Annotated in this window: 51 protein-coding genes and 1 tRNA gene (2 of these 52 running past the window's edge); 20 read left to right on the plus strand and 32 right to left on the minus strand. The window is 67.2% G+C overall.

What is annotated here, in order from left to right; genetic code table 11:
• The 3 genes from AC1VNX_RS07895 to AC1VNX_RS07905 all read left to right on the plus strand — a co-directional run.
• A protein-coding gene (locus tag AC1VNX_RS07895; RefSeq protein WP_483156204.1) for a hybrid sensor histidine kinase/response regulator crosses the window boundary here: on the plus strand, nt 1-3,036 show its 3' portion. Its footprint begins 552 nt before the window's first position; only the last 3,036 of its 3,588 coding nucleotides appear in the window; its start codon lies beyond the left edge, outside the window; the stop codon is at nt 3,034-3,036.
• A gap of 20 nt (nt 3,037-3,056) precedes the next feature.
• On the plus strand, nt 3,057-4,064 hold the full coding sequence (locus tag AC1VNX_RS07900; protein WP_483161900.1) for a response regulator: 1,008 nt from the start codon (nt 3,057-3,059) through the stop codon (nt 4,062-4,064).
• 86 nt (nt 4,065-4,150) lie between these two features.
• On the plus strand, nt 4,151-4,873 hold the full coding sequence (locus AC1VNX_RS07905; RefSeq protein WP_483156205.1) for a hypothetical protein: 723 nt from the start codon (nt 4,151-4,153) through the stop codon (nt 4,871-4,873).
• A 13-nt stretch (nt 4,874-4,886) separates the two neighbouring features.
• On the opposite strand, the gene AC1VNX_RS07910 is transcribed toward AC1VNX_RS07905, so the two are convergent.
• The gene (locus tag AC1VNX_RS07910; protein WP_367618152.1) at nt 4,887-5,807 is read right to left on the minus strand and encodes a LysR substrate-binding domain-containing protein; all 921 of its coding nucleotides are present in this window, start codon (nt 5,805-5,807) and stop codon (nt 4,887-4,889) included.
• A gap of 95 nt (nt 5,808-5,902) precedes the next feature.
• Here AC1VNX_RS07910 and AC1VNX_RS07915 point away from each other — a divergent pair, with 95 nt between their 5' ends.
• A complete protein-coding gene (locus AC1VNX_RS07915) occupies nt 5,903-7,138 on the plus strand; it encodes a threonine synthase (RefSeq protein ID WP_483156206.1) in 1,236 nt (411 codons plus the stop codon).
• Nucleotides 7,139-7,423: 285 nt separating this feature from the next.
• The gene (locus AC1VNX_RS07920) at nt 7,424-8,416 is read left to right on the plus strand and encodes a Bug family tripartite tricarboxylate transporter substrate binding protein (RefSeq protein ID WP_483156207.1); all 993 of its coding nucleotides are present in this window, start codon (nt 7,424-7,426) and stop codon (nt 8,414-8,416) included.
• 19 nt (nt 8,417-8,435) lie between these two features.
• Here the strand turns inward: AC1VNX_RS07920 and AC1VNX_RS07925 are convergent, their stop codons facing one another.
• Nucleotides 8,436-9,065, minus strand: a complete 630-nt coding sequence (locus AC1VNX_RS07925; protein ID WP_483156208.1) for a helix-turn-helix transcriptional regulator — start codon at nt 9,063-9,065, stop codon at nt 8,436-8,438.
• Nucleotides 9,066-9,168: 103 nt separating this feature from the next.
• On the opposite strand from AC1VNX_RS07925, the gene AC1VNX_RS07930 reads away from it, so the two are divergent.
• Entirely contained in the window at nt 9,169-10,314 is a 1,146-nt protein-coding gene (locus AC1VNX_RS07930) for a threonine synthase (protein ID WP_483156209.1), read from the plus strand.
• A 108-nt stretch (nt 10,315-10,422) separates the two neighbouring features.
• Here the strand turns inward: AC1VNX_RS07930 and AC1VNX_RS07935 are convergent, their stop codons facing one another.
• From AC1VNX_RS07935 to AC1VNX_RS07945, 3 genes are all read right to left on the minus strand, one after another.
• Nucleotides 10,423-12,345: a YadA family autotransporter adhesin gene (locus AC1VNX_RS07935; protein ID WP_483156210.1), complete on the minus strand. Its 1,923-nt coding sequence runs from the start codon at nt 12,343-12,345 to the stop codon at nt 10,423-10,425.
• A 587-nt stretch (nt 12,346-12,932) separates the two neighbouring features.
• Nucleotides 12,933-13,919, minus strand: a complete 987-nt coding sequence (locus AC1VNX_RS07940; RefSeq protein WP_483156211.1) for an ornithine cyclodeaminase family protein — start codon at nt 13,917-13,919, stop codon at nt 12,933-12,935.
• Between the two features lie 60 nt (nt 13,920-13,979).
• Nucleotides 13,980-14,288, minus strand: a complete 309-nt coding sequence (locus AC1VNX_RS07945) for a hypothetical protein (protein ID WP_483156212.1) — start codon at nt 14,286-14,288, stop codon at nt 13,980-13,982.
• Between the two features lie 169 nt (nt 14,289-14,457).
• Here AC1VNX_RS07945 and secA point away from each other — a divergent pair, with 169 nt between their 5' ends.
• The 6 genes from secA (at nt 14,458) to AC1VNX_RS07975 (ending at nt 23,925) form a co-directional block, all read left to right on the plus strand.
• Nucleotides 14,458-17,244: a preprotein translocase subunit SecA gene (gene secA, locus AC1VNX_RS07950; protein WP_483156213.1), complete on the plus strand. Its 2,787-nt coding sequence runs from the start codon at nt 14,458-14,460 to the stop codon at nt 17,242-17,244.
• 44 nt (nt 17,245-17,288) lie between these two features.
• A complete protein-coding gene (gene argJ / locus AC1VNX_RS07955) occupies nt 17,289-18,518 on the plus strand; it encodes a bifunctional glutamate N-acetyltransferase/amino-acid acetyltransferase ArgJ (RefSeq protein ID WP_483156214.1) in 1,230 nt (409 codons plus the stop codon).
• Nucleotides 18,519-18,600: 82 nt separating this feature from the next.
• Entirely contained in the window at nt 18,601-19,476 is an 876-nt protein-coding gene (locus tag AC1VNX_RS07960; RefSeq protein WP_483161901.1) for an ATP-binding protein, read from the plus strand.
• A complete protein-coding gene (locus AC1VNX_RS07965; protein WP_483156215.1) occupies nt 19,473-19,931 on the plus strand; it encodes an NUDIX domain-containing protein in 459 nt (152 codons plus the stop codon). Before AC1VNX_RS07960 ends, AC1VNX_RS07965 begins: the two co-directional genes overlap by 4 nt.
• 7 nt (nt 19,932-19,938) lie before the next feature.
• Nucleotides 19,939-21,906 (plus strand): acyltransferase family protein, encoded by a 1,968-nt coding sequence (locus tag AC1VNX_RS07970; RefSeq protein WP_483161902.1) that lies wholly within the window; start codon nt 19,939-19,941, stop codon nt 21,904-21,906.
• Nucleotides 21,907-21,954: 48 nt separating this feature from the next.
• Nucleotides 21,955-23,925 carry an acyltransferase family protein gene (locus tag AC1VNX_RS07975; RefSeq protein WP_483161903.1) on the plus strand — a complete coding sequence of 657 codons (1,971 nt, stop codon included), beginning with the start codon at nt 21,955-21,957 and terminating at the stop codon, nt 23,923-23,925.
• A gap of 39 nt (nt 23,926-23,964) precedes the next feature.
• On the opposite strand, the gene AC1VNX_RS07980 is transcribed toward AC1VNX_RS07975, so the two are convergent.
• From AC1VNX_RS07980 to AC1VNX_RS08025, 10 genes are all read right to left on the minus strand, one after another.
• On the minus strand, nt 23,965-24,177 hold the full coding sequence (locus AC1VNX_RS07980; protein ID WP_483156216.1) for a DNA gyrase inhibitor YacG: 213 nt from the start codon (nt 24,175-24,177) through the stop codon (nt 23,965-23,967).
• Nucleotides 24,174-24,929, minus strand: a complete 756-nt coding sequence (gene zapD, locus AC1VNX_RS07985; protein ID WP_483156217.1) for a cell division protein ZapD — start codon at nt 24,927-24,929, stop codon at nt 24,174-24,176. Before zapD ends, AC1VNX_RS07980 begins: the two co-directional genes overlap by 4 nt.
• A 30-nt stretch (nt 24,930-24,959) precedes the next feature.
• Nucleotides 24,960-25,994, minus strand: a complete 1,035-nt coding sequence (locus AC1VNX_RS07990; protein ID WP_483156218.1) for a hypothetical protein — start codon at nt 25,992-25,994, stop codon at nt 24,960-24,962.
• 161 nt (nt 25,995-26,155) lie between these two features.
• Nucleotides 26,156-27,649 (minus strand): MBOAT family O-acyltransferase, encoded by a 1,494-nt coding sequence (locus tag AC1VNX_RS07995; protein ID WP_483156219.1) that lies wholly within the window; start codon nt 27,647-27,649, stop codon nt 26,156-26,158.
• 69 nt (nt 27,650-27,718) lie between these two features.
• Nucleotides 27,719-28,330 carry a dephospho-CoA kinase gene (coaE, locus tag AC1VNX_RS08000; protein WP_483156220.1) on the minus strand — a complete coding sequence of 204 codons (612 nt, stop codon included), beginning with the start codon at nt 28,328-28,330 and terminating at the stop codon, nt 27,719-27,721.
• 7 nt (nt 28,331-28,337) lie between these two features.
• Nucleotides 28,338-29,303, minus strand: coding sequence for a prepilin peptidase (locus AC1VNX_RS08005; protein WP_483156221.1), 966 nt, complete (start codon nt 29,301-29,303; stop codon nt 28,338-28,340).
• Entirely contained in the window at nt 29,303-30,532 is a 1,230-nt protein-coding gene (locus AC1VNX_RS08010) for a type II secretion system F family protein (protein ID WP_483156222.1), read from the minus strand. The genes AC1VNX_RS08005 and AC1VNX_RS08010 overlap by 1 nt, the downstream gene beginning before the upstream one ends.
• 26 nt (nt 30,533-30,558) lie before the next feature.
• Nucleotides 30,559-32,292: a type IV-A pilus assembly ATPase PilB gene (gene pilB, locus AC1VNX_RS08015; protein ID WP_483156223.1), complete on the minus strand. Its 1,734-nt coding sequence runs from the start codon at nt 32,290-32,292 to the stop codon at nt 30,559-30,561.
• Nucleotides 32,293-32,408: 116 nt separating this feature from the next.
• A tRNA-Pro gene (locus tag AC1VNX_RS08020) sits at nt 32,409-32,485 on the minus strand.
• A 51-nt stretch (nt 32,486-32,536) separates the two neighbouring features.
• A complete protein-coding gene (locus AC1VNX_RS08025) occupies nt 32,537-33,529 on the minus strand; it encodes a polyprenyl synthetase family protein (RefSeq protein WP_483156224.1) in 993 nt (330 codons plus the stop codon).
• Nucleotides 33,530-33,725: 196 nt separating this feature from the next.
• Between AC1VNX_RS08025 and rplU the strand changes: the two genes are divergently transcribed.
• The 4 genes from rplU to proB all read left to right on the plus strand — a co-directional run bounded on the left by rplU (nt 33,726) and on the right by proB (nt 36,687).
• Entirely contained in the window at nt 33,726-34,037 is a 312-nt protein-coding gene (gene rplU, locus AC1VNX_RS08030; protein WP_057592097.1) for a 50S ribosomal protein L21, read from the plus strand.
• A gap of 12 nt (nt 34,038-34,049) precedes the next feature.
• Complete coding sequence (gene rpmA, locus AC1VNX_RS08035) at nt 34,050-34,310, plus strand: 50S ribosomal protein L27 (RefSeq protein ID WP_093057448.1); 261 nt, start codon at nt 34,050-34,052, stop codon at nt 34,308-34,310.
• 71 nt (nt 34,311-34,381) lie between these two features.
• Nucleotides 34,382-35,458, plus strand: a complete 1,077-nt coding sequence (gene cgtA / locus AC1VNX_RS08040; protein WP_483156225.1) for an Obg family GTPase CgtA — start codon at nt 34,382-34,384, stop codon at nt 35,456-35,458.
• 89 nt (nt 35,459-35,547) lie between these two features.
• Nucleotides 35,548-36,687: a glutamate 5-kinase gene (gene proB, locus AC1VNX_RS08045; RefSeq protein WP_483156226.1), complete on the plus strand. Its 1,140-nt coding sequence runs from the start codon at nt 35,548-35,550 to the stop codon at nt 36,685-36,687.
• A 62-nt stretch (nt 36,688-36,749) separates the two neighbouring features.
• Here the strand turns inward: proB and AC1VNX_RS08050 are convergent, their stop codons facing one another.
• Both AC1VNX_RS08050 and AC1VNX_RS08055 read right to left on the minus strand, forming a co-directional pair.
• Nucleotides 36,750-37,346, minus strand: coding sequence for a CNP1-like family protein (locus AC1VNX_RS08050; protein ID WP_483156227.1), 597 nt, complete (start codon nt 37,344-37,346; stop codon nt 36,750-36,752).
• Nucleotides 37,291-37,962, minus strand: a complete 672-nt coding sequence (locus AC1VNX_RS08055; protein WP_301506029.1) for an RNA pyrophosphohydrolase — start codon at nt 37,960-37,962, stop codon at nt 37,291-37,293. The genes AC1VNX_RS08050 and AC1VNX_RS08055 overlap by 56 nt, the downstream gene beginning before the upstream one ends.
• Before the next feature lie 147 nt (nt 37,963-38,109).
• Between AC1VNX_RS08055 and AC1VNX_RS08060 the strand changes: the two genes are divergently transcribed.
• Together AC1VNX_RS08060 and AC1VNX_RS08065 are read left to right on the plus strand one after the other, a co-directional pair.
• Complete coding sequence (locus tag AC1VNX_RS08060; protein ID WP_483156228.1) at nt 38,110-39,855, plus strand: proline--tRNA ligase; 1,746 nt, start codon at nt 38,110-38,112, stop codon at nt 39,853-39,855.
• On the plus strand, nt 39,852-40,541 hold the full coding sequence (locus AC1VNX_RS08065; protein ID WP_483156229.1) for a lytic transglycosylase domain-containing protein: 690 nt from the start codon (nt 39,852-39,854) through the stop codon (nt 40,539-40,541). Before AC1VNX_RS08060 ends, AC1VNX_RS08065 begins: the two co-directional genes overlap by 4 nt.
• Nucleotides 40,542-40,554: 13 nt before the next feature.
• Here AC1VNX_RS08065 and paeA read toward each other — a convergent pair whose 3' ends face one another.
• From paeA to hemA, 6 genes are all read right to left on the minus strand, one after another.
• Nucleotides 40,555-41,871, minus strand: coding sequence for a polyamine export protein PaeA (paeA, locus tag AC1VNX_RS08070; protein WP_483156230.1), 1,317 nt, complete (start codon nt 41,869-41,871; stop codon nt 40,555-40,557).
• A 54-nt stretch (nt 41,872-41,925) separates the two neighbouring features.
• Nucleotides 41,926-42,447: a cupin domain-containing protein gene (locus tag AC1VNX_RS08075; RefSeq protein ID WP_483156231.1), complete on the minus strand. Its 522-nt coding sequence runs from the start codon at nt 42,445-42,447 to the stop codon at nt 41,926-41,928.
• A gap of 16 nt (nt 42,448-42,463) precedes the next feature.
• Nucleotides 42,464-42,793 (minus strand): Grx4 family monothiol glutaredoxin, encoded by a 330-nt coding sequence (gene grxD / locus AC1VNX_RS08080; protein WP_483156232.1) that lies wholly within the window; start codon nt 42,791-42,793, stop codon nt 42,464-42,466.
• Nucleotides 42,794-42,822: 29 nt separating this feature from the next.
• Nucleotides 42,823-43,677: a peptide chain release factor N(5)-glutamine methyltransferase gene (gene prmC, locus AC1VNX_RS08085; protein ID WP_483156233.1), complete on the minus strand. Its 855-nt coding sequence runs from the start codon at nt 43,675-43,677 to the stop codon at nt 42,823-42,825.
• Complete coding sequence (prfA, locus tag AC1VNX_RS08090; RefSeq protein WP_483156234.1) at nt 43,674-44,762, minus strand: peptide chain release factor 1; 1,089 nt, start codon at nt 44,760-44,762, stop codon at nt 43,674-43,676. The genes prmC and prfA overlap by 4 nt, the downstream gene beginning before the upstream one ends.
• 100 nt (nt 44,763-44,862) lie before the next feature.
• Nucleotides 44,863-46,134, minus strand: a complete 1,272-nt coding sequence (hemA, locus tag AC1VNX_RS08095) for a glutamyl-tRNA reductase (protein WP_483156235.1) — start codon at nt 46,132-46,134, stop codon at nt 44,863-44,865.
• Between the two features lie 112 nt (nt 46,135-46,246).
• On the opposite strand from hemA, the gene AC1VNX_RS08100 reads away from it, so the two are divergent.
• Nucleotides 46,247-46,525, plus strand: a complete 279-nt coding sequence (locus AC1VNX_RS08100) for a hypothetical protein (RefSeq protein WP_483156236.1) — start codon at nt 46,247-46,249, stop codon at nt 46,523-46,525.
• 13 nt (nt 46,526-46,538) lie between these two features.
• On the opposite strand, the gene AC1VNX_RS08105 is transcribed toward AC1VNX_RS08100, so the two are convergent.
• Genes AC1VNX_RS08105 through AC1VNX_RS08120 form a run of 4 tightly spaced genes read right to left on the minus strand, consistent with a single transcriptional unit; the run spans nt 46,539 to nt 49,699 of the window.
• Nucleotides 46,539-47,048, minus strand: a complete 510-nt coding sequence (locus AC1VNX_RS08105) for a GNAT family N-acetyltransferase (protein ID WP_483161904.1) — start codon at nt 47,046-47,048, stop codon at nt 46,539-46,541.
• 3 nt (nt 47,049-47,051) lie between these two features.
• Nucleotides 47,052-47,846: an ABC transporter ATP-binding protein gene (locus AC1VNX_RS08110; RefSeq protein WP_483156237.1), complete on the minus strand. Its 795-nt coding sequence runs from the start codon at nt 47,844-47,846 to the stop codon at nt 47,052-47,054.
• A complete protein-coding gene (locus tag AC1VNX_RS08115) occupies nt 47,846-48,742 on the minus strand; it encodes an ABC transporter permease (protein WP_483156238.1) in 897 nt (298 codons plus the stop codon). Before AC1VNX_RS08115 ends, AC1VNX_RS08110 begins: the two co-directional genes overlap by 1 nt.
• A gap of 30 nt (nt 48,743-48,772) precedes the next feature.
• Complete coding sequence (locus tag AC1VNX_RS08120; protein ID WP_483161905.1) at nt 48,773-49,699, minus strand: ABC transporter substrate-binding protein; 927 nt, start codon at nt 49,697-49,699, stop codon at nt 48,773-48,775.
• 265 nt (nt 49,700-49,964) lie between these two features.
• On the opposite strand from AC1VNX_RS08120, the gene AC1VNX_RS08125 reads away from it, so the two are divergent.
• Nucleotides 49,965-50,435, plus strand: a complete 471-nt coding sequence (locus tag AC1VNX_RS08125; protein WP_483156239.1) for an Lrp/AsnC family transcriptional regulator — start codon at nt 49,965-49,967, stop codon at nt 50,433-50,435.
• 15 nt (nt 50,436-50,450) lie between these two features.
• On the opposite strand, the gene AC1VNX_RS08130 is transcribed toward AC1VNX_RS08125, so the two are convergent.
• The 5 genes from AC1VNX_RS08130 to ugpA all read right to left on the minus strand — a co-directional run.
• Entirely contained in the window at nt 50,451-52,892 is a 2,442-nt protein-coding gene (locus AC1VNX_RS08130; protein WP_483156240.1) for a DUF3772 domain-containing protein, read from the minus strand.
• Between the two features lie 51 nt (nt 52,893-52,943).
• Entirely contained in the window at nt 52,944-53,687 is a 744-nt protein-coding gene (gene ugpQ, locus AC1VNX_RS08135; RefSeq protein WP_483156241.1) for a glycerophosphodiester phosphodiesterase, read from the minus strand.
• 124 nt (nt 53,688-53,811) lie between these two features.
• Nucleotides 53,812-54,819 (minus strand): sn-glycerol-3-phosphate ABC transporter ATP-binding protein UgpC, encoded by a 1,008-nt coding sequence (gene ugpC / locus AC1VNX_RS08140; RefSeq protein WP_483156242.1) that lies wholly within the window; start codon nt 54,817-54,819, stop codon nt 53,812-53,814.
• A 3-nt stretch (nt 54,820-54,822) separates the two neighbouring features.
• Nucleotides 54,823-55,674 carry a sn-glycerol-3-phosphate ABC transporter permease UgpE gene (ugpE, locus tag AC1VNX_RS08145; protein ID WP_483156243.1) on the minus strand — a complete coding sequence of 284 codons (852 nt, stop codon included), beginning with the start codon at nt 55,672-55,674 and terminating at the stop codon, nt 54,823-54,825.
• Between the two features lies 1 nt (nt 55,675).
• A protein-coding gene (gene ugpA / locus AC1VNX_RS08150) for a sn-glycerol-3-phosphate ABC transporter permease UgpA (protein ID WP_483156244.1) crosses the window boundary here: on the minus strand, nt 55,676-56,101 show its 3' end. The gene runs 456 nt beyond the window's last position; the window shows 426 of its 882 coding nt (coding positions 457-882); its start codon lies off the right edge, out of view — the gene reads right to left on this strand; its stop codon occupies nt 55,676-55,678.

Consider the following 56,101-nt stretch of genomic DNA (forward strand, 5'->3'; position numbering starts at 1 on the left):
GCCATCAGCCGGCTGCAGCTGTGGACCCAGCCGCTGTGGCTCTTGATGCTCGTGGTGCCTTTCGCCTACGTGCTCGTGCGCGATCCTGGTGCGTTCGCGGGCATCGTGCACTACAACGGCGTGCGCTCGGGCACCAAAGGCTTCGATCTGCACCTGTTTGGCGCGGCGCTCACCGTCGGCATCGCGCTCATCACCCAGATGGGCGAGCAGGCCGACTACCTGCGCTTCATGCCGGCGCGCACCGCGGCCACTGCGCGGCGCTGGTGGGCCGGGGTGCTGGCCGGCGGGCCGGGCTGGGTGGTGCTGGGGGTGCTCAAGATGCTGGGCGGGGCGCTGCTGGCCTACCTGGCGATCACGCACATGGTGCCGGCCGACCGCGCGGTCGATCCGAACCAGATGTACCTCGCGGCCTACGAGTACGTGTTTCCGCACTACGGCTGGGCAGTGGCGGCCACTGCGCTGTTCGTGGTGATCTCGCAGCTCAAGATCAATGTGACCAACGCCTACGCGGGCTCGCTGGCCTGGAGCAACTTCTTCTCGCGCGTGGCGCACAGCCACCCGGGGCGGGTGGTGTGGGTGGTGTTCAACGCGCTCATCGCCTTCATGCTGATGGAGATGAACGTGTTCGAGGCGCTGGGCGACGTGCTGGGCCTGTTCGCCAACATCGCCATCGCCTGGATGATGGCCGTGGTGGCCGACCTGGTCATCAACAAGCCACTGGGCCTGTCGCCGCCGGGCATCGAGTTCAAGCGCGCGCACCTGTGGGATATCAACCCGGTGGGCGTGGGCGCGATGGCGCTGGCCTCGGGGCTGTCGATCACGGCGCACCTGGGCGTGTTCGGGCCGCTGGCGCAGGCCTTCTCGGCGCTGATCGCGCTGGGCACCGCGCTGGTGGCATCGCCGCTCCTGGCCTGGGCGACCGGCGGCAAGTACTACCTGGCGCGTGGCGTGCCGTCCTCCGGCTCCGGCGCGGTGCGGTGGGCGAGAGTGGAGCACGAGGGCAGCTACCAGCGCCTGAAGGTGCAGCACTGCGTGATCTGCGAGCGCGAGTACGAAGGGCCGGACATGGCCCACTGCCCGGCCTACCAGGGTGCGATCTGCTCGCTGTGCTGCACGCTGGATGCGCGCTGCGGCGACCTGTGCAAGCCGCACGCGAGCCTGTCTTCGCAGTGGTCGGCGGTGCTGCGCTGGCTGCTGCCGCGGCGCAGCTGGCGCTACCTCGACACGGGGCTGGGGCACTTCCTGCTGCTGATGCTGGTGATCGTGCCGCTGCTGGCGGTGGTGTTCGGCGTGCTCTACCAGCAGGAACTGCGCGCCTTCGGCGAGGGCGCGCTGGAGCTGGCCTCCGAGTCTGAGGTGGCGGCCGCGCTGGCCGGCCTGCAGAAGCTGTCGCTGCGCTCGGGCTTCCTGAAGGCGTACATGGCGCTGCTGGTCATCGCGGGCATCGTCGCGTGGTGGCTGGTGCTGGCGCACCAGAGCCGCAAGGTCGCGCAGGAGGAATCGAACCGTCAGACCCACCTGCTGGTGCGAGAGATCGAGCTGCACCGCGAGACCGACCGCGCGCTGCAGGCCGCCAAGCAGTCGGCCGACGAGGCGCGCGAGATCGCGGAGCAGGCCAAGCTCGCGGCCGAGTTGGCCAAGCAGGCCGCCGACCAGGCCAACCAGGCCAAGAGCCGCTACATCAGCGCCATCAGCCACGAGTTGCGCACGCCGCTCAACAGCATCCTGGGCTACGCGCAGCTGATGGGCGAAGACCATTCCGTGCCGCCGCACCGGCAGCAGGCGGTGGCGGTCATCAAGCGCGGCGGGGAGCACCTGCTCTCGCTCATCGAGGGCACGCTGGCCATCGCGCACATCGAGGCCGGCAAGCTCACGCTGCATGCGCGGCCGATGCGCTTTGCCGACACCCTGCGCGAGCTGGCCGACATGTTCGAGCTGCAGGCTGCGGAGAAGGGGCTGCAGTTTCGCTTCGAGGCGGCGGGCCCGCTGCCCGAGGTGGTGCGCGCGGATGAAAAGCGCGTGCTGCAGATCCTCATCAACCTGCTGGGCAACGCGATCAAGTTCACGGCCGCGGGGCAGGTCACGCTGCGGCTGGCCTATGCGCGCGAGTTCGCTTCCATCGAGATCGAGGACACGGGCCCGGGCATGCCAGCCGAGGACATCGAGCGCATCTTCGAGCCCTTTGCGCGCGGCAATACGGCGGGCATGTCGGCCGCACCGGGCGCGGGGCTGGGGCTCACCATCGCCAAGATGCTCACCGACCTGATGGGCGGCGAGATGAAGGTGAGCAGCACGCCGGGCGAGGGCTCGCTCTTCTGCGTGCGCCTGTTCCTGCCGCGCGTGCACGACACGGTGGCCGGCGCCGGGCGCGCATTGCCCGTGCAGCGCGCGCGGCGCGGCTATGAAGGCCCGCGCCGCCGCCTGCTGGTGGTGGACAACGAGGAAGCCGACCGCGATCTGCTGGGCCACCTGCTCGCGCCGCTGGGCTTCGAGCTGCGCAGCGCGGCCAGCGGGCACGACGCGCTCGACCTGGTTGCGGCCGGCTACCGGCCCGACGCGATGTTCGTCGACCTCGCCATGCCCGGCATCGACGGCTGGGAGACGATCCGCCGCGCGCGCAAGCTGGGGCTGACCGAGGCGGCCGTGGCCATCGTCTCGGCCAACGCCTTCGACAAGGGGCTGGACAACGACGTGGGCATTGCGCCGGAGGATTTCTTCGTCAAGCCCGTGCGCCACACGGAGCTGCTCGACTGGCTCGAACGCCGGCTCGGGCTGCGGTGGACCGAGACCGCAGTGAAGCCCGCCGCCGTCGCCGCGCCGCGCGCGATGCTGGCGCCTTCGCTGGCCCGCCTGCGTGCGCTGGAGGAGGCCGTGGGCCTGGGCTACTTCCGGGGCATCATGACCCAGCTCGACGACATCGACGCCGCGCAGCCCGAGTGCGCGGCATGGACCGACGCCCAGCGCGTGCTGGCCCGCCAGTTCCAGTTCGAGGCCATGAGCCGCGCGCTGGCCGAGGCCGTGGAGAGCGCAGCGTGACCACGACGCCAATTCCCGCCATGGAAACTTCATCGCTCGCCAGGACCCTGCGCGAACAGCAGGGCGCCAACAGCGACCTCGTGCTGATCGTCGACGACGTGCCCGACAACCTCGCGGTGCTGCACGACGCGCTGGACGAGTCGGGCTACACCGTGCTCATTGCCACCAACGGCGAGCAGGCGCTGCAGCGCGCAGTGCAGGCCAAGCCCGACATCGTGCTGCTCGACGCGATGATGCCGGGCATCGACGGCTTCGAGGTCGCACGCCGGCTCAAGGCCGATGCCGCGACGGCGCACATTCCCATCGTGTTCATGACGGGGCTCACCGAGACCGAGCACCTGGTGGCCGCGCTGGAGGCGGGGGGCGTCGACTACGTCACCAAGCCCATCAAGCCGAAGGAAGTGCTGGCGCGCATGAACGTGCACCTGCAGGGCGCGCGCCGCGCGAGGCAGGACGCGCGGCAGGCCGGGCAGGCGCGCAACGCGCTCGACGCCTTCGGCTACGCGAGCATCACGGTGCGGCTGCCGCAGGGGCGGCTGATCTGGCAGACGGCGCTCGCGCGCGACCTGCTGCTGCGCTACTGCGACACGCGCGCGCCCGAGACGCCGCCGGCGGTGCTCGAATGGCTGCGCAGCCACACGCCCGATGCGCGCGAGCGCGGCATCGAGCCGCCGGCGCTGTCCATCGTGCAGGGCGCCAGCAGCCTCACGCTGCGCCTGCACCAGCAGACCGGCGGGGACGACGACGGCGACGAGTGGATGATCATCATGCGCGAGGTGTCCGACACCGCGGTCATCGAGGCCATGAGCCTGAGCCTGAAGCTCACGGCGCGCGAGGCCGAGGTGCTGTACTGGGTGGTCAAGGGCAAGACCAACAAAGACATCGGCGAAATACTCGGCAGCAGCCCGGCCACGGCCAAGAAGCACCTGGAGCGGGTGTACGTGAAGCTGGGCGTGGAGACGCGCACGGCGGCGGCGGGCGTGGCGATCAAGCGCATCCGCGAGCTGCAGCCCCAGTTCGAGATCTGAGGAGGGCCGTTGGGCGGCCCGGCGCCGCGTCATTGCACCTACTTTGCGCGTCCCTAGAATGGTTCGAGGCCCCGGGGACGCGAGCGATGAAGAACATCAGGTACAGCAGAACAACGACCCGACCGCCAGCGCGCGGCTGGATGCTCGCGGCTTCCTGCCTTGGAGCGGGACTGATCGCGGGCCCGGTCGCCCAGGCGGCAGGGCATTTCGACGTGGACGACGCCAGCACGCTCGACCCCGGCCAGTGCCAGTACGAGACCTGGTGGGGCCGCACGGGCGTCGAGCCCGTCACGGGCTTTCACTTCGGGCCGGCCTGCCGCGTCGGGCCCTTCGAGTTGGGCCTGAACCTCGATCGCACCTCGGTGGGCGGCGTGCATTCGGTCACCGGCGGGCCGCAGCTCAAGTGGAACTTCTACGGGCAGGCGGCCGATGCGCCTTTCAGCGCGGCCGTGTCGATGGGCGCGGTGTTCGACTTCAAGCGCGGCGACCGCGCGGGCGGGCAGTTCGTCATTCCCGTCACCTGGCGGCCACTGGACAGCCTGCAGATACACGCGAACGTCGGCGCCGACTGGGCGACCGGAACCGGGGTGCGCACGCCGCGCGGCGGTATCGGCGTCGAATGGGCGCTGAACGACACGGTGTCGATCATTGCGGAGCGCAACCGTGCGTCGAACGTCTGGACCTCACGCCTGGGCGGGCGCTTCAGCATCACGCCGCTGATCAGCGTGGACGTGAGCGCGTCGCGTACCGGGCCGCAGGGCGTGCGCGGCTTCGTGATCGGGCTCAACCACGAGTTCAGCTGGAAGTGAGTGCGAGCGGGTCCTAGCGCAGGTGGCGCTGGATGCGCTTCTCGTCCTCGGCCAGTTGCTGGCGCATGAGCGAGATGAAGTCGCGCGCGGTGGCCGAAAGCACCTTGCCCGCCGGCAGCGCCAGCAGGCAGGTGAAGTACACGTCGACCGAGAACTTGCGCACCACCAGCCCGCGCTCCGCGTAGTCGAGCGCGGTGATCGGGTTGACCAGCCCCACGCCCAGGCCGCGCAACGCCATCTCGCACACGCTGGCCGCGTAGGGCGTCTGTACCAGCACCCGCAGCGCCACGCCGTGCGGAGCCAGCGCCGCCTCCAGCCGCTGGTGCGAAGGGTCTTCGGGGTTGAGCGAGATGAAGGGCGCCTCGGCGAGCTGCTCGGGCTTGATGGTCTTGAAGCGGGCCAGCGCGTGGTCGGGCGGCATCACCACCACGCCGGGAAAGCGCGAGAAGGTCGAATGGTCGATGCCTTCGAGCGAGAGTTCGTCGGCCATCAGCCCGAAGTCGGAGATGCCCATGGCCACGCGGTCGCGCACGTCCTTAGAACTCAGCACCTGCAGCGACACCTGCGGCCAGGGGCTCGCGCCGCGGTGCGCCTTCAGCCTCGCCAGCGCGCGCGGCATGAAGCCCAGGCCGTAGGCCGGAAAGCTGCTGAGCTCGAGCTGGCTGACGCCGAAGTCGCGCAGGCTGCGCACCCGGTGCTCGATGGCGTCCATGCCGATGAAGACCCGTTCCACCTCCACCCACAGCGCGCGCGCCTCGGGCGTGGGCACCAGCCGCCCGCCGGTGCGCTGGAACAGCAGCATGCCGGCCTGGGCCTCCAGGCGCTTGAGCGACTGGCTGATGGCGGGCTGCGTCACATGCAGCAAGGCAGCGGCCTTGCGCGTGGAGCTGCTGCGCATGAGTGCCCGGAAGGTTTCGATTTCGCCGAATCGCATCGATAAGTTTTGTTATCGGTTGAGTATCTGAGGCTGCGTAATTTTATTTCCGATTGCATAAGATTTAGTCACAACTTCATCAAGCGCAGACCCCCGTGACGACATCGCCCGTTCTGGACTTCAAGTTCGCCGCTCCCCCGCTGGACCCGCTGAGCCATGCCCCGTCCCCGGGCCATCCCCTGGGGCTGGTTCGCGACCGCACGCCGAAACCCGCGCGCAACCCGAACCTGCGCGGGCTGCAGTGCCTGCGATGCGATGCGCTCTACCCGGTCACGCTGACGAACGACGGCTGCCCGGCATGCAGGCGCGAGGGCATTCACGTGGCGTTGCGCGCCAGCTACCTGCCCGACAGCACGGAGCTGATGCCCATGCCCTACACCTCCAGCTTCGCGCTGGGCGAAGGGCAGACGCCGCTGCAGGACATGCCCGGGCTGGCGCAGCAGTTCGGCGTGTCACGCCTGTCGATCAAGGACGAGTCGTGCAACCCCACCGGCTCGCACAAGGACCGCATGACTGCGGTGGGCGTGGCGCAGGCGCTCGACTTCGACGCCCACACGCTGGTGCTGGCCTCCTCGGGCAACGCGGCCGTTTCGGCGGCGCACTACGCATGGGCCGCGGGCCTGGGCTGCGAGGTGGCGACCTACGAGGGCATGCCGGCCACCTATGCACGGCAGCTCGACGCGCTGGGCGCGCGCCGCTACGTGTTCTCCGACAACGCCGGCCGCTGGGCCTTCGTGCGCGAGCGCTCGCAGCATCCCGGCTACTTCGCGCTGACAAACTACCGCCTGCCCGCGCTGGGCAGCGCGCCGCTGGCGATCGAGGGCTACAAGCCGATCGCGCTCGAGTGCCTGAACGATGGCGGCCTGCCCGACCACGTCGTGATCCCGACTGCGCGCGGCGACCTGGCATGGGGTATCTACGCGGGCTTCCGCGACCTGCTGGCGGCGGGGCGCATCGCGCGTCTGCCGAAGCTCTGGCTGGTGGAGCCGTTCCCGCGCCTGGCGCGCGTGTTCGCGGGCGGTGCCATCAATGGCAGCTACCCGGGGCACACGGCGCAGTTCTCCACGGCGGGTGCCACGGTCACCTACCTCCAATGGCAGGCCGCGACGGCCACGGGCGGTGGCGCGGTGGTCGTGGACGATGAAGAAGCACGTGCCGCGCGGCGCGTGCTCACGGCCGCCGGCGTGAGCGCCGAGCTGTGCGCGGCAGGCGGCCTCGCCGCGCTGCGGCAACTGCGCGAGAACAACTCCATCGCCGCGGACGCGCACGTGGTGCTGATGTTGACCGCCAACGCGACCGGCGACCCGAGCTGGCCCGATCGCCCGATTTAGGGTCTGTTCACACTATTTCCGGGGTCGCGAAGGGCAGCCAGGGCAGGCCAATCCAGGCGCGTGACGACGCGTGTGCATGCGCACACGCTAGGAGCGCAACGCCGAGTGGCCCGCCCTGACTGCCCTTCCCGCAGGGTTGGTGCTCCAAGGGGCCGTCTGCGGCGTTGCCCGCGCTTGCAAGGCGAAAGCCTTGCTGCGCACGGGCGCCTTGCAGCCAGCCCCTTGGAGCACCAACGCGACCCCGGAAATAGTGTGAACAGACCCTAACCTCTTCAGGAATCCGACATGCCGACGATGAATCGCCGGGCCTTCGTGGCCGCCGGCTCTACAGCCCTGCTCGCTTCTTCCGTCAGCCCCGCGTGGGCGGCCTACCCCGACAAGCCCGTGAAGCTCGTCGTGCCGTGGGCGGCCGGCGGCAGCACCGACGCGATTGCTCGCGCCATGGCGCAGCGCATGAGCCAGACCATCGGCAGCCCGGTGATCGTGGACAACCGGCCCGGCGCCGCCGGCATGATCGGCACCGACGCGGCGGCCAAGGCCGCGCCCGACGGCTACACCATCGCCATCGTCGAACTGCCGCATGCCATCGCACCAGCGGTGACGGCGAAGCTGCCCTACGACCTGCTGCGCGACTTCACGCCGGTGACCATGATCGGCACCTCGCCGCTGGTGTTCTTCGCGGGCATGGGCGACGACAGCAAGGACTTCAAGACCTTCCTGAAGACAGCGGCGGCGGCCGCGGCGAAGGGCACGCCGCCGGCCATCGCGCACAGCGGCGCGGGCACGGTGAGCCACCTCGCGGCGGAGCTGCTCGCGAGCCGCACGAAGATCGCGTTCAACATGGTCCCGTACCGCGGTTCGGCGCCCGCACTCACCGATGTGGCGGCAGGCACGGTTGCAGGCCACTTCGCGACGCTGGCCAGCGGCTCCAGCCTGCTGGGCGGCAACCGCATTCGCCCGCTGCTGGTGACGAGCACGCAGCGGGTGAACCTGCCCGGCCTGCAGAACGTGCCGGCGCTCGCCGAGAGCGGGCTCAAGGGCCTGGAAATCGACCAGTGGTGGGCCATGGTGGCGCCGGCCACCACGCCGCTGGACGTGATCGAGAAGCTGCGTCGCGAGGCCGTCGCCGCGCTCGAGCATCCGATGGTGAAGGAGCGGCTGTCGGCGCTCGGCGTGCAGATGAAGGGATCGACGCCGGCCGAGCTGCGCGCCTTCCTGCGCTCGGAGGCGGAGCGCTGGCAGAAGGCCGCGCACGAGATCGGGCTGCAGCCGCAATAGGCGGCAGGCGCTCCTGTCCCTACTTCGCGTCGCTGTAGACGGTGGCGCGCGACACGCCCATGTGCGCCGCTGCGATCTCGGCGCCGCGGCGGACTTCCAGCATCCCGGCCTTCTTCAGTTCCTGCACCAGCTGCTTGCGATCGGCCGGCTTCAGCGAGCGCGGCGTGGTTGCGCGCGCGGCTGCGAACTCGTCGATGCGCGCGTGGATGCGGTCCGAGTGGTTGCCGCCGCCGCCGGCTTCCAGGTGCTCGTGCACTTCCTTGTCTTCGATGCGCGTGAACTGCGAGATCGCGCTCTGGAAGCTCTGGAACAGTGTCAGGTCGACGTTCAGGCACAGCGCGGCCACGTACTCGCCGCTCTCGTCCTTGATGCCGATGGAGGTGCTCTTGACCTTGCGGCCGTCGGGAAAGGTGTTGGCGTAGTTCGCGATCACCGCCGGGAACTCCGGGTCGCGGATGCGCGCGAGGCCCAGCTCGGTGACCGACTCGCCGACCTCGCGGCCGCTGAGGCTGTTTTCTATGGCGTAGATCGCGTTCCTGGGGTTGCTCAGGTCGTGCACCACCACTTCGCAGAAGGGCGCGAAGGTCTGGCCCAGGCCCTCGGCCATGTTGCTCAGCATCTCGAGCAGCTGCTTGTTCGGCTTCTTCATACAGGGAAATGTATCCAGCTCTGGACGAACAATCTGATTTGTACGAAAAGTACAGTATTGGATGTATTATCCAGTCCTGTTCAGATTGATCCAGGAGCCACGAATGACAGAACGCGCACGCTACGTCGATCCCCGCACCGGCAGGCACCACGAGCTGTCCGAGCGCCGCTGGCGTTCGGACGACGGCAACCCGATGCTGGTCACGCCGCTGCCGGGCATCGGGCGCGACGACATCGATTTGCGCACGCGCTCGCTGTGGCGCTACCGGGCGGCGCTGCCCGTGGCCATCGACAGGCCCGCGAGCATGGGCGAAGGCTGCACGCCGCTGGTGCAGAAGCGCTGGGGCGACTTCGAGCCGCACTTCAAGCTAGAGTGGTTCAACCCGACCTGCAGCTTCAAGGACCGTGGCGCGGCGGTGATGATGTCCTTCCTGCGCCAGATCGGCGTCGACGCGGTGCTGGAAGACAGCTCGGGCAACGGCGGCGCGGCCATCGCCGCTGCGGGCGCGGCGGCCGGCATGCGGGTGAAGGTGCTCGCGCCCAGCTACACGCCCGCGCCGAAGGTGGCGCAGATCCGCGCCTTCGGCGCCGAGGTGCAGCTGGTGCCCGGGCCGCGCGAGGAGTCGGAATACGAGGCGGTGCGGCAGTCGGAGTCGATCTTCTACGCGAGCCACAACTGGCATCCGTTCTTCCTGCAGGGTACGAAGACGCTGGCCTACGAGCTGTGGGAAGACCTGGGCTTCGTGGCGCCGGACAACGTCGTGATCCCGACGGGTGCGGGCAGCAACGTGCTCGGCTGCTGGATCGGCTTCAAGGAGCTGCTGGCGGCGGGGCAGATCAAGAAGCTGCCGCGCATCTTCGTCGCGCAGCCGCTGAACTGCTCGCCGATCGATGCGAGCTTCACGGCGGGCGTCGACACGCCAGTGGAACGCGCCGTGCAGCCGACCATCGCCGAAGGCACGGCCATCAAGCGGCCGGTGCGGCTGGCGGAAATCGTGCAAGCGTTGCGCGAGACGAACGGCAGGACCGTGGCGCTGGCCGAGGAGCAGATCGCGGCGGCGGTGCGCCGGCTCGCGGCCTGCGGCCTGTATGCCGAACCCACTTCCGCGTCCGCCGCGGCGGCCATCGATGTGCTGGCGCAGCGCGGCGACATCCAACGCACGGAGACGACGGTGGCGCTGCTGACGGGTACCGGCCTCAAGTCGACGCAGTTCATGACCGGGCTCTTCGCGGACGCTTCTGCCGCATAGCGAGCCGCTGAAAAAATGGCCCCCACGCCGCTCGGCATGGGGGCCATCCACTTGCTTGCCGATTCGTTGCCGGCTCGCTCCCTGCTTGGCTCTATTTCCTCCGAACCCTTATTTCCACTTCCAGCCCACGCCGGCGTTCACGCCCCATTCCTTGCCAGTGGTCGAAATACCCGCGCCCCACGACATCTTTCCGTCGCCGGCGAGCGCCTTGAAGGTCAGCGCCACGGCGCTGTAGCCCTTGTAGCTGCCCACCCCGACGCCGACGGTCTTCTCGCCGGCGGACAGCGTCGGCAGGTAGGTGCCCGACATGGCCATGGCCATGGCCGTGCCCGTGTAGGCGATGCGCGCCACTTCGGCGACCTGGCTGCGCACCTGGTTGAGCTGGTTCACGTTGACTGCGTCCATGGGCAGCACGCCTGGCGCCACGTTGGAAATGCGCGTGCCGCCCGGTGCCTGGCCGTTGCCCAGCACGGCCTGGCTGTAGTTGACCGAGCCATCGGGGTTGGTCGCGTACTGCACGCCGCTTGCCCGCGAGGCGGCTTCGGAGGCCTTGAGCTGTGCCACGTTCGTCGCGTCGCTGTCGGCCGTGCCGGCGGCCACGCCCGTGATCTGGCGGTACCGGCCGCTGGCTGGATCGCCCACCGACAAAGCCGCCTGCGTGCCGATCGTCGTCTTGACTGCGGCCTGATGCTCCGCGGGGGCGTTGCGCGGCAGATGGCCGGCCACGCCGGCAGGGGTGGAGGCCACCGAGCCGGCGCCCAGTGCCACGCCTTCGCTTTGCTGCACCACTGCGCCGAAGCCGATGGCCGTGCCCTTGACGATGTTCTGCACCCGGCTCAGCGAGGTGCCGCCGGCATCGGCGTTGTCGCCCAGCGCGGCGCCACCGCCACCCGCGCGGGAGCTGACGCCGATGGCCTGCGAGCCCGTGGCCAGCGCGCCTGTGCCGATGGCGATCGCGTTGACGCCGGTGGCATGGGCGCCGGAGCCCATCGCCATCGCACTGTTGGCGGCAGCCTTCGCGCCGTTGCCGATGGCGAGTGCGCTGGGGCCGCTGGCCTCCGACTGGGGCCCGATCGCTACGGCCCGGTCGCCAGTGGCCACCGAGTCGCCCGCCGTCGAGTTGGTGTGGAAATACTTGGTGCCCGTGTTGTAGATCGTGCTGACCGACGTGCTCAGGCTGCGGAGATTGCTGTTGGTCGTGCCCAGGCTGGTCGAGAGGCTGCCGATGCCGGTCGATGTGGACGTGGACAGGCTGGCGATGGTGCCCTTCGTCGTGGCCAGGCTGGTCGACAAGGAGGCGGTCGCCGTCGACAGCTGGCTGACGTTGACGGCGTCCGTCGGGGCGCCGCCGGCCGCGACGTTGGTGAGCCTGCGCTCACTGCCGCTGGCCCCCACCGACACTTCGCCGGACGGCGTCGCGCCGGAGATTGCCGCACCTGCGGACGGTGTGTAGGCCGCATCGTTCTGCAACGCAGCGAGCGAGTTGGCCGTGCTGCTGCCTGCTCCGATGGCGGCACTGCCGTCGTACTTAGCGGCGGCGCCGCTGCCGATCGCTACTGCGCCCTGGCCGGACGCGGTGGATGCCGAGCCGAGTGCTGTCGAGTTCAGGCCCGGAGCCTTGGAGCCGTAGCCGATCGCCGTGCTCCCGGTGCCGGAGGCATCGCTCGAGAGGCCGGCTGCGGTGCCCCACTTGCCGGCGGTGCTGGAGAACCCGAAGGCGGAAGCCCCGCCGTCGGTGCCCTGGGAGTAGCTGCCATACACCGATACGCCGTCCTGGTTGTTGCCGCTCGAGTTGCAGCCGGCGACGTTGGAAAGGGTGCTGCTTCCATCGACCGGCATGTCGCTGGTTCCGGCCACGGTCACATGTCCGACGGTTGCGCCGGTCGTGCTGTTGCAATGGCTCGGTGCGTAGGTCGAGGCGCTGGCAGCCAGGGGTGCCAGTTGCAGTCCGATGGCGAGGGCTGCGGCGGCAACGGCGGACAGCTTGAAGCCTGAGCGGCTGTCGGGAGTGTTTTGATAAGAATTGCTCATGAGATTTTTAAAAAATGACCAAAAAATTTAATTTCCAGAACCAATGCGCGTGACAGCGCGACCGAAATCCAGATGGAATTCGGCGCTGTCGAGGATTTGCTGGGTGGGAAGTTGAAATCCCGGCTGTTGCGGGAAATCTGGCCTCACCGAAGGCTGCTTGCGGGGGCACAGCGGGGTGCGCTGCCGGCGAAGCGGGCGCTAACCGAGGGGCTCGGCGGAAATCATTTCAACCTCTCTGTTTATTCGGTGATGAACGTCACGGAGAGGTGCACTGCCAAACTCCGCTAAGACCTTTTGGGTTGCGGAATGTATCGATCGGGAGTCGGATCGGACAATGACTAACGATGCCAGTTAATGGCATTCATCGAAGAATTGAAATCCGAATGGCGCGCGATTTTTTGAATTGAGACGAGAACGATTTCGCATTTTTGAATTCACCTTTTCAAGTGATTCGGCTGCGAAAACCCGCTCGCGTCCAATTGATGACGAAAGTTGTCGAAAAATGCCTATCAACAGCGTCCGAAATGTTCTTTTCTCCGCATTAAAAACTTCACGCTTTCAACACGGAGTGGCAGCCGCGCGAGGCGCTACCAGGGCCAGGCGATACGCGTGCCCGTGCCGGTCTCGGCGGCGCGCGCATGCAGCAGGCGCGCGACGGTCAGGTCCTGCAGTGCGAGGCCTGTCATGTCGAAGACGGTGATGTCGTCGGCGGCCCGCTCGAAGGTCGCCCTGCCGCTCAGCAGATCGCCCAGTTCGACGCATGCCATATCGGGTGCCCATTGCGTTTCGCCGATCTGCCGAGCCTGTGTTTGATCGTCGACGAACAGGCGCGCCCGTGGCAGCAGGCCTTCGGGGAGCTCGCGCTTGCCGCGGGTGTCGGCGCCGACGCAGTTCAGATGCGTGCCGGGCTGGACCGCGTCGAGATCGAACAGCGCGCCGCCGCCCGGCGTGGCAGTGATCACGATGTCGCTGCGGGCCACGGCGGCGTTGCGGTCGGTGGCCGGCGTGATGTTGCAGCGGCCGCTGAAGTGCGCTTCGAAGGCGGCATTGCGCTCGCTGCTCGCACTTATATAGAGAACCTCGCGCAGCGAGGGAATGAGGCGCAGCGCGAAGTCGAGCTGGATGCGCGCCTGCACGCCGGTGCCGAAGACGCAAAGCCGCGTGCTGTCGGCCCGTGCGAGCTTCTGCAGGCCGAGCCCGCCGGCCGCGCCGGTGCGCACGGTCGTTACCGTGTTGCCGTCGATGACGCACAGCGGCCGGCCGGTCGCCGGGTCGATCAGCACGATGGTTGCCTGATGGGGCTCGCCGCCGCGCCGTCGGTTGGCCGGCCAGAAGCCGGCGGCCTTGAAGCCGAGCAGCCCCTGGGCCTGCACGTCGCCGGACTTGATGCCGAACACGCCATCGGTGCTGAGCGGTTCGCGCACGACGGGGAACACGCGGCCCTCGCGTTCGCTGTGCAGCACGAAGGCCTCGCGCACCGCTTCGAGCACTTCGGCGGGGGAAAGGAGGGCGTCGACCTGGTTCTTGTCGAGCAGCAGGAGTCGGGCGTCGGCGGGCGCGATGGAGGATGTCATCTGGAAATATTATCTATCTCCAGACAAAAAATCAAAAACGACCGATGCAGGCCGATGCCGTCAGCGCCCCGTGTGCACCTTGATCCTTATCGTCGCCACGTCCCAGCCCCGGTTCCTCAGCCGGGTCACCAGCATCGGCGCCAGCTGGCGCAGCTTGGCCGCGGCGGCGCTGCCCTTGACCAGCATGCACCAGACGTCGCCCTCGGCCGGCCCGGCCTGCACGGCCGCGCGCATGGCTGGCGGGATCAGTCCTTCCACCGCCTTGAGCCGCTCCGTGGTGTCGCGCGCGCGCGCCATCAGGCTGCCCAGCGTAGGGGCGCCTTCCGCAGCTTCCTGCAGTGAAATGGCGGGGGGAAGTCGGCGATACATCGGTAATCCAGGGGTTAGAAACAAGACAGCTAAAATGCCCGGTTTGCCGGCGTCCGCGCCGGAAAAGGCTGCTTGCTTTCATTGAAAGCGCGCCCAACTGCTTTCACCATATCTTAGGGAATCCGGTCGAAGTGCCTGCCGTATCTCAGGCGCCCGCCCATCTCCACCCATGGCAACCAACTTCCTGACCCAGATTTTCGGCAGTCGCAACGACCGGCTGCTCAAGCAGTATCGCAAGACGGTGGAACGCATCAATGCGCTCGAACCCGAGTTCGAGAAGCTCAGCGACGACGGGCTGCGCGCCAAGACCCAGGAGTTCAAGGACCGCATCGCCAAGGGCGAAACCCTGGACGCCCTGCTGCCCGAAGCCTTTGCCACGGTGCGCGAAGGCTCCAAGCGCGTCATGAAGATGCGCCACTTCGATGTCCAGCTGCTGGGCGGCATGGCGCTTCACAACGGCAAGATTTCCGAAATGCGCACCGGCGAAGGCAAGACGCTGACCGCCACGCTGCCGGTGTACCTGAATGCACTGTCGGGCAAGGGCGTGCACGTGGTCACGGTGAACGACTACCTCGCCAACCGCGACGCGACCTGGATGGGCCGCCTCTACAACTTCCTCGGCCTGACGGTGGGCATCAACCTGCCGCAGATGCCGCGCGAGGAAAAGCAGGCCGCCTATCGCAGCGACATCACCTACGGCACGAACAACGAATACGGCTTCGACTACCTGCGCGACAACATGGTCTACGAGCCCGGCGACCGGGTGCAGCGCGGGCTGAACTACGCGATCGTCGACGAGGTGGACTCCATCCTGATCGACGAGGCCCGCACGCCGCTGATCATCAGCGGCCAGGCCGAGGACCACACCGACCTGTATCTGGCCATCAACAAGGTGGTACCGCTGCTCAAGAAGCAGGAAGGCGAAGCCGACCCGCGCACGGGCGAGGGCGTCACGGTGCCCGGCGACTTCACGGTCGACGAGAAGACGCACCAGGTGTTCCTGACAGAAGACGGCCACGAGAACGCCGAGCGCATCCTGGGCGAATTCAAGCTGCTGCCCGAGGGCGCGTCGCTCTACGACCCGGCCAACATCACGCTGATGCACCACCTGAACGCGGCGCTGCGCGCCCGTCACCTGTATCACCGCGACCAGCATTACGTGGTGCAGCAGGGCGAAGTGGTCATCGTCGACGAATTCACCGGCCGCCTCATGACGGGCCGCCGCTGGAGCGACGGCCTGCACCAGGCCGTGGAAGCCAAGGAAGGCGTGGAGATCCAGGCCGAGAACCAGACGCTGGCCTCCATCACCTTCCAGAACTACTTCCGCCTGTACGCCAAGCTCGCCGGCATGACCGGCACGGCGGACACCGAGGCCTACGAGTTCCAGGAAATCTACGGCCTCGAGACCGTCATCATCCCGCCCAACCGCATCAGCAAGCGCGAGGACCAGCTCGACCGCGTCTACAAGACGACGCGCGAGAAGTACGAGGCTGCCATCCAGGACATCCGCGAGTGCTACGAGCGCGGCCAGCCGGTGCTGGTGGGCACGTCGTCCATCGAGAACTCCGAAATCATCGACGGCCTGCTGACGCAGGCGGGCCTGCCGCACCAGGTGCTGAACGCCAAGCAGCACGCACGCGAAGCCGACATCGTGGCGCAGGCCGGCCGCACGAAGATGATCACCATCGCGACCAACATGGCAGGCCGCGGTACCGACATCGTGCTGGGCGGCAACATCGAGAAGATGATCGAGGCCATCGAGAACGACGAAGGCCGCGACGAAGCCACGAAGAAGGCCGACATCGAGCACGTGCGCGCCGAGTGGACCAAGGACCACGAATTCGTGAAGTCGCTCGGCGGCCTGCGCATCATCGCCACCGAGCGCCACGAGTCGCGCCGCATCGACAACCAGCTGCGCGGCCGCTCGGGCCGCCAGGGCGACCCGGGCTCCTCGCGCTTCTACCTGAGCCTGGACGATCCGCTGATGCGCATCTTCGCGGGCGACCGCGTGAAGGCGATCATGGACCGCCTGAAGATGCCCGACGGCGAAGCCATCGAGGCCGGCATCGTCACGCGCAGCATCGAGAGCGCGCAGCGCAAGGTCGAGGCGCGCAACTTCGACATCCGCAAGCAGCTGCTCGAGTACGACGACGTGTCGAACGACCAGCGCAAGGTGATCTACCAGCAGCGCAACGACATCCTCGACGCTGGCGACCTCACGGCGCAGATCGCCGGCCTGCGCGAAGGCTGCTTCACCGACCTCGTGCGCCAGTACGTGCCGAGCGAATCGGTCGAGGAGCAGTGGGACCTGGAAGGCCTCGAGAAGACGCTCTTCACCGAGTGGGGCATCGACATGCCGCTCAAGAAGGAAGTCGAGGCTGCCGAGGCCATTGCCGACGAGGACATCGTCGAGAAGGTGCTCAAGAACGCCAACGAGACCTTCGACGCCAAGGTCACGCTGATCGGCCAGGAGAACTTCACCCAGTTCGAGCGCATGGTGCTGCTGCAGAGCATCGACACCCACTGGCGCGAACACCTGGCTTCGCTCGACTACCTGCGCCAGGGCATCCACCTGCGCGGCTACGCGCAGAAGCAGCCCAAGCAGGAATACAAGCGCGAAGCCTTCGAGCTCTTCGGCCAGTTGCTGGATTCGGTCAAGAACGAAGTCACGCGCCAGCTCATGACGGTGCGCGTGCAGTCGAGCGAGCAGCTCGAGGAAGCCGCCGAAGCGATGGAGAGCCGCGGCGAGAACGTCTCGAACATCACCTACTCGGCACCGACCGAGACGGGCGAGGTCGAGGTCCGCGTCGACGAGGAAAGCCAGCGCCGCATCGCGGCTGCGGGTCTGGGCACGCTCAGCGCGGAAGCCGCGGCCTTCGCCCGTGTCGGCCGCAATGATCCGTGCCCCTGCGGCAGCGGCAAGAAATACAAGCAGTGCCACGGCAAGCTGACCTGAGCTGAAGCCGTCGTTCGCAACAACTCATCCAGAGAGAAATCCCCATGCCCGTGAACCTGTCAGCCCCTGATCCTGCCGCCTTGTTCGCGGTGCCCGGCGTCCGCATCGGCGTGGCCGAAGCGGGCGTGCGCAAGGCCAATCGCAAGGACCTGACGGTCGTGCTGATCGACGAGGGTTCGGCCGTCGGCGGCGTGTTCACGCAGAACCGCTTCTGCGCGGCGCCGGTGCAGGTCTGCCGCGACCACCTGGCCGCGAACCACGGCATCCGGGCGATGGTCATCAACACCGGCAACGCCAACGCGGGCACCGGCGAAGACGGCCTGATGCGCACGCGCTCCACCTGCATCGCGCTGGCGCGCAAGCTGGAGATCTCGCCCGAGCAGATCCTGCCGTTCTCCACCGGCGTGATCATGGAGCCGCTGCCCGTGGATCGCATCGAAGCCGGCCTGCCGGCCGCGCTGGCCGACGCAAAGGCGGACAACTGGGCGCGCGCGGCCGAAGGCATCATGACCACCGACACGATCCCCAAGGCGTTCAGCCAGCAGGTCCAGGTCGGCGGCGCCACCGTCACCATCACAGGCATCAGCAAGGGCGCCGGCATGATCCGCCCGAACATGGCGACCATGCTGGGCTTCCTGGCGACCGACGCGAAGATCGATCCCTCGCTGATCCAGCCGCTGGCCAAGCTGCTGGCCGACGCCTCGTTCAACCGCGTGACCATCGACGGCGACACCTCGACGAACGACTCGTTCGTGGTCATCGCCACGCAGAAGGCGGCGCACGCCACCATCACCTCACTCGATTCGGCCGAAGGCAAGGCGCTCGTGGCAGCGATGCAGAACGTGGCGCGCCAGCTGGCGCAGGCCATCGTGCGCGACGGCGAAGGCGCGACCAAGTTCATCACCATTCAGGTCGAAGGCGGCCGCGACGCTGCCGAGTGCAGGCAGGTGGCGTATGCCGTGGCGCATTCGCCGCTGGTCAAGACGGCCTTCTACGCCAGCGACCCGAACCTGGGCCGCATCCTGGCGGCCGTGGGCTACGCCGGCATCGCCGACCTCGACCAGACCGGCATCGACCTGTTCCTCGACGACGTGCATGTGGCCGTCAAGGGCGGGCGCAATCCGTCGTACCGCGAGGAAGACGGCCAGCGCGTGATGAAGCAGAGCGAGATCACCGTGCGCATCGGCCTGGGCCGCGGCAACGCCAGCGAAACGGTTTGGACCTGCGACTTCAGCCACGAATACGTGACCATCAACGCCGACTACAGATCCTGATGACCCCCACGCTCCGCACTTCGTGTCGTCGCTGCCCCCCGAGGGGGCGCTCTACGCCCTGCGGGCGGCCGGGCGGGCGCAGATGAACGAGCAGTTCCAACGGCTGATCGAACGCGCCGAACAGCTCATCACCCGCATCGAATCGATCCTTCCGCAGCCGCTGGCCGCGCCTGCCGACTGGAACGCGTCCATCGCCTGGCGCTACCGCCGCCGCAGCTCGGGCCACGGCGTGCTCGAGCCGGTGAAGCACGTGGCGGCGATGTCGCTCGACTCGCTGAAGGAAATCGACGTCCAGAAGGAAAAGATCGCGCGCAACACGCAGCAGTTCGTCGAAGGCAAGCCCGCCAACAACGTGCTGCTGACGGGAGCGCGCGGCACGGGCAAGTCGTCGCTGATCCGCGCCTGCCTGCAGACCTATGCACCGCAGGGGCTGCGTCTGATCGAGGTGGACAAGGCCGAGCTCACCGACCTGCCCGACATCGTCGAGGTGGTGTCGCAGCGGCCCGAGAAATTCATCGTGTTCAGCGACGACCTGAGCTTCGACGAGGGCGAGCCGGGCTACAAGGCGCTGAAGTCGATCCTCGACGGCTCGATCGCGGCCTCGACGCCCAACGTGCTGATCTACGCGACCAGCAACCGGCGCCACCTGTTGCCCGAGTACATGAAGGACAACCTCTCGTACACCCACACCGAGGACGGCGAAGTCCATCCCGGCGAGGTGATCGAGGAAAAGATCTCGCTGTCGGAGCGCTTCGGCCTCTGGGTGAGCTTCTATCCCTTCAGCCAGAACGAATACCTGACGATCGTGGGGCAGTGGCTCTCGTCGTTCGGCGTGGACGAGGCTGCCATCGCGGCGGCGCGGCCCGAGGCGCTCGTTTGGGCGCTGGAGCGCGGCTCGCGCAGCGGCCGCGTGGCCTATCAGTTCGCGCGCGATTACGCGGGGCGGAGCAAGGCGTGAGCGAACCCCGCAAGCACACGGAAGTCGCGGTCGGCGTGCTGATCCGTCTGTCCGACGATGCCCTGCTGCTTTCCACGCGGCCCGAGGGCAAGGCCTACGCGGGCTTCTGGGAGTTTCCCGGCGGCAAGATCGAAGCGGGCGAGACGGTCGAGCAGGCGTTGCGTCGCGAGCTGCAGGAAGAACTCGGCATCACCATCGACGGCGCCGAGGTCTGGAAGGTCACGGAGCACGACTATCCGCATGCGCTGGTGCGCCTGCACTGGTGCAAGGTCACGGCCTGGAGCGGCGAATTCGAGATGCGCGAAGGCCAGCGCATGGCCTGGCAGCAGCTGCCGCTGGACGTGACGCCGGTGCTGCCGGGCGCGTTCCCGGTGCTGCAGTGGCTGTCGGAAGAGCGCGGCCTGCCGTTCGTGGCGCCGCCGGTGGTCGCGCCTGCCGACGCGCCGGCCAACTGACCGCTTGATGCATCCCAAGTACCGTCCGGACATTGACGGCCTGCGCGCCATCGCGGTGGGCTCGGTGCTGGTGTATCACGCCTTCCCTACGGCGCTGATGGGCGGCTTCATCGGGGTCGACATCTTCTTCGTGATCTCGGGCTTCCTGATCACGACCATCATTCTCCAGAGCCTCGCGGCGGGCGACTTCAGCTACCGCGACTTCTACGCGCGGCGCATCCGGCGGATCTTCCCGGCGCTGCTCGTGGTGCTGTTCGCCACGCTGTGCGCCGGCTGGTATCTGCTGCTGTCCGACGAGTTCGCCGAGCTCGGCAAGCAGACCGTGGGCGGGGCGGCCTTCGTCGCCAATTTCGTGTTCTGGGGCGAGTCGGGCTACTTCGACACCGCCGCCGAGACCAAGCCGCTGTTGCACCTGTGGTCGCTGGGCATCGAGGAGCAGTTCTACATCTTCTGGCCGCTGCTGCTGGGGCTCGCCTGGCGCAAGGGCTGGCCGATCGTGCGCGTGGTACTTGCCGTGGCGGCGGTCTCGCTTCTGGTGAACGTGACGACGGTGCACCCGTTGCCGGCGGCGTCGTTCTACTCGCCGGCCTCGCGCTTCTGGGAGCTGATGGTGGGCGGCATCCTGGCCTGCATGCGGCTGAAGCCGCCGGCGCCGAGCGCGTGGCGCAGCCACCTGCAGTCGGTGCTGGGCGTGGGGCTGATCGTGCTCGGGCTGGTGATGATCCGCAGCAACAAGGCCTTCCCGGGCTGGTGGGCGCTGCTGCCCACGCTGGGCGCGGTGAGCTGCATCGCCGCGGGGCCGAACGGGGTGCTCAACAAGTACCTGCTGTCGAACCGGGTGATGGTGTGGATCGGGCTCATCAGCTATCCGCTGTACCTGTGGCATTGGCCACTGCTGGCCTTCGTGCGCATCGTGGAGGCCGACCCGCTGCATCCCTCGCCGGTCTACCGCGCTGGCGCGATGGTGGCCGCCGTGCTGCTGGCCTGGGCCACGTACCGCTTCGTCGAACGCTACACGAGAAGCCGTCCCGGCACGGGCATCCTCAAGGCGCTGGGCGGCGGCATGGTGCTGATCGCCGCGCTGGGCACCGCGATCTTCTTCGGCGTGCCCGGCCCCCGCAACAACAGCGACCGGCTGCAGATCGTCGCTAACGCCACGCTCGACGCCGACTACTACGCAGGCTTCAAGCTCGACCAGATCGGCGAGCAGCTGGTCTACAAGACCGGCAGCGGCCCGAAGCGCGTGCTCTTCGTGGGCGACAGCCATGTGCAGCAGTACGCGCCGCGCATCATGGAGCTGTCGCGCACGCTGTCGATGCCCGACAAGTCGGCCTGGTTCGTGACCCAGGGCGCATGCCCGGCGGTGCCCGGCGTGTATGCGGACAAGAACATCGGCTGTGCCGAGCGGCGCGACGCCATGCTGGCCTACGCCATGGGCCCCGAGATCGATTCGGTCGTCATCGGCGGCTGCTGGAACTGCTATTTCGTCGGCCGCGGCGCGCTGGACTACTACTACCGCGGCGCCGACAACAAGGCCCACCCGTTCCAGGGCGGCGATGGCATCGAGCGCTCGCTGGCTTCGATGGAAGCCACGCTGCGCGAGCTGGCGCGGCACAAGAAGGTCTTCCTGCTGCTCGACAACCCGGGCGGCCCCGAGTTCACGCCCAAGCGCCTGATCGAAGGCAGCCGCCTCACGCACATGGAGGCCATGACTTCCTCGCCGACGGCGCCGCTGCCGGCCGATCAGAAGGCGCTCAACGACCGGCTGCGCGCCATCGCCGAGGCGAGCGGGGCGGAACCCATCGATGCGATGGCTGTGCTGTGCAAGGACGGCAGCCATTGCCTGGTCACGCTGCCCGACGGCGCCCCCGCATACAAGGACGCCGACCACCTGCGGCCGCGCTACACGCGGGAAGAGGCGAGCTACTTCGACCGTACCGTGCGCAGCGCCCCCGCGCAGCAGCCGTCGCGCTGAGCGAACCCTCGCCAGCCGACTGACCGATCGATCGAAGACGACGTGACCATGCATCCCAAGTACCGCCCGGACATCGACGGCCTGCGCGCGATCGCGGTGGGCTCGGTGCTGGCGTACCACGCCTTTCCGAGCCTGCTGCCGGGCGGCTTCATCGGCGTCGACATCTTCTTCGTGATCTCGGGCTTCCTGATCACGACCATCCTCCTGCAGAGCCTGGCGGCGGGCGACTTCAGCTACCGCGACTTCTACACACGCCGCATCCGGCGGATCTTTCCGGCGCTGGTGCTGGTGCTGCTCGCGACGCTGGCCTTCGGCTGGTATGTGCTGCTGCCAGGCGAGTTCTCGCAGCTGGGCAAGCAGACCACGGGCGGCGCCGCCTTCTTCGCCAACCTCGTCTTCCTGGGCGAGGCCGGCTACTTCGACGCCACCGCCGAGACCAAGCCGCTGCTGCACCTGTGGTCGCTGGGCATCGAGGAGCAGTTCTACATCTTCTGGCCGCTGATGCTGGGGCTGGCCTGGCGCAAGCGCTGGCCGATCCTGCGCGTGACGCTGGCGGTGGCGACGGTCTCGTTCCTCGTCAATGTGCTGACGGTGCAGCCGCATCGTGCGGCGGCTTTCTATTCGCCGCTGTCGCGAGCCTGGGAGCTGATGGCGGGCGGGCTGCTGGCGGTCATGCAGCTGCAGGCCGCTGCTCACGGGGCGGTGAGCACCCGTGCGTGGAAGAAGCATCTGCAGTCGATCATCGGCATCGCGCTGATCGTGCTCGGCCTCTTCATGACGCGGAGCACCAAGGCGTTTCCGGGCTGGTGGGCTCTGCTGCCGGTGCTGGGCGCGGCAAGCTGCATCGCGGCCGGACCGGGGGGCGTGCTCAACAAGTACCTGCTGTCGAACCGGGTCATGGTGTGGATCGGGCTGATCAGCTACCCGCTGTATCTCTGGCACTGGCCGCTGCTGTCTTACGCGCGCATCGTGACCGGCGGCGAGCCGCCTCTGCAGCTGCGCATCGTGCTGGTGGTGGCGTCGATCGTGCTCGCCTGGGCCACGTATCGCTTCCTGGAGCGCTTCGTCAAGCTGCACCTCTCGCCGGCGATCCTGCGCGGGCTGGCTGGTGCGGGCGCCGCGCTGGCGCTGGCCGGCGTGCTGGTCTTCCTGGGCACGCCATTGCCGCGCCACGACAGCCCGGCCCTGCAGGCGGTGGCCGATGCGACGCGCGAGGACAACTACTACGACGGCTTCGAGGAAGCCGCGCTGGGCGGCCAGTTCGTCTACCGCGCCGGCAGCGGCAAGCACAACGTGCTGCTGATCGGCGACAGCCACGTCGAGCAATACGCGCCGCGCGCGCTCGAACTGGTGCGCACGCAGCCCGACAAGGCGCGCACCGTGTACTTCGCGACCAAGGGCTCGTGCCCGCCGGTGCCGGGCCTGTTTAGCGGCCTGGACACCGGCTGCGACGAGCGGCGCATGGCGGTGCTCGACCTGGCGCTCAAGCCGGAGGTCGACTCGGTGGTGCTGGGGGCTTGCTGGAGCTGCTACTTCACCGGCGCCGGGCCGACGGTGAATTACTTCGTGGACGACCGGAAGGCCGTGCACCGGTTCCTCGGCGGTGACGGCATCGAGCAGTCGCTCAAGTCGCTGGGCGAGGTGCTGAAGCGGCTGTCGGCGCACAAGCCGGTCTATTTGGTGCTCGGCAATCCGGTGGGCATGGATTTCGACCCGCTCAGGCAGATCGAGGGAAGCCGCCTGGGGCGCATGACGTCGGAATCCGGGCAGCTCAAGGCGCCGATGCCGCAGGACCAGGCGCAGTTCAACGCACGGCTGAAGCAGGTGGCGCAGGCCAACGGGGCCAAGGTCATCGAGCCTTTCGCCAGCCTGTGCGCTGATGGCCAATGCATCCGCAGCATGCCGGACGACGGTTCGCCTGCCTACAAGGACATCGGCCATCTCCGGCCACAGTATGCGCGCAGCTTCGCGACGTACATCGATCCGGCGCTGCTGGACGAAGGCGCGGCTGGCAAGTAAGCGGCCGCTGTGCCCGCAGGCCAGCGGCGCAGGCTTTTCCTACTGGATCTTGGGATCGCCGAAAGGCTCGTCGTCCGACGGTGCCTCGGCTGGCATGCGGAAATCCTCGCTGGCCCACGCGCCCAGGTCGATGCCCTTGCAGCGCGCGCTGCAGAAAGGCCGGTAGGCATTGCTGGGCGCATAAATGCTGTCGCCTCCGCAGGAGGGGCAGCGCACGATCCGCTCGCCCTTGCTGTTCACCTCGGTCGTCATGCGCAGAGGGTGAGCTCGAAGGGGGCGTCTTCCGAGCTCTGGTGAAGGCGGTCGTCCTTGTCGTGGCGCATCAGGCGCACCGAGACCATGAGGCGGTTGCCGCTGATTTCGGGAATCAGCCCCAGCTTGGGGTCGATGCGCAGGCGCAGCAACTGGAAGCTGCGGCCCTGCGGCAGGTTCTGCTGGAACTGGCCGTTGACCGCGATCACCTTGTAGGGCACGTCGGCGTCGCGCAGCAGCTTGAGCAGAAGGTAGATCGACGAGGCCAGGGGCGACAGCGTGTTCGACCAGCGTTCGAGATCGGCGCGCCGGCTCGCGGCGGGGCGGTGCTGCCAGGCGTAATAGGCGGGCAGGTCGAACTCGCAGGTGCCGCCCGGAATGCCGGCGCGGCTGCGGATGCTCATGAGCCACTCGTTCTCGGTCAGCGCCTGGCCTGCCTTGCCGGCCACGCTGTTGAGGGTGGCGAAGTTGCCTTCGAGCTGGCCGACGACCTGGTCGAGCACGGCCTCGGCGATGGCCGGATTGCCCCGGTAGCTGTTGAAGACGTTCTTGTGCTTGTCCAGGTCGCGCAGCACGTCGGCCTTGAGGTCGGCGCGCGCGGCGACGTCCATGATCTCGAAGATCGTGACCAGGGCGTAGTGGTGGGACAGCGGGGATTCGGCCGGCACCAGCTCGCCGAGGCGGCGAAACAGGTGCTCGAGCCGCAGGTACGTGCGGATGCGCTCGTTGAAGGGGTACTCGTAGAGGATCACGCGTATCGGTTTTTCACGTCGGGTTCGAGCTCATTGCGATTTGGCGACCGGTGGCGGGAACACCTCGCGCACAGCCTCCAGCATACGCTGCCCGAAAAGAATGTAACCCCGGGTCGACACGTGGGTCTCGTTGGCAGGGAAAAGATCCTTCATCTTGAAGCGGTTCTGCTCGGCCAGCGCGAACAGGTCCGGGCCGATATTTTGCGGGTTGAACGCGGCCCGGAACGCGTCGGCATGGTTTTGTTGCAAATACACGCTGGTCTTGTTGGGCACGACCATCCACACCACCTTGTAGGGCGCGGCGGTGCTCTCGAAGCGCTTCATGAACTGCGCGGACTCGGCCGTCAGCGCCGGATTGACGCGGTCTTCGGCGGTCATCAGCAGCTTGTTGCAAGCGCGGTGGCTGAACTGCTTGCAGCCCTCGGGTACCACGCGCGCGTCGATCAGCGGGCCCCAGCGATCGGGCGTGTTGGTCCAGCTGTCGGAGGCCAGGATCTCCTTGGTGTTTTGGTATGTCAACCAGCCGCTGAGCAGCTGGGCGTCCCAGTTGAGCTGGAAGCCGGGAGCGGGCTTGGAGGGGTTCTCGAAAGGCGGCGGCGTCGGCTTGAAGGCATGCTTCATGGTCTTGCACGACTCCGATTTCTCGATGCGGTCGGAAAGCAGGCGCTCGATGCTCTCGACGATGACCACCTTGCCCTTGAACCCGGACTTCTCGAGCCAGCCCGAGAAATCGTCGCACACGACGCCACCCAGGTTGTCCCAGTGCGTGGTCGTGAGCTTGTAGCCCGCGCCCACCAGCGACGACTGCCATGCGTAGCGCACGGAGAAGCTGTCGCCGATCACCAGGATGTCGGATTCGTTGATGGGCCAGGTCTTGACGTCGGCATCGGGAATGGGCGGTGGCGGCTCGTGCCAGCCGAACTCGCGCTCGGAAATGCGCCCGATGCGGGTCAGGTCGCCGTAGGGAATGGGCGTGAAGAGGCTGACGAGCAGCAGCGCGCAGCACACCAGATAGCCCGCGGCGAAGATGCGAAGCCAGGTCCTGGCCGATTTCGTGTCTTCCATCTCAGCCCTCCATGGCGGTCCGAATGGTCTCCAGCGCATGACCCTGACGTGTTCCATTCGCGGGACGCCGTGGAACCGGCTTTGCCGGGCCACCGGCGTCGCCCCCGGCGAGGGGGCAGGAGAAGCGACACGAAGTGCGCGAAGCCTGGGGGAGATTCATTTCAGAACTGGAAATAGAGGAAGGGGCTGTAGCTGCCGAACTTCGACACGCACAGACCGAAAAGATAGACGCAGCCCAGGCCAGTGATCCAGGTGGCCAGGCGCTGCAGGCGCGGGCGCCCGGCCAGGCCGGCGACGGCGGGAATCCAGCGGTCGAGCGTGATCGTGGGGGGAAGTGCCAGGCAGATCACGATGCCGACCAGAAGCGTCTGGAAGAACTCGGGCTTGCGGAACGGCACGCGGAACTCGCTGAAGGCCGACACGGGCGCGCCGTGCATGCCCAGCATGCCCTTGTAGATTTCGATGGCGGCCGTCATGCTGTCGGCGCGGAAAACCACCCAGGCGATCATCACGCACAGGAAGGTGATGAACCAGCCGGCCACGCGGCCGAGCACCGTGCTGCCGGTCTTGCCGCGCCGCACCTTGGCGTTCCAGAAGTGGTTGACCATCAGGTAGAAGCCGTGCAGCGCGCCCCAGATCACGAAGGTCCAGGCGGCGCCGTGCCACAGGCCGCCCAGCAGCATCGTCAGAAACAGGTTGATGTAGCGCCGCGTCGGGCCCTTGCGGTTGCCGCCCAGCGGCACGTAGAGGTAGTCGCGCAGGAAGGTCGACAGCGAGATGTGCCAGCGGCGCCAGAACTCGATCATGTTGGTCGACTTGTAGGGCGACCTGAAGTTGAGCGGCAGCTGTACGCCCACGCACAGCGACAGGCCCACGGCCATGTCGGAGTAGCCCGAGAAGTCGAAGTAGATCTGCAGCGTGTACGCCAGCACGCCGAACCAGGCCGTGTACAGCGAGGGCATCACGCCTTCATGCACGCCCTTGAACATCATGTCGGCGTACTGGCCCATCGGGTCGGCGATGAGCATCTTCTTGGCGAGGCCGAAGACGAAGATGCCCAGGCCCAGCGCGATGTTGTTGGCGTTGATCCTGTAGGTGGCCGGGCTGTTGAACTGCGGCATCATCTGCGCGTGATGCAGCACGGGGCCCGCGATCAGGTGCGGGAAGTAGGTCACGAACAGCACGTAGTGGATGAAGCTGCGCTCGTGCACCTTGCCCTGCCAGCAGTCGACCAGGAAGGCGATCTGGGTGAAGGTGTAGAACGAGATGCCGATGGGCAGCACGATGTGCACCAGATCGATCTGCGGAAGGCCCGCCGCGGCCAGGCCGGCATCGACGTTCTCGAGGAAGAAGTTGGCGTACTTGAAGACCGCCAGCACCCCCAGGTTGACCACCAGCGCGATGATCAGCAGCGTCTTGCGGTACTTGTCTTCCCGGCTGGGGGAGGGCGTGAGCCGCAGCCCGAACCAGTAGTTGACGCAGATCGATCCCAGCAGCAGGGGAAGCGCCTTGACGCTCCACCATCCGTAGAAGAAGAGGGAAGCCAGTGCCAGGAACCCCGCCGCCGACCGGGGGCTGCGCGCACCGATCAGGAAGAAGCCGATCAGGACCAGCGGGAAGAAAACGAAGATGAAGGGATACGAATTGAAAAGCATCGTGAGGGGCGCTTGGGCATGCGCCGTTTGACGTGATCGTCCTTTTGCCGTCGCGGCGTCAACCCCAAATTATCGCGTGCTTGACTTAGCCCACCGCTCCCAGAGACCCCGGACCTCTTGAGCGAGTTCCTCCAGGGTCAGGGACTCGTTGTAAATCACGGCGTCGGCAGCAGCCCGGCGTGCCCGGCGCGGCGCCTGCTGGGCGATCACCGCCTTGACCGTCTCGGGTGCCCAACCCGAGCGCGCGACGACGCGTTTCAGCTGTGTTTCCTCGGTGGCGTCGACCACCAGCACCCGCTCGACGATGGCACGCCAGCGGCCGGATTCGACCAGCAGGGGAACGTCGAACACGACGACCGCATCCTCGCCCGCCGCGGCGGCCTGGCGCTGGGTTTCGGCACCGATCAGGGGATGGAGGATGGATTCGAGCCGGGCCTTGGCACCGGCATCCGCGAACACGATCTGGCGCATTGCCGCTCGGTCCAGGCCGCCGGCCGGGTCTATGACCCCGGGGCCGAAGGCGGCTTCCAGGGCGGGCATCGCGATGCCGCCCGGCAGGGCGATGGAACGCGCGATGGCGTCGGTGTCCACGAGCACCGCCCCCTGGGCCACCAGAAGGCCGGCGACAGTGCTCTTGCCGCTGCCTATGCCGCCTGTCAGGCCGATGCGCCGCACCACCATGCGGATGTCAGTGGATCAGTGCGCCGAGCGGAAAGGCGAACGGAATCCACTGCCTCACGACTTCGGGGCCCGCCACGAGGCAGACGAGGCCCGCACCGGCCAGGAAGGGGCCGAAGGCGATCGGGATGTCCTTGTGCGCCAGCTTGCCGGCGATGCGCAAAGAGATGCCGATCACCGCGCCCACCAGCGAAGAGACGAGGATGATCGCGATGAGGTAGTCGGCGCCAAGCCAGGCACCCAGCGCCGCCAGCAGTTTGAAGTCTCCATAGCCCATGCCTTCCTTGCCCGTGACCAGGCGAAAGGCATGGTACACAAGCCAGAGGCTCAGATAGCCGAACACAGCGCCCCAGACAGCCGAACTCAACGAAACACCTGTCCAGCCCATGGCCGCGCCGATCAGGCCGAGCCAGAGCAAGGGGTAGTTGAGCGAGTCGGGCAGGAATTGGGTGTCGAAGTCGATCAGGAACTGGCAGATCAGGAAGGCGCCGAATGCGGCCCACAGCGCCCCCGTTGGTGTAATGCCGAAGCGCCAGGCACACAGGGCGAACAGGGCGCCAGTGACCAGTTCGACCAGCGGGTAGCGCGGGCTGATGGTGGTCTTGCACGAAGAGCAACGCCCGCGCAGCACGGCATAGCTCAGCACGGGGATGTTCTCGTACCAGCGGATCTTGTGGCCGCAGGCGCCGCAGCGCGACGCGGGGCGCATCAGGTCGAAAGGGGGCTGTTTCTCGACGATCTCGGCCGCCTTGTCGGCCGCGGCCTCCAGCCCGGCTGGCGCCGCGACCTTCGGCCCGAATGCCAGCGACCAGAGCGAGGGCGCGTCCTTCGACGACATGAGATTGGCGACGGCGTCGGCAAGCCACTCGCGGTACATCATCACCGGCACGCGGTAGATGACGACGTTCATGAAGCTGCCGATCAATAGCCCCAGGACACCGGCGAAGACGGTGTCGAACTCCCGCGAAACCAGCATCAAACGACCTGGCCGAGCTTGAAGATGGGCAGGTACATCGACACGACGATGCCGCCGATGATGGTGCCGAGGAACACGATGATGATCGGCTCCATCAGGCTGGAGAGGCCGGCGACCATGTCGTCCACCTCGGATTCGTAGAAGTCTGCGGCCTTGCCCAGCATGTGGTCGATGGAACCGGATTCCTCGCCGATGGCGGTCATCTGGATCACCATGGACGGGAACAGGTTGGCGTTGGTCATTGCGGCCGTGAGGCTGGTGCCGGTGGAGACTTCCTGCTGGATCTTTGTCGTTGCGTCGCCGTAGACGGTATTGCCGGAGGCGCCGCCCACGGAGTCGAGCGCTTCGACCAGCGGGACGCCGGCGGCGAACATGGTGGCCAGTGTGCGGGTCCAGCGGGCAACGCAGGATTTTTCGATCAGCGCGCCGAAGATCGGCACTTTCAGCAAGAGGCGGTCCATGAATCGCTGGAAGCGCTCGTTGCGTTTCCATGCTTGCAGGAAGAAATAGACCCCGCCGCCGACGCCGCCGAAGATCAGCCACCAGTAGGAGACGAAGAACTCGCTCATCGCCATCACGAACAGCGTCGGGGCAGGCAGGTCGGCTCCGAACGACGTGAACACCTGCTTGAACGCCGGGATCACGAAGATCATGATGATGGCCACCACCACGAACGCCACGACGATCACGGAAGTGGGGTACATCAGCGCCGATTTGATCTTCGACTTGATCGCCTCGGTCTTCTCCATGTAGGTAGCCAGCCGGTCCAGCAGTTCTTCCAGAATACCGGCCGCTTCACCCGCCTCCACCAGGTTGCAGTAGAGGTTGTCGAAGTACTTCGGAAACTTGCGGAAGGCGGCTGACAGCGAAGTGCCGGTTTCCACGTCGCTTCGGATGTCGTTGAGCAGCTTGGCCACGCTCGCGTTCGCATTGCCGCGTCCGACGATGTCGAAGGACTGCATCAGGGGCACGCCGGCCTTCATCATGGTCGCCAGCTGGCGCGTGAAGATCGCGATGTCCTTCGGCTTGATCGCCTTGCCCGAGCGCATGCGGCGCTTCTTGATCTTGGACGCGAGCACGCCTTGTCGGCGCAGCGCGGCCTGAACCTGGTTTTCGCCGGCAGCACGAAGTTCGCCGCGCACCAGCTTGCCGTTGCGGTCCTTGCCTTCCCATTCGAAGACAAATTCCTTGTGTGTAGGCTGGTTGCGAGAGGATGCCACTGTAGCCATTCGATCTCCGGTCTTCGGTATGTTCGTTATTCGTTGGTGCAGGCCACCACTTCTTCGAGCGAAGTGAGACCTTGCATGACCTTGCGCAGGCCCGACTGGCGCAGCGAGCGCACGCCCTCTGCCTCCGACTGCGTGGCGATGTCGAGCGCACTGCCGTCGCGCAGGATGATTTCCTGGATGGCTTCCGAGATCGGCATCACCTGGTAGATGCCGACGCGGCCCTTGTAGCCGCCACTGCAGGCGGAGCAGCCGACGGGGCGGTAGGGCTTCCAGGAACCGTCGAGCTCTTCTTCCTTGAAGCCCGCCTCGAGCAGCGTTTCGCGCGGGACGTCGGCCGGCAGCTTGCAGACGGTGCACAGGCGCCGCGCGAGGCGCTGGGCCGTGATCAGGATCACGCTCGAGGCGATGTTGAACGGCGCGATGCCCATGTTGCGCATCCGGGTGAGCGTGGTCGGCGCGTCGTTGGTGTGCAGCGTGGAGAGCACCAGGTGGCCCGTTTGGGCCGCCTTGATCGAGATGTCGGCGGTCTCGAGGTCGCGGATTTCGCCGACCATGATGATGTCGGGATCCTGGCGCAGGAAGGCGCGCAGCGCAGCCGCGAAGGTCAGGCCCGCGCGTTCGTTGACGTTGACCTGGTTGACGCCGGGCAGGTTGATTTCCGACGGGTCTTCAGCCGTCGCGATGTTCACGCCGGGCTGGTTCAGCAGGTTCAGGCAGGTGTAGAGCGACACCGTCTTGCCCGAGCCGGTGGGGCCGGTGACGAGCACCATGCCGTAAGGGCGGCCGATGGCATGCAGCAGCCGCGCCTTTTCATCCGCGTCGTAGCCGAGGGCGTCGATGCCCAGTCGTGCGCTGCTCGGGTCGAGAATACGAACCACGATCTTCTCGCCGAACAGCGTGGGCAGCGTGCTCACGCGGAAGTCGATCACGCGGTCGGGCCCGATCTTGAGCTTCATGCGGCCGTCTTGCGGAACGCGTTTCTCCGAGATGTCGAGCCTGGAAATGACCTTGATGCGCGAGGCCAGCTTGTCCTTGATGACGGTGGGTGGGCTGGCGACTTCGCGCAGCTCGCCGTCGACCCGGAAGCGCACGCGGTAGTTGTGCTCGTAGGGTTCGAAGTGGATGTCCGATGCCCGCATGCTCACGGCGTCGAGCAGCATCTTGTGCAGGAAGCGCACGACCGGCGCATCTTCGACTTCGGCGATGGCCTGGTCGTTGCTCTCGTTCGTTGTCTCGGCGGAAACGTCGTCGAACTCGAACTCGCTGCCGACGATGCTGTTGATGGTTTCCGCCGCGCTGACGGCGGCGGCCTCGATCATCCGCGACAGCTTGTCGTATTCGGCGATGACCCAGTCGACGCCCATCTGGGAGGCGAACTTGATCTTTTCCGCGGCTTGTTGATCGGAGGGATCGGCTGTCGCAACGATCAGACGGTTGTTGCGCTTGCTGAGGACGACGATGCGGTATGCATGGCACAGCTTCTGGTCGACCAGATCCTTCGGCAGGCGCTGCGGGTCGATGGCGTCGAGATCGAGCAGCGGGGCGCCGAATGCGGAGGAAAGTGTGTGGGCGAGGTCGGCTGCCGAGACGGCGCCGGAGCCGGTCAGCTCAGCGATGAAGCTGGTGCGACCGCTGAGGGACTTCTGATAGATGTCCTCGGCGACCCTGGCAGGCAACTTGCCGGCCGAGACCAGGGCGCGCGCAAGCCCGGGTAGGGCAATTTGCGAAGGTTCTTTAACAGGAAGTTCGGCTGCAGCCATTCAGCGAGTGAAAAAGATGTGAAAATTTGCTTCACGATCATCGCTGAACAGTCCTGTGCTGTAAATCGCTACACAGCAACAGGCTGGCCATTTGTCCATTAATGCCAGCCAAAGGCTGGTCGGGGTGAGAGGATTCGAACCTCCGGCCTCTACGTCCCGAACGTAGCGCTCTACCAGGCTAAGCTACACCCCGATGGTTGCAAGAAAAAAGAAATCGTCCTAGATGCCAACTCAGGTGAGGTGTTCAGGCACGTCGCTCAAGCAACTGAGCCGCCAATTGTAGCAAACCTGAAGCGTGCAAATTGGACGGGAAATCTTTTAGTGCGTGGATCGCGCGTTGCGCTTCGGCTGCGGCAGCCGCGCGCGAGGCATCCAGGGCGCCGGTTTCCTGAACGATCTCGATGACCTTGCCCAGTTGGGCGGTGTCGCCCGCCTCGATGGCGGCGCGTACCAGTTCACTCTGTGCCGGGCTGCCTCGTTGCATTGCAAAAATGAGAGGCAGCGTGGTCTTGCCTTCGCGCAGGTCGTCCCCGACGTTCTTGCCTGTTTCGTTGGCGTCGCCCGTGTAGTCCAGCACGTCGTCGATCACCTGGAAGGCGGTGCCCAGCGCTTGGCCGTAGGTGGCGCAGGCTTCTTCCATTTCGGGCGTGGCATTCGCCAGTACGGCTGCGAGGCGGGTACTGGCTTCGAAGAGCTTCGCCGTCTTCGAGCGGATCACGCGCAGATAGGCCGCTTCGTCCAGCGACGCGTCGTGCATGTTCATCAGCTGAAGCACCTCGCCCTCGGCGATGATGTTGGTGGCTTCGGCCAGGATCTGCATCACACGCATGTTGTTGGCATCCAACATCATCTGGAATGCGCGCGAGTAGAGGAAGTCGCCGACCAGCACGCTGGCCGGGTTGCCGAATGATTCGTTGGCCGTAGCCCGTCCGCGCCGCAGGGTCGATTCGTCGACCACGTCGTCGTGCAGCAGGGTTGCCGTATGAATGAACTCCACCACGGCCGCCAGATTGAAGCGCTGCTCGCCGGTATAGCCCAGTGCTCCCGACATCAGGAGCAGCAGTGCTGGTCGCAGGCGCTTTCCGCCGGCGGAAATGATGTACCTGGAAACCTGGCTGACCAGCGGCACGCCCGTGTCGAGGCGGCGGGCGATCACTCGGTCGACTTCGACCATGTCGCCGGCAATCAGGTCCAGCACGGTGGCGGTGGGGGAGGTGTCGGCGGCTGGAACTGGCAAAGCGAAGGCGCGGGGCGCTGCTGAGTGTTGTGTGTGGGCGGCCCAGGCGGGTGCAGGGCCGGAAGGCGCAAATTATAGGGAGCCGAAGCGGCTTGCCGGTGGGGTTGCGCCCTGAAAGTGGCTAGGGGGCACAAACCGCGCTATAATCGCGGGCTCTGCGGAATTCGCCGTGGAGACTCATTTCTAAGAGGTTTACATGTACGCGGTCATAAAAACCGGTGGCAAGCAGTATCGCGTTGCTTCCGGCGAGAAAATCAAAGTAGAACAGATTGCTGCGGACGTAGGCCAGGAAATCGTGATCGACCAGGTTCTGGCCGTCGGCAACGGCGCTGAAATCAAGGTTGGCACGCCCCTGGTGTCCGGTGCAACAGTGACGGTCACTGTGCTGTCGCACGGCAAGCACGACAAGGTTCGCATCTTCAAGATGCGCCGTCGCAAGCACTATCAGAAACGTCAAGGCCATCGCCAGCAGTTCACCGAGCTGCAAATCGGCGCGATCGCTGGCTAAGGAGCAGATTCCATGGCACAGAAAAAAGGCGGCGGCTCAACGCGAAACGGGCGCGATTCCAAGCCCAAGATGCTCGGCGTGAAGGCTTTCGGCGGCGAACTGATCAGCGCAGGCTCGATCATCGTGCGCCAGCGCGGCACCCAGTTCCACCCCGGCGTGAACGTCGGCGTGGGCAAGGACCACACGCTGTTCGCCCTGGTCGACGGCCATGTGTCGTTCGGTACCAAGGGTGCGCTCAACAAGCACACGGTCAACGTGACTCCCGCGGCTTAAGCCCCGAGTCGAATCGACCTTCCCGAGGCCCCGCATTGCCGGGGCTTCTTCATTTGTAAACTGGACATCCCATGAAGTTCGTCGACGAAGCCTTCATCGACATCGCCGCGGGCGATGGCGGGAACGGCTGCGTGTCGTTCCGTCATGAGAAGTACAAGGAATTCGGCGGCCCCAACGGCGGCGACGGCGGCCGTGGCGGCCACGTGTTCGCGGTGGCCGATTCCAACCTCAACACGCTGGTCGATTTCCGCTATTCGCGCCGCCACGAGGCGAAACGCGGCGAGCACGGCATGGGCTCCGACATGTTCGGTGCCGCGGGCGATGACATCACGCTCAAGATGCCGGTCGGAACGATCATCTCCGACGCCGAAACCGGCGAGGTGCTGTTCGAGCTGCTGAAAGACGGCGAGGTCATCACCATCGCCAAGGGCGGCGACGGCGGCTTCGGCAACATGCGCTTCAAGAGTGCCATCAACCGCGCCCCGCGCCAGAAGACTCCCGGCTGGCCCGGCGAGAAGCGCAGCCTCAAGCTCGAACTCAAGGTGCTGGCCGATGTCGGCCTGCTCGGCATGCCGAATGCCGGCAAGTCGACGCTGATCAGCGCCATCTCGAACGCCCGCCCGCGCATCGCGGACTATCCCTTCACCACGTTGCACCCGAACCTGGGTGTGGTGCGCGTCGGCCCCGAGCAGAGCTTCGTGGTGGCCGACCTGCCCGGCCTGATCGAAGGCGCGTCCGAAGGCGCCGGCCTCGGCCATCTTTTCCTGCGGCACCTGCAGCGCACGCGCCTGCTGCTGCACGTGGTCGACATGGCCCCGTTCGACGACAGCGTCGATCCGGTGGCGCAGGCCAAGGCCATCGTGGGCGAGCTGAAGAAATACGATGCCGACCTGTACGAGAAGCCGCGCTGGCTCGTGCTGAACAAGCTCGACATGGTGCCTTCCGACGAACGCGCCGCGCGCATCAAGGATTTCGTGAAGCGCCTGCGCTTCAAGGGCCCGGTGTTCGAAATCTCGGCGCTCACGCGCGAAGGCTGCGAGCATCTGGTGCAGGCCATCTACCAGCAGGTGAAGGCACAACAGGTGGCCGAGCACCAGCCGGTCGAGGTCGATCCGCGCTTCGTGCCCCTGCCTCCCGAAGGCTCCTGAGCGGCACCTGTCGCAGCATCGACGGCCCGGCGTTACCGGGCCACAAGACAGAAACCCCAGCAGTATCCAAAGACCGTAGCACCCCAAAAATGACCTCGAACTCCGGATCCACTGCGTTGCGGGATGCCCGCCGAATCGTCGTCAAGGTGGGCTCCAGCCTCGTGACCAACGAGGGGCGCGGTCTCGACGAGGCCGCCATCGGCGAGTGGTGCCGGCAGCTGGCCGCGCTGGTGCGCGACGGTCGCGAGGTCGTGATGGTGTCGAGCGGCGCGATCGCCGAAGGCATGAAGCGTCTCGGCTGGCGCACGCGGCCGCATGAAATCAATGAGCTTCAGGCCGCCGCGGCCGTCGGTCAGATGGGTCTGGCCCAGATGTACGAGACCAAGCTGCGCGAGAACGAGATCGGCAGCGCACAGGTGCTGCTGACCCACGCCGACCTGGCCGACCGCGAGCGCTACCTCAATGCCCGCTCGACCCTGGTCACGCTGCTCAAGCTGGGCGTGGTCCCGGTGATCAACGAGAACGACACGGTCGTCAACGACGAGATCAAGTTCGGCGACAACGACACGCTCGGCGCCCTGGTGGCCAACCTGGTCGAAGCCGATGCGCTGGTCATCCTCACCGACCAGAAGGGCCTCTACACGGCCGACCCGCGCAAGGACCCCGAAGCGAAGTTCGTGCACGAAGCCGCCGCGGGCGACCCGGCGCTCGAGGCCATGGCCGGCGGCGCCGGTTCGAGCATCGGCAAGGGCGGCATGATCACCAAGATCCTCGCGGCCAAGCGCGCCGCAGGTTCGGGCGCCTCCACGGTCATCGCCTGGGGTCGCGAGGCCGACGCGCTGCTGCGGCTGGCGAAGGGCGAGTCCATCGGCACGCTGCTGGTGGCGCAGACCGCCAAGCATCAGGCCCGCAAGCGCTGGATGGCCGACCACCTGCAACTGCGTGGTGCCGTCGTCGTCGATGCGGGCGCGGCCGCCAAGGTGCGGGCCGAGGGCAAGAGCCTGCTGCCTATCGGCATGACCAGCGTGTCGGGCGAGTTCTCGCGCGGCGACGTGATCGCGGTGCGCGATGCCGATGGTGTCGAGCTGGCCAGGGGCCTCGCCAACTATTCGAGCGTGGAGGCCCGCCTGCTGTGCCGCAAGCCCTCGTCCGAATTCGAGCGCCTGCTGGGCTACGTGGCGGAGCCGGAAATGGTCCACCGCGACAACATGGTGCTGATGCCGGGCTGAGAAGAAGGCAAAACAAGAACGGGGCCCATGGGCCCCGTTTTTCATCTGTCAGCGCAGGGCGCTTACTGCACTTCCCGCACAGGATTGCGGATGTTCTGGACCATGTCGCTCACCGAGGCACGCGGCGCATTGCCGCGGCAAAGCGCCTGCGTCGCCAGCTTGCGGGTGTAGCTGGAATTCATGTCGCTCAGGCGCTTCCACTCCGGCTTCTGCACATCCTGCCAGGTGCCGTTGTTGTAGCGTGCATAGCTCTTCATCTCGGCCGTGGAGCAGCGAACGCCTTCGTAGAAGGCGTTGGTCGCACCGCCACTGCGGTTCTGGGCCACCACCACGTAGCGCACGATGCCGTCGCCCGTGACGGCGATCGTCTGCGGATCGACGCCGAACTTCAGGCTCATGTAAGGCGGCATTTCGATCGGCAGCAGGCGGCTTTCAGCGAAGGCTGGCGGCGGTGGCGTAGCTGTCTCCTCCCACTCCTTGTCCGTCTCGTACCGCTTGGGCGGCGGTGGCATGCCGGCCTGCGCCCAGTCGGGGTTGTCGGTGTCGTGCGGGCCGGAGGCGCATCCCGCGAGGATGCCGAAACAGGCCAGAAGGAGGACGCGCTCAGCGCTGCGTCGGAAGGGGCGGTGGTGCCTTGTTGTCGTGGACAGGAGGTTCATTGCTCGCTGAAGGAATGTCGGGATGCGGATCGAAACTGCCGCCGGGCGGCAGATCCAGTCCGGGAGGCGCCCCGGCGTCCGGCGAATGGCGCTCGAATTCTCGGGCGCGCACGTTGCTGCGCAGGAAGCGGTTGCGGAAATCCTGCCTCGGCAGGTAGCGAGCGAGCTCGGTGAGCGCCATCTCGTAGACGCCGCGCTTGAACTCGACGACAACGTCGAGCGGCACCCAGTAGTCATGCCAGCGCCAGGCGTCGAATTCGGGGTGGTCAGTTGCACGCAGGTTGAGATCCCAGTCGTGGCCGACGAGTTGCAGCAAGTACCAGATTTGTTTCTGGCCCTTGTAGTGGCCCCGTGCGTCACGGCGAATGAACCGATCCGGCACCTCGTAGCGCAACCAGTCGCGGGTACGGGCAACGATGCGCACATGCTCCGGGTGGAGCCCCACTTCCTCGTGCAGTTCCCGGAACATGGCCTGTTCGGGACTTTCGCCGCGATCTATGCCGCCTTGCGGAAACTGCCAGGAATGCGTGCGTATGCGCTTGCCCCAGAAAACCTGGTTTCTCTGGTTGAGCAGGATGATGCCGACGTTGGGCCTGAAGCCGTCCCGGTCGAGCATAATCAAACCCCAATTTTTGAACTGAGTCGATTATGCATGCCGGGTTGCCCTCGGCAAGCTGCCGATGCCAGGCTCTCAGGGTCTCTCCGGGGGAGCAGTTCCCCACTTCCGAACCTCGAATCCAGCGAATCCATCACCGCAATCCCGATGAAAGCTTCCCGTTTTTTCGTCTCCACCCTCAAGGAAGCGCCCGCTGACGCCGAAGTGGCGAGCCACCGTCTCATGATGCGGGCCGGCATGATCAAGAAGCTCGGCACGGGCATCTACACCTACATGCCCATGGGGCTGCGCGTGATCCGCAAGGTGGAGGCCATCGTGCGCGAGGAGATGAACCGCGCCGGCGCCGTCGAGATGACCATGCCCGTGGTGCAGCCGGCCGAGTTCTGGCAGGAGACCGGCCGCTTCGAGAAGATGGGCCCCGAGCTGCTGCGCATCAAGGACCGTCACGATCGCGACTTCGTGATCCAGCCGACCAGCGAAGAAGTCGTGACCGACATCGCCCGGCAGGAAATCCGCAGCTACAAGCAGCTGCCGAAGAACTTCTACCAGATCCAGACCAAGTTCCGTGACGAGCGCCGTCCGCGCTTTGGCCTGATGCGCGGGCGCGAGTTCATCATGAAGGACGCCTACAGCTTCGACCGCGACCTCGACGCCGCCAAGGCCAGCTACCAGGTCATGGCGCAGGCCTACCGCAACATCTTCGACCGATTCGGCCTGCGCTACCGCGCCGTGGCGGCCGACAGCGGCGCCATCGGCGGCGACCTGAGCGAGGAATTCCAGGTGATCGCCGCCACCGGCGAGGACGCCATCGTCTACTGCCCCGACAGCGACTACGCCGCCAACATGGAAAAGGCCGAGGCGCTGGCCCCGGCCGGCCCGCGTCCGGCGCCCGCCAAGGCGCTCGAGAAGACGCCGACCCCCGGCAAGAGCACCTGCGCCGACGTGGCCGAGCTGCTCGGCGTGCCGCTTTCGACCACCATCAAGTCGCTGGTGCTGGCCACCGACGTCCTCGACGAGTCTGGCGACATCAAGGGCTCGCAGGTCTGGCTGCTGCTGCTGCGCGGCGATCACGACATGAACGAGATCAAGGTCGGCAAGCTGCCGGGCCTGAACCAGGGCTTCCGCTTCGCGACCCTGGCCGAAATCGAAGATCACTTCGGCTGCAAGCCCGGCTACCTGGGCCCGCTGAACCTCAAGAAGCCCGTCAAGCTCGTGGCCGACCGCGAAGCCGCCGTGATGGCCGACTGGATCACCGGCGCCAACGAAGTCGACTTCCACATGACCGGCGTCAACTGGGGCCGTGACCTGCCCGAGCCCGACCTGGTGGCCGACATCCGCAACGTGGTCGCGGGCGACGCCTCGCCCGACGGCAAGGGTGTGCTGGCCATCGAGCGCGGCATCGAAGTGGGCCATGTGTTCGTGCTGGGCACCAAGTACAGCAAGGACATGAACGCCACCTACCTCGACGAAGGCGGCAAGCCGCAGTTCCTCGAGATGGGTTGCTACGGCATCGGCATCACCCGCCTGCCGGCGGCCGCCATCGAACAGAACCATGACGAGCGCGGCATCATCTGGCCCGACGCGCTGGCACCGTTCACCGTGGTGGTCTGCCCGATCGGCATGGACCGCAGTCCCGAGGTCAAGGTGGCGGCCGAAGCGCTCTACGAAGAGCTGCTCGCCAAGGGCGTCGACGTGCTGCTCGACGACCGCGGCGAGCGCCCCGGCGCGATGTTCGCCGACTGGGAACTGATCGGCGTGCCGCACCGCGTGGTCATCTCGGACCGCGGCCTCAAGGAAGGCCAGCTCGAATACCAGCATCGCCGCGACACGGCCGCCACTAAGGTGCCGGCTGCCGGCATCGCCGAGTTCATCGGCGGCAAGCTCGCCAAATGAGCCTGGAGGGCGGCCTCTCGCGACGCCAGTGCCTGGGCGGCGCCGTGACGGCGGGTGCCCTCGCAGTGCTGTCGCTGCCGCAGGCCGCCATGGCCGGCGCGCAGATCGAGGAGCCGCTGATCGACTCGGTGCGCACCGCGCTGAGTTCGGCCATCCACAACAAGGCGCCGCCGGTGCCCCAGTTCGCGAACACCGAAGCCCGCCTGGCCTACCTGCGCTGGCTCGGCGAGATGAGCGAGCGCCTCAAGAAGAAGATCGCCGATGCGCCCTCGCGCATCGAATTCCTGCAGACCGCCTGGTACGAAGCCAAGCGCTCGGGGCTCGAAGTGAGCCTGGTGCTGGGCCTGATCCAGGTCGAGAGCAATTTCCGCAAGTTCGCGGTGTCGAGCGCCGGCGCGCGCGGCTACATGCAGGTCATGCCGTTCTGGACGCGCGTGATCGGCGACAGCGATTCGGCCAAGCTCTTCCACATGCAGACCAACCTGCGCTTCGGCTGCGTCATCCTTCGCCACTACCTCGACCGCGAGAATGGCGACCTGTTCATGACGCTGGGCCGCTACAACGGCAGCCGCGGCAAGTCGCCGTACCCGAACGCGGTGTTCTCCAACCAGCGGCTCTGGGTGTTCAACGACAGGGAACGCGAGAAAGAGCAGCAGCAACAGCAGCGCGACCGCTCGGCGGCCTGAAGCTCTCTTCTGTTCAGTTCGCGGGCGCCTTGGCGGTGCCCGAGCCCTTGGTGACCATCACCTGGTCGATGCGGTAGCTGTCGACGTCCATCACCTCGAAGGTGTAGCCGCCCCAGCTCACGTTGTCGGTGCGCTTGGGCACGCGGCGCAGCATCACCATCAGGAAGCCGGCCAGCGTCTCGTATTCCTCGGCGTGCGGCATTTCGTCGATCTGCAGCGCGCGCTGAACGTCCTGGATCGGCGTGACGCCGTCGATCAGCCACGAGTTCTCGTCGCGCCGCACGATCTGTTCCTCGTCTGGCGCGGACGTGGACACCAGGTCGCCCATCACCGTGCTCATCACGTCGTTCAGCGTGATCACGCCCACCACCAGGCTGTACTCGTTGACGATGATCGCGAAGTCCTCGTGTGCCTGCTGGAACTGCTCCAGCACCTCGGTGAGCGACAGCCGGTCGGGAATGACCAGCGCCTTGTGCAGCGGCAGCCCCTGGTCGAAAGCCAGCGGCTGGCCGCTGAGCACGCGCTGGAACATGTCCTTGGCGTCCACGTAGCCCAGCACGTGGTCGATGTCGCCGTCGCACACCGGGTACGCCGAGAAGGGCTCGGCGATGATGCGCGCGCGCAGCACCGTCTCGGGGTCGTCGTGCAAGAACCAGGTGATGTTGTCGCGCACCGTCATCACGCTGCTGACCAGGCGCGTGTCGAGCTCGAACACGTTGGCGATCACCTGCTGCTCGCGCGCCGCGAGCACGCCGGCCTGCGCGCCGGCCTCGGTCATCGCGAGGATGTCGGCCGATGTGATCTTGTCGTCGCGCGCCATCGGCATGCCCAGCAGCTTGAACAGCAGGTCGGTGCAGCGCGTGAAGAACCACACCAGCGGCTTGAAGGTGGTGATCAGCAGCAGCATCGGCCCCACCATGCGCACTGCCAGCCGCTCGGGGTTGCTCATGCCCAGCCGCTTGGGGAACAGGTCGGCGAACACCAGGAACACCGCGATGATGATCACGAAGGAGCACAGAAAGGCCGCGCTGGCCGAGGCCTCGGGGCTCAGCCACTTCTCGAAGAAGACCGCGAAGTACGGGCTCAGCGAGCCTTCGCCCACCACGCCGCCAAGGATCGCCACCGCGTTGAGCCCGATCTGCACCACGGTGAAGTAGTGGCCCGGCTGCTCCTGCACGCGCAGCACCTTCTCGGCCCGAGGGTCGCCCTCGTCGGCCATCTGGCGCAGACGCAGGCGGCGCGAGGCGGCGAGGGTGATTTCAGCGAGGGAGAAGAACGCGCTCATCGCGATCAGCAGCGCGATGATGAGCAGGCTTTGGGTCAGGGTCATGGTGGCACGTCGAAGACGGCCATCATGGTGCCATGACTCGGCACCGGAAAACGCTCAGACGCCGCCGTGGGGGTGGGTGGGGTCTACCCAGAGTACCGATTCGGGCTTCTCCACGGGCTCGATGTCGAGGTTCACCGCCACCGCTTCGCCGTCGCTGCGGCACAGCACGCATTCGAGCGTCTCGGTCGCGCTGGCGTTGATTTCCTGGTGCGGCACATAGGGTGGCACGTAGATGAAGTCGCCCGGTCCGGCCTCGGCCGTGAACTCGAGCTTCTCGCCCCATCGCATGCGGGCCCGGCCGCGCACGACGTAGATCACCGATTCGAGATGCCCGTGGTGGTGGGCGCCGGTCTTGGCGTCGGCATGGATGGTCACGGTGCCGGCCCAGAGCTTCTGGGCGCCGACGCGGGCGAAGTTGATGGCCGCGGCCCGGTTCATGCCGGGCGTCTGGGCGGTGTTGGCGTCGAGCTGGCTGGCCGGGATCACGCGCACGCCGTCGTGCTTCCAGGCCGGGGCGGCACTGTCGCCGCCGTCCTCGTCATGGGAATGGTCGTGGCCCGCGTGATCGTGGCTCATGACCGCTCCCGTGGACTCAGGTGGCGGCGGCGCCGTTCACCACTTGCTGCAGTTCGCCCGATTCGTACATCTCCATCATGATGTCCGAGCCGCCGATGAACTCGCCCTTCACGTAGAGCTGCGGGATGGTGGGCCAGTTGCTGTATTCCTTGATGCCCTGGCGGATGCCGTCGTCTTCGAGCACGTTGACGGTCTTGAGCGTTCGGGTGTCGACGCCGACCGCCTTCAGGATCTGGATCGCGCGGCCCGAGAAGCCGCACATCGGGAAACTGGCGTTGCCCTTCATGAAGAGCACGAGGTCGTTGGTCTTGACGAGGTCGTCGATGCGTTGCTGAGCGTCGGACATGGGGACTCCTGAAAAATAGGCTGGGGGGATTATTTCACCGTGCGCCAGATTCCGCCGGAGCAGCGCTGGATGCCGGCGAGGTCGTCGCGGCTTTGCACTTCGGCGAAACCGCGCGATGCGAGCAGCTCGCGCACGGCGGCGGCCTGGTCGTGGCCGTGCTCCAGCAGCAGCCAGCCGCCCTCGGCGAGGTGGGCGGGGGCGTCCTGCACGATGCGGCGGATGTCGTCGAGGCCGTCGGCGCCCGAGACCAGCGCGGAAGAGGGCTCGTGGCGCAGCGCGGGCAGGTGCGGGTCGCCGGCGGCGATGTACGGTGGATTGCTGGCGATGACCGTGTAGCCGGTGCCGGCGCCGTCCAGCCAGTCGGCCTGGGCGAAGCGCACGGGCAGGCCCAGCCGCGCGGCATTGGCCTGGGCGACGGCGAGTGCGTCGGCGCTGGCATCGACGGCGTCGACCTGCGCGTCGGGCCGCACATGCTGCAGCGCCAGCGCGATCGCGCCGCTGCCAGTGCCGAGATCGAGCACGCGCGGCGCTGCCCGGCCTTCGAGGCATTGCAGGGCCCATTCGACCAGCGTTTCGGTGTCGGGTCGCGGCACCAGCACGCGGGCGTCGACCTGCAGGCTGAGCCCGTGGAATTCCTTCTCGCCCAGCAGGTAGGCGACCGGCTCGCCGACCCGGCGGCGCGAGAGCTGCGCGGCCGCCGCGGACCACGCGGCATCGGGCATCGCGTCGGTGTCGTGCGCCAGCAGCCATGCCCGGTCGTGCGGCGCGCGGCCCAGCGCATGCAGCAGCAGCAACTGGGCGTCTAGCCGGCCCACACCCAAGGCGATGGACGCGGCCAGCGCCTGAGCCACCGTCGCGGGCTTCGGGTTTTCCACCGTGCTCATGTCGGCAGGCTCGATTCCAGCTCGGCCAGCTGCTCGGCCTCCCGCGCGGCGCGCAGCGCGGCCAGCACGTCGCCGAGGTCGCCTTCCATGATGGCGAGCAGCTTGTAGAGCGTCAGGTTGATGCGGTGGTCGGTGAGCCGCCCCTGCGGGAAGTTGTAGGTGCGGATGCGGTCGGAGCGGTCGCCGCTGCCGATCAGGCCCTTGCGCATCGCGGCGTCCTTGGCGGCACGCTCGCTGCGTTCCTTTTCCTGGATGCGCGCCGACAGCACCTGCAGCGCCTTCGCCTTGTTGCGGTGCTGGCTGCGGTCGTCCTGGCACTCGGCCACGATGCCGGTCGGGATGTGCGTGATGCGCACGGCCGAGTCGGTCTTGTTGATGTGCTGCCCGCCGGCGCCGCTCGCGCGGTAGGTGTCGATGCGCAGGTCGGCGGGGTTGATCTGCACGGCCACCGTCTCGTCGGGCTCCGCCAGCACCGCGACCGTGCAGGCGCTAGTGTGGATGCGCCCCTGCGTCTCGGTGGCCGGCACGCGCTGCACGCGGTGGCCGCCCGATTCGAAGCGCAGGTGGCCGAACACGTCGTCGCCCACGATGCGTACCACCACTTCCTTGTAGCCGCCGAGCTCGCTCTCGCTTTCGCTGACGATCTCGCAGCGCCAGCCGGCGCGGTCGCAGTAGCGCGTGTACATGCGCAGCAGGTCGCCCGCGAACAGGGCCGATTCGTCGCCGCCCGTGCCAGCGCGGATTTCGAGGAACGCGTTTCGCGCGTCGTCCGGGTCCTTGGGCAGCAGCAGGCGCTGCAGCTCGTCCTCGAGCTGCACCAGCTCGGCCTCGGCGCTGGCGATTTCTTCCTTGGCCATCTCGGCCATGTCGGGGTCGTCCAGCATCTCCTTTGCGCCGGCGATGTCGGCCTCGCGCTGCCGGTAGCGCTCGTAGCGGCCGGCGATCTGCGTGACCTCGGCGTGCTCGCGCGAGATGGTGCGGTACTGCGCCATGTCGCTCATGATGTCTTCGCGCGAGAGCAGGAAGTCGAGCTCGCCCAGGCGCTGGGCGTAGCGTTCGAGTTGGTGGCGCAGAAAGGATTTCACAGAGAAAGCAGATTCAGGAAATGGGAGGGTGCTGCCGTTGAAGGGCAGTGCGCATGAAGACCGCGGCGTCCGGCGCCGGGCCGCGAGCCGGCCAGCGTCGCTAACGCTCTTTGCGCAGGAAGAGGCGAGAAATCGCCTGCGCCGTCTGCTCGCGCGAGGCGGCATCGCCCGCGTGCAGCTCGGCCATGGCGCCATGCATCATCTTCTGCGTGAGGCCGCGCGACATGGCTTCGAGCACGGCTTCGACCGGCTCGCCCTTGGCCAGCAGCTTGCGCGCGCGCGCCATCTCGGCGGCGCGCCACTCGTCGGCCTGCGCGTTGAGCTGCTGGATCAGCGGCACCGTGCCGCGCTGGCCCAGCCAGTGCATGAAGCTCTGCACGCCGGCGTCGATGATCACCTCGGCCTGCGCCACGGCGGCCTGGCGGTTGGCCTGGCCCTGCTGCACCACCTGGGCAAGGTCGTCGACGGTGTAGAGATAGATGTCTTCCAGCGCCTTCACCTCGGGCTCGATGTCGCGCGGCACGGCCAGGTCGACCATGAACATCGGGCGGTGCTTGCGGGCCTTGAGCGCACGCTCCACGGCGCCCAGGCCGATGATCGGCAGCGTGCTGGCGGTGCAGCTCACGATGATGTCGAACTCGGCCAGCCGCGAGGGCAGGTCGGCCAGGCGCATCGCCTCGCCGCCGAAGCGCGAGGCCAGCTTCTCGCCGCGCTCCAGCGTGCGGTTGGCGATGGCGATCGACTTGGGTTCCTTGGCCGCGAAGTGCGTGGCCGCGAGGTCGATCATTTCGCCCGCGCCGACGAAGAGCACGCGCGTCTTGCGCAGGTCTTCGAAGAGCTGGCCGGCCAGGCGCACCGCGGCGGCGGCCATGCTGATGGAGTGGGCGCCGATCTCGGTGGCGGTGCGCACTTCCTTGGCCACCGCGAAGGAGCGCTGGAACAGCTGGTTGAGCGTGCTGCCGAGGGCGCCGGCCGTCTCGGCGGCGCGCACGGCGTCCTTCATCTGGCCGAGGATCTGGGCTTCGCCCAGCACCATCGAATCGAGCCCGCTGGCCACGCGGAAGGCGTGGCGGGCGGCTTCGCCGTCGTGCAGGGTGTAGGCGTGCGAGCGCAGCAGGGCGGGGGCCACGCCGCCGCTCTGGGCCAACCAGCCGAAGGTGTGGTCGAGCGCGGCGTGTTCCGAGGCGCAGTAGATCTCGGTGCGGTTGCAGGTGGAGATGATCGCGGCCTCGACCTGGGGATGGCGGCCGGAGGCGAAGGAACTGCGCAGGCTCTGCAGCGTGGGGGCGATCTGGTCGAGCGCGAACGCGAAACGACCGCGCAGATCAAGCGGCGCGGTCGTGTGGTTCAAGCCGAGGGCCCAGACTGACATGGCCGTGATTATAAAATCAGCAGCCGCACGAGGCTTGCCAGGGGACAAATGGCTTTCCCTATGACAGCCATAACCCTGGGCGCATGTTCCAGCCCGTGCGCAACCCCCTGCGATGGACCTGCTGGCCCTCTTGAACCACCTGCTTAATTTTGTAGCACCCGCGGCTTTCCTGGCGCTGGTGCTGGCCTTTGCCGGGCGCTTCCTGGGCGGCGGGCGTGCCGGCGTCCCGCGATGGTGGGTGCAGTGGGCGCTGACCTTCGCGGCCGGCGTGGCGGTGCTGGCGGCCGGGCTGGTGGTGTTCGGGCGCGACGGGGCGATGGCGACCTATGCCGCGCTGGTCGTGGTCTGCGGCACGGTCCAGTGGCTGGCGATGCGCGGCTGGCGCCGCTGAAATTTCCGCCCGCTCAGCCGGGCAGTCGTCGGATCATGTAGACCGACTCGCCCGGGTAGGTCGCCAGCCGGGCCTGCTGCCCGGCGCCGTCGGGCTCGGTGGCCGCATAGCCCTGGCGCTCCCAGAACCCCACCGAGGCCTGCACCGACACCAGCGTCGAATGCCGCAAGCCGGCCTGCAGCGCATGGGCCCAGGCATGCCGCACCAAGAGCGGCCCCAGCCTCAGGCCCGAGGCATCCGGGTGCACCGCCAGGTCATGCAGGTAGAGCGAATCGGCCTGCGCCGCCACCTCGAACTCGCCGTGCAGCGGCGTCAGCTTGCCGGCCACCGACGGATAGCCCGCCAGATAGGCCCGCACGCCGCCTTCGTGCTCCACCACCCATCCCGTGTGGGGCGCGGCGGCGAGCCGTCTGGCGATGAGCGCGCCGTCTTCCACGAAGCCCGCGCCGTAGCAGGCGAGCTGGATCGCCAGCACTGCGTCGAGGTCGGCGGCGCGCATGCCGCGCACGGAAGGAGTCACGATCGATCAGGCCAGCAGCAGCTTGTCGTCGTCCAGCTTCTCGCCTCGGGTCTGCTCGAACATGCGCAGCAGGTCGGGCACGTCGAGGCCGGCGCGCTGGGGGCCGGCCACATCGAGGATCACCTGGCCCTCGTGCAGCATCACCGTGCGCGAACCGTAGTCCAGCGCCTGGCGCATGCTGTGCGTGACCATCATCGCGGTCAGCTGGCCGGCCTCGACGATCTTCGCGGTCAGCTCCAGCACGAAGGCGGCGGTCTTGGGGTCGAGCGCGGCCGTGTGCTCGTCGAGCAGCAGGATGCGCGAGGGCTTGAGCGACGCCATCAGCAGGCTCACCGCCTGCCGCTGCCCGCCCGAGAGCAGGCCGATGCGGTCGGCCAGGCGGTTCTCCAGCCCCAGCTTCAGGATCGACAGCTTCTCGCGGAACATCTCGCGCAGGTTGCGGTTGAGCGCGAAGCCGAAGGCCCGGCGCTCGCCGCGCTTCCATGCCAGCGCCATGTTCTCCTCGATGGTCAGCGCCTCGCAGGTGCCGGCCATCGGGTCCTGGAACACGCGTGCCACCATGCCCGAGCGCTGCCAGGCGTTCAGGCGCGTCACGTCCTTGCCGTCGATCTCGATGTGGCCCTTGTCGACGATCAGGTCGCCGCTCACCGCGTTCAGGAAGGTCGACTTGCCCGCGCCGTTCGAACCGATCACGGTCACGAACTGGCCGGTGGGAATCTCCAGGCTCAGGCCGCGCAGCACGCGGTTCTCGATCGGCGTGCCCGGGTTGAAGGTCATTTCGAGTTGTTGGGCGCGCAGCATCAGTTCTTCCCCTTGAACAGGCCACCCAGCCTGCGCTTGTAGGCGGGCACCAGCAGCGCGAAGGCCACCAGCACGGCGGTCACCAGGTTCAGGTCCTGCGCCTGCAGGCCCATGAAGTCGGTGTTCAGCGCCATCGCGATGAAGAAGCGGTACAGCAGCGCGCCGACGATGCAGGCCAGCGTGGTGATGATCATGCTGCGCGCCGGAATCAGCGTCTCGCCGATGATCACCGCCGCCAGGCCGATCACGATCGTGCCCACGCCCATCGAGATGTCGGCCGTGCCCTGGCTCTGCGCGAACAGCGCGCCTGCCAGCGCCACCAGGGCGTTCGACAGCGCCAGCCCCGCCATGGTGTGGAAGTCGGTCGAGATGCCCTGGGCGCGCGCCATGCGCGCGTTGCCGCCGGTGGCGCGCATCGCGAGGCCGGCTTCGGAGGCGAAGAACATGTCGACCACGATCTTCGCCACGATCACGATCAAAAGCAGCAACAGCGGCTTGGCCCACTGCTCGGGCATGCCGCCGAAGCTGGCCATGCTGAACACGGTGGGCTCGGTGATGAGCGCCACGTTGGGCTTGCCCATCACGCGCAGGTTGATGGAGTACAGCGCGATCATCACCAGGATGCTCGCGAGCAGCTGCATGATCTTCAGCTTCACGTTGAGCCAGGCAGTGACCCAGCCCGAGACCGCGCCGGCCACGCAGGCCACCGCGGTGGCGGCGACCGGGTTCCAGCCCGCGACGATCAGCGTCGCGGCCACGGCGGCGCCCAGCGGGAAGCTGCCGTCCACCGTGAGGTCGGGGAAGTTGATGATGCGAAACGACAGGAAGACGCCCAGCGCGACCAGCCCGAATATCAGGCCGATCTCGATGGCGCCCAGCGAAGCGATGAGCGACATGGGAAAAAGCGGAAAGCCGGCGGCTTCTTCTTACTTCGTGCTCACGACCTTGGCGGTCTTCAGCAGCTCGTCGGACAGCGTCACGCCCTGCAGCTTGGCCGCGCCGGGGTTCACCACCAGCTCGAAGTTGGCGCTGGTCTGCGAGGCGATGGCGCCGGGCTTCTCGCCCTTCAGGATGCGCACGACGACCTTGCCGGTCTGGCGGCCGATGTCGGTGTAGTTCAGGCCCAGCGCGGCCACGGCGCCGCGCTCGACGGTGGCGGTGTCGGCCGCCACCACCGGCAGCTTGGCCTGCTGGGCCACCTTCACGATGCCTTCGAAGGCCGAGACCACGTTGTTGTCGGTGGGCGTGTAGATCACGTCGGCCTTGCCGACCAGGCTCTGCGCGGCGGTCGGCACGTCCACCGTGCGGGCGGCGGCGGCTTCGACCACGGTCATGCCGGCGGCCGAGGCGGCCTTCTTGAGCGAGTCGACGATGGCCACCGAGTTGGCTTCGCCGGGGCTGTAGATCACGCCCACGCGCTTGGCATTGGGCACCACCTGCCTGATGAGCGCGATGTGCTTTTCCAGCGGCGACAGGTCGGACACGCCGGTCACGTTCGTGCCCGTGGGTTCCCAGCTCTTCACCAGCTTGGCCGCCACCGGGTCGGTGACCGCCGAGTACACCACCGGAATGCTCTTGGTGGCGGCCACCACGGCCTGCGCCGACGGCGTGGCGATGGCGACGATCGCGTCGGGCTGGTCGCCCACGTACTTGCGGGCGATCTGGGCGGCGGTGCCCACGTTGCCCTGGGCGCTCTGGTAGGTGAACTTGAGGTTCTTGCCTTCCTCGTAGCCCGAAGCCTTCAGCTCGGCCTTCACGCCGTCGCGCACCGCGTCCAGCGCCGGGTGCTCGACGATGGCGGTCACGGCCACCGACTTGGTGTCGGCCGCGAACGAGGGCGCGGCGGCCAGCATGCCGAGGGCCAGGGCCACTGCGCTGAAGGGAGTGCGAAGCAAAGCGTTTTTCACGGGAAAGAGTCTCCGGGGTGGGGGAATGGATGCGTCTGAAGCCGCCAGCGGGTGCCGGCGGCGAGGGATTCAGCGGCCGGACATCGCGGCATGCGGTCCGGGCGCCTCGGAGTCTAGATCGTACTTTGCACAATTAAGGTGCATGAAAGGCTCGGGCTTACCCCGCTTTGCGCCATAAAATTGCATTAACTTGGTGCAAGGGGAGAAGAAATTGCATGACATCGCACTGGACCGGATCGACCGGAAGATTCTCGAGCACCTGCAGGCCCATGGCCGGGCCTCGAATCTGGAACTGGCGGAGGTGGCCAATCTGTCGCCCGCCCAGTGCCTGCGGCGCCACCGGCGGCTGGAGGAGCTGGGGCTGATCCACGGCTACGCGGCGCGGCTGAACGCGCGCCACATCGGGCTGGGCGTGATCGCCTTCATCCACGTGACCATGGCGCGCGGCCACGTCGACGAGCTGCCCAAGTTCCAGGACCTGATCGCCGACCTGAAGCAGATCCTGGAGTGCTACTCGGTGACCGGCGACTTCGACTACGTGCTCAAGGTCGTCGCGCACGACCTGGAGTCGCTCTCCCAGTTCCTGATGCACACGCTGATGCACATGCCCGGCGTGTCGGCGGTGCGCTCCAGCGTGTGCCTCAACGAGATCAAGTTCACCACGGCGCTGCCGCTGGAGTGAACGGGCAGGGCCTTCTCAGGGAGGAGGCACGCCCGGGATCGGCGAGGCGGGCGATGAAGGCACGGCCGCCGGCGCGGCGGGCATCTCGGGCGCGGCGGCCAGCACCATGGTGGGCACCGCCAGCGGCAGCGAGGCCTTCTTCAGGTCGTCGAGGATGGTGAACAGCAGGTCGCTGCGCACGCCGCCCGCGAGCCGGGGGCTCGCCACGTAGGCGATGGCCTGGAAGATCAGCAGCCCGTTCTCGATGCCTTCGAGCGTGAGCGAGGGCGCCGGTGTTTCCAGCACGCCCTCATGCGCCTTGCAGGCCGCGAGGATCAGCTCGCGCACGCGCTGCGCGTCGGTGGTCAGCGGCATCGGCAGGCGGATCAGCACCCGGCCTTCGGCGTTGGCCAGCGTCATGTTGCGCACGGTCTTGGTGATGAACTCCGAGTTCGGCACGATCAGCGTCGAGCGGTCGCCCAGCTGGATTTCGGTGGCGCGCACGTTGATGCGCCGCACGTCGCCCTCTGCCGTGCCCAGCACCACCCAGTCGCCGACCTTCACCGGCTGCTCGGCCAGCAGGATCAGCCCCGAGATGAAGTTCTGCACGATGGCCTGCAGGCCGAAGCCGATGCCCACCGACAGCGCGCTGGCCACCCACGCGATGCGCTCGATGCCGATGCCCAGCGCCGACAGCGAGAAGGCGATCACCAGGATGCCGCCCACGTAGCCCAGCAGCGTGGTGATGGAGCTCTGCATGCCCGGCTCGAACTTGGTGTTCGGCAGGTAGCTGCGCGCGAGCCAGCGCTTGAAGATGCGCAGCATCACGAAGCCCACCACGGCCACCGCCACCGCGCTGAGGATCGCGCCCGGCACCAGCTGGAACTCGCCCACCTTCACGCCGGTGCCGAACTTGCCGCTGCGCTGGAATACCTCGCCCGGCCCCGTGCCCAGCGGCGCGGCCAGCGCCACCAGCATGTAGAAGAAGAGCGCCACCCGGCTGATGGCCGACAGCACCGTCGCCGCCTGGTCGAGCGTCTGCGGCGCGAGGTTGAAGCTCTTCTGCAGCCGCTGGCCGAAGCTGGCGCGCGAGGACACCGTGGCCATGAACACGTCGTCCGCGAACTTGAAGAGCACGTAGAACGCGGCCGCCACGATGCCGCTCCAGGCGAGCTGCGAGGCCAGGAAGCTGGCGAGCGCCACGTAGCCCAGCGCCACCAGCACCCAGATCGCGATCATCAGCACGCCGATCAGCGCCACCAGCAGGCCGACCCACATCGGCCGCTCGGGCAGGCCGGCCTCGGCCGCGTCGGCGCGCAGCGGCTTCACCAGGTAGAGCACCGAGGCGACCAGCGCCGTCAGCACCAGCGCCGTGAGCACGTGCGTGGCCACCACGGCCGCGAAGCTGGCGTCGATCAGCGCGTTGACCTCGGCCGGCATCCACGCCAGCACCGCCACCAGCGCCACCATCCAGGGCAGGGGGGCGAGCCGGATGGCCATGGCGTCGGGAATTGGCGGCAGCCGCCACGAGGGCCGGCCCGTGGCCAGCAGCCCTCGGCCCAGCCCGATCACGAAGGCCATGAACACCAGCAGCTGCGCCGCCGACTGCAGCACCTTGCGCGCCTGCGGCTCCCAGGTGGCGAACTCCTTCAGCACCTCGACGAAGCCGTGCGCCGCCACGGCCACCAGCAGCACGTGGCTGGCGACGATGCCGATCACCAGCACCGAGCGCCGCAATCGCCCCGCCGGCAGGTAGCGCGCGGCCAGCCAGGTGAGCAGCACCTCTGCCCCCCAGTTGCCGAACACCGCGAGCAGCAGCGCGCCGACGAGCGCGGCGATCACCGGCAGGCGGGTCTCGGGCTGGGTGGCGGCCACCAGGCCGTCGTTCACCGACGAGGCCATCGCCTTCAGGCGCGCCAGGTCGTCGGGCCAGGCTTCGCGCAGGTCGCTCCAGAACTCGGCGGTCAGCGGCGAGGCGGCGCGCTCGGTGAGCTGCGCCTCGAACAGCGCCCGGCGCTGCGTGACCAGCTCGGTGCCGCGCTGCCGCACGTCGACCGACAGCAGGCGCGCGAGGCGGATGTCGGCGTCCAGCGCATTGCGGTCCTTGGTCAGGCGGGCGCGCTGGCGGGTGATGTCGGGGTCTTCGGTGGCGCCAGCGGCGGGCGGGTTGCCGAGCTCGCCGAGCTTGGCGTTCAGGTCGGCCAGCTCGCCGGTGCGCGCGGTGACGAACTTGTCGGCTTGCACGCCGATGTCGTTGATCTGCGAGAGCAGCTTGCGCGCATCCTCGTCGGTCTCTGCGGCGGTGCTGAGCTTGGTGAATTGCGCGCGCAGCTCGGCCACCGAGGGAGCAGGGGCTGCGGCGGCCGCGGCGGCGCTGTTGCTGTTGCCGCCTGCGCCGAGGTCCGGCTGCGCCTGGGCGCCGCCGCACATGAACAGGGCCGCGAGGCAGAAGCTCGCGAAGCGTAGGGTCCAACTCATGGCCGCATCATAGAAGCCGCCATTTCGTAAGGACTGGTAAGAGTCGCCGCGTCAGGCGGCGGGTGAAAAGAGGTCGACCCTGTCGGTGATGATGCCGTCGGTGCCCAGGTCGATCAGCCGCTGCGCGGCCCGGTCGTCGTTCACCGTGTAGCTCAGGGCGCGCATGCCCGCCTCGTGCACCAGCGCCACCACGGTGGCGTCCCACAGCGTGTGGTTGCAGACGATGGCGACACAGCCGAGCTGTTTGGCCGCATCGAGCCAGCCATCCCAGAGCTTGTCGAGCAGCAAGCCCCGAGGCAGATCGGGCTGGACCGCCTGGGCGCCCTTGAGCGACTCGACCTGGAAAGAGGTGAGCAGCGGCGGCACCGCCGTGCCCTGCCACAGGCGGGCAGCCTCGCGCGCCACCGCTTCGCCAGTCTGGCGCTCGGTGCCGGGCGTGGGCTTGATCTCGATGTTGAGCAGGTAGCCGTTGGCCAGGCAGAAGCGCGCCAGGTTTTCCAGCGTGGGCAGCGGCTCGCCCGCGTAGGAGCGCGAATGCCAGCCGCCCGCGTCGAGCTGCGCCAGCGCGCTCCAGGGCTGCGCGCCGCCGGTGCCGTGGCCGCTGGTGGTGCGGTCGAGCGTGGCGTCGTGCATCAGGAAGACCACGCCGTCGGCGCTGAGCTTGGCGTCGCACTCGAACATGCGGTAGCCGTGCGAGGCGCCGAACCGGAACGCGGCCAGCGTGTTCTCGGGGGCCAGCTTGCCGGCGCCGCGATGCGCGACCCAGCGGGGGTAGGGCCAGGAATTCATGATCATTCTTTGAGTGAGGCCCCGGTTTCTTCGTGGGGCACCGCGCAACCGGCTTTGCCGGGCCGCTGGTGCCGCCCCCGGTAGGGGGTTGGCGAAGCGACACGAAGTGCGCGCAGCCTGGGGGCGAGCATCAATCCGCGCGCTTGCCTGAGCCGGCGTCGAACCAGTGCAGTTTTTCTTCGCGCGCGGCGATCTTCACCGTGTCGCCCGCGACCGGTGGGTGGTCGGCCTCGTCGGTGCGCATGATGATCTGCTCGTCGCCGATGCGGCCGTACACCAGCCGTTCGGCGCCCAGCAGCTCGACCTGCTCGACCTGCACCGACCAGCCGCTCTCGTCGAGCTTCAGGTGCTCGGGGCGGATGCCGAGGATCTGGCCCGGGCGCACGCCCGGAGCGTGCTTCAGCAGGTTCATCGGCGGCGAGCCGATGAAGCTCGCGACGAAGGTGGTGGCGGGGCGCGAGTACACCTCCTCGGGGGTGGCGAACTGGTCCATCACGCCGCCGTTCATCACGATGATGCGCTGGGCCAGCGTCATGGCCTCGACCTGGTCGTGCGTGACGAACAGCGAGGTGATGCCGAGCTCGCGGTGCAGCTTCTGGATTTCGAGGCGGGTCTGCGCGCGCAGCTTGGCGTCGAGGTTCGACAGCGGCTCGTCGAACAGGAACACCTGCGGCTGGCGCACGATGGCGCGGCCCATGGCCACGCGCTGGCGCTGGCCGCCGGAAAGCTCGCGCGGCTTGCGCTCCAGCAGGTGGCCCAGCTCGAGGATCTTCGCGGCCTTGTCGACGCGCACCTTGATCTCGGCCGGCGGCACCTTCGCGATCTTCAGGCCGTAGGCCATGTTCGCGAACACGCTCATGTGCGGGTACAGCGCGTAGTTCTGGAACACCATGGCGATGTCGCGCTCGGCGGGTTCGAGCTGGTTCACGACCTTGTTGCCGATGGCGATCTCGCCGGCGGAGACTTCCTCCAGGCCGGCCACCATGCGCAGCAGCGTGGACTTGCCGCAGCCCGAGGGCCCGACGATGACGATGAACTCGTGGTCGGCGATCTCGGCGCTCACGCCGTGGATGACCTGGTTGGCTTTCGGCCCGTGGCCGTAGCGCTTGATGACGTTGCGTAGGGAGAGGGAAGCCATAACTTATTTTTCAGTGTCCACGAGGCCCTTGACGAACCACTTCTGCATCAGCACCACCACCAGCGCCGGCGGCAGCATCGCGAGGATGGCGGTCGCCATCACCACGTTCCATTCGTTCTGGCCGTCGCCGCCGGCGATCAGCCGCTTGATGCCGACCACGATCGGGTACATGTCCTCGTTGGTGACCGCCAGCAGCGGCCACAGGTACTGGTTCCAGCCGTAGATGAACTGGATCACGAAGAGCGCCGCGATGCTGGTCTTCGACAGCGGCAGCAGCACGTCGAAGAAGAAGCGCATGGGGCTCGCGCCGTCCATGCGGGAGGCCTCGGTGAGCTCCTCGGGCACGGTCAGGAAGAACTGCCGGAACAGGAAGGTGGCCGTGGCCGAGGCGATCAGCGGCACCGTCAGTCCCGCGTAGCTGTTGAGCATGCTCAGGTCCGACAGCACCTTGTAGGTGGGCAGGATGCGCACTTCCACCGGCAGCATCAGCGTCACGAAGATCGCCCAGAAGCAGATCTTCTTGAACGGGAAGCGGAAGTAGACGATGGCGAAGGCCGACAGCAGCGAGATCGTGATCTTGCCGATGGCGATGACCAGCGCCGTCACCAGGCTCACCCACATCATGTGCGCCACCGGGGCGTTGGAGCCCGCGCTGCTCGCGCGGCCGAAGAGCGCGCCCTTGTAGCTCTCGAGCATGTTGGAGCCGGGCAGCAGCGGCATCGGCCGCTGCACGATCTCCTGCGCCGTGTGGGTGGACGCCACGAAGGCGAGGTAGATGGGGAAGGCGACGATCAGGACGCCCAGGATCATCACCACGTGGGCCAGGATGCCCTGGGTGCTTCTTCTTTCAACCATGTCAGTACTGCACCTTCTTTTCTACGTAGCGGAATTGCACGATGGTGAGCGCGATCACGATCACCATGAGCACCACCGACTGCGCGGCCGAGCCGCCGAGGTCCAGGGCCTTGAAGCCGTCGTGGTAGACCTTGTAGACGAGGATTTCCGTGTCCTTGCCCGGGCCGCCTTCCGTGGCGGCATGAACGATGGCGAAGGTGTCGAAGAACGCATAGACCACGTTCATCACCAGCAGGAAGAAGGTGGTGGGCGACAGCAGCGGGAACTGCACCGTCCAGAAGCGGCGCCACGGGCGCGCGCCGTCGATGGCTGCGGCCTCGATCAGCGATTTCGGGATGGACTGCAGCCCGGCCAGGAAGAACAGGAAGTTGTAGGAAATCTGCTTCCACACGGCGGCCATCACGATCAGCGTCATCGCGTGCTTCGA

Source organism: Variovorax sp. TLI9-5A (assembly GCF_056867935.1).

What these genes read in the sequence shown, in the direction of transcription:
- cgtA (WP_483156225.1), top strand. Translation starts at nt 34,382, where the DNA reads ATGAAGTTCGTCGACGAAGCCTTCATCGACATCGCCGCGGGCGATGGC.
- rplU (WP_057592097.1), top strand. Translation starts at nt 33,726, where the DNA reads ATGTACGCGGTCATAAAAACCGGTGGCAAGCAGTATCGCGTTGCTTCC.
- AC1VNX_RS08050 (WP_483156227.1), bottom strand. Translation starts at nt 37,346, where the DNA reads ATGAACCTCCTGTCCACGACAACAAGGCACCACCGCCCCTTCCGACGC.
- AC1VNX_RS07960 (WP_483161901.1), top strand. Translation starts at nt 18,601, where the DNA reads ATGAACGAGCAGTTCCAACGGCTGATCGAACGCGCCGAACAGCTCATC.
- AC1VNX_RS07900 (WP_483161900.1), top strand. Translation starts at nt 3,057, where the DNA reads ATGGAAACTTCATCGCTCGCCAGGACCCTGCGCGAACAGCAGGGCGCC.
- AC1VNX_RS07935 (WP_483156210.1), bottom strand. Translation starts at nt 12,345, where the DNA reads ATGAGCAATTCTTATCAAAACACTCCCGACAGCCGCTCAGGCTTCAAG.
- hemA (WP_483156235.1), bottom strand. Translation starts at nt 46,134, where the DNA reads ATGTCAGTCTGGGCCCTCGGCTTGAACCACACGACCGCGCCGCTTGAT.
- AC1VNX_RS08120 (WP_483161905.1), bottom strand. Translation starts at nt 49,699, where the DNA reads ATGCTGGCCGCCGCGCCCTCGTTCGCGGCCGACACCAAGTCGGTGGCC.
- prmC (WP_483156233.1), bottom strand. Translation starts at nt 43,677, where the DNA reads ATGAGCACGGTGGAAAACCCGAAGCCCGCGACGGTGGCTCAGGCGCTG.
- coaE (WP_483156220.1), bottom strand. Translation starts at nt 28,330, where the DNA reads ATGGTGGTGCGGCGCATCGGCCTGACAGGCGGCATAGGCAGCGGCAAG.
- secA (WP_483156213.1), top strand. Translation starts at nt 14,458, where the DNA reads ATGGCAACCAACTTCCTGACCCAGATTTTCGGCAGTCGCAACGACCGG.
- AC1VNX_RS07905 (WP_483156205.1), top strand. Translation starts at nt 4,151, where the DNA reads ATGAAGAACATCAGGTACAGCAGAACAACGACCCGACCGCCAGCGCGC.
- grxD (WP_483156232.1), bottom strand. Translation starts at nt 42,793, where the DNA reads ATGTCCGACGCTCAGCAACGCATCGACGACCTCGTCAAGACCAACGAC.
- pilB (WP_483156223.1), bottom strand. Translation starts at nt 32,292, where the DNA reads ATGGCTGCAGCCGAACTTCCTGTTAAAGAACCTTCGCAAATTGCCCTA.
- rpmA (WP_093057448.1), top strand. Translation starts at nt 34,050, where the DNA reads ATGGCACAGAAAAAAGGCGGCGGCTCAACGCGAAACGGGCGCGATTCC.
- AC1VNX_RS08055 (WP_301506029.1), bottom strand. Translation starts at nt 37,962, where the DNA reads ATGCTCGACCGGGACGGCTTCAGGCCCAACGTCGGCATCATCCTGCTC.
- AC1VNX_RS07975 (WP_483161903.1), top strand. Translation starts at nt 21,955, where the DNA reads ATGCATCCCAAGTACCGCCCGGACATCGACGGCCTGCGCGCGATCGCG.
- argJ (WP_483156214.1), top strand. Translation starts at nt 17,289, where the DNA reads ATGCCCGTGAACCTGTCAGCCCCTGATCCTGCCGCCTTGTTCGCGGTG.
- AC1VNX_RS08075 (WP_483156231.1), bottom strand. Translation starts at nt 42,447, where the DNA reads ATGAGCCACGATCACGCGGGCCACGACCATTCCCATGACGAGGACGGC.
- AC1VNX_RS08060 (WP_483156228.1), top strand. Translation starts at nt 38,110, where the DNA reads ATGAAAGCTTCCCGTTTTTTCGTCTCCACCCTCAAGGAAGCGCCCGCT.
- AC1VNX_RS08010 (WP_483156222.1), bottom strand. Translation starts at nt 30,532, where the DNA reads ATGGCTACAGTGGCATCCTCTCGCAACCAGCCTACACACAAGGAATTT.
- AC1VNX_RS07910 (WP_367618152.1), bottom strand. Translation starts at nt 5,807, where the DNA reads ATGCGATTCGGCGAAATCGAAACCTTCCGGGCACTCATGCGCAGCAGC.
- ugpQ (WP_483156241.1), bottom strand. Translation starts at nt 53,687, where the DNA reads ATGATCATGAATTCCTGGCCCTACCCCCGCTGGGTCGCGCATCGCGGC.
- AC1VNX_RS07980 (WP_483156216.1), bottom strand. Translation starts at nt 24,177, where the DNA reads ATGACGACCGAGGTGAACAGCAAGGGCGAGCGGATCGTGCGCTGCCCC.
- paeA (WP_483156230.1), bottom strand. Translation starts at nt 41,871, where the DNA reads ATGACCCTGACCCAAAGCCTGCTCATCATCGCGCTGCTGATCGCGATG.
- proB (WP_483156226.1), top strand. Translation starts at nt 35,548, where the DNA reads ATGACCTCGAACTCCGGATCCACTGCGTTGCGGGATGCCCGCCGAATC.
- AC1VNX_RS08065 (WP_483156229.1), top strand. Translation starts at nt 39,852, where the DNA reads ATGAGCCTGGAGGGCGGCCTCTCGCGACGCCAGTGCCTGGGCGGCGCC.
- AC1VNX_RS07990 (WP_483156218.1), bottom strand. Translation starts at nt 25,994, where the DNA reads ATGGAAGACACGAAATCGGCCAGGACCTGGCTTCGCATCTTCGCCGCG.
- AC1VNX_RS07995 (WP_483156219.1), bottom strand. Translation starts at nt 27,649, where the DNA reads ATGCTTTTCAATTCGTATCCCTTCATCTTCGTTTTCTTCCCGCTGGTC.
- AC1VNX_RS07920 (WP_483156207.1), top strand. Translation starts at nt 7,424, where the DNA reads ATGCCGACGATGAATCGCCGGGCCTTCGTGGCCGCCGGCTCTACAGCC.
- ugpC (WP_483156242.1), bottom strand. Translation starts at nt 54,819, where the DNA reads ATGGCTTCCCTCTCCCTACGCAACGTCATCAAGCGCTACGGCCACGGG.
- AC1VNX_RS07930 (WP_483156209.1), top strand. Translation starts at nt 9,169, where the DNA reads ATGACAGAACGCGCACGCTACGTCGATCCCCGCACCGGCAGGCACCAC.
- AC1VNX_RS08110 (WP_483156237.1), bottom strand. Translation starts at nt 47,846, where the DNA reads ATGCTGCGCGCCCAACAACTCGAAATGACCTTCAACCCGGGCACGCCG.
- AC1VNX_RS07970 (WP_483161902.1), top strand. Translation starts at nt 19,939, where the DNA reads ATGCATCCCAAGTACCGTCCGGACATTGACGGCCTGCGCGCCATCGCG.
- ugpE (WP_483156243.1), bottom strand. Translation starts at nt 55,674, where the DNA reads ATGGTTGAAAGAAGAAGCACCCAGGGCATCCTGGCCCACGTGGTGATG.
- AC1VNX_RS08115 (WP_483156238.1), bottom strand. Translation starts at nt 48,742, where the DNA reads ATGTCGCTCATCGCTTCGCTGGGCGCCATCGAGATCGGCCTGATATTC.
- AC1VNX_RS07945 (WP_483156212.1), bottom strand. Translation starts at nt 14,288, where the DNA reads ATGTATCGCCGACTTCCCCCCGCCATTTCACTGCAGGAAGCTGCGGAA.
- AC1VNX_RS08130 (WP_483156240.1), bottom strand. Translation starts at nt 52,892, where the DNA reads ATGAGTTGGACCCTACGCTTCGCGAGCTTCTGCCTCGCGGCCCTGTTC.
- AC1VNX_RS08005 (WP_483156221.1), bottom strand. Translation starts at nt 29,303, where the DNA reads ATGCTGGTTTCGCGGGAGTTCGACACCGTCTTCGCCGGTGTCCTGGGG.
- AC1VNX_RS07940 (WP_483156211.1), bottom strand. Translation starts at nt 13,919, where the DNA reads ATGACATCCTCCATCGCGCCCGCCGACGCCCGACTCCTGCTGCTCGAC.
- AC1VNX_RS08100 (WP_483156236.1), top strand. Translation starts at nt 46,247, where the DNA reads ATGGACCTGCTGGCCCTCTTGAACCACCTGCTTAATTTTGTAGCACCC.
- AC1VNX_RS07925 (WP_483156208.1), bottom strand. Translation starts at nt 9,065, where the DNA reads ATGAAGAAGCCGAACAAGCAGCTGCTCGAGATGCTGAGCAACATGGCC.